48 protein-coding genes, 1 tRNA gene and 1 pseudogene (2 of these 50 running past the window's edge) are annotated in these 57201 nt (G+C 67.9%); 28 read left to right on the top strand and 22 right to left on the bottom strand.

Annotation, left to right across the window (positions count from 1 at the left end):
* Together recF and H7F51_RS11640 are read left to right on the top strand one after the other, a co-directional pair.
* Positions 1 to 590: the 3' portion of a DNA replication/repair protein RecF gene (recF, locus tag H7F51_RS11645; RefSeq protein WP_185664468.1), read on the top strand. Its footprint begins 496 nt before the window's first position; 590 of the gene's 1086 nt are visible here — the last part of the coding sequence; the start codon falls outside the window, past its left edge; it ends in the stop codon at positions 588 to 590.
* 31 nt (positions 591 to 621) lie between these two features.
* Positions 622 to 1881, top strand: coding sequence for an MFS transporter (locus tag H7F51_RS11640; protein ID WP_185664467.1), 1260 nt, complete (start codon positions 622 to 624; stop codon positions 1879 to 1881).
* Here H7F51_RS11640 and H7F51_RS11635 read toward each other — a convergent pair.
* Entirely contained in the window at positions 1871 to 2578 is a 708-nt protein-coding gene (locus tag H7F51_RS11635) for an arylesterase (RefSeq protein ID WP_185664466.1), read from the bottom strand. The two genes, H7F51_RS11640 and H7F51_RS11635, sit on opposite strands and share 11 nt — an antisense overlap.
* A 45-nt stretch (positions 2579 to 2623) precedes the next feature.
* Between H7F51_RS11635 and H7F51_RS11630 the strand changes: the two genes are divergently transcribed.
* On the top strand, positions 2624 to 3295 hold the full coding sequence (locus tag H7F51_RS11630; protein WP_185664465.1) for an ATP-binding cassette domain-containing protein: 672 nt from the start codon (positions 2624 to 2626) through the stop codon (positions 3293 to 3295).
* Complete coding sequence (locus H7F51_RS11625) at positions 3292 to 5829, top strand: ABC transporter permease (protein ID WP_343061276.1); 2538 nt, start codon at positions 3292 to 3294, stop codon at positions 5827 to 5829. Before H7F51_RS11630 ends, H7F51_RS11625 begins: the two co-directional genes overlap by 4 nt.
* A gap of 3 nt (positions 5830 to 5832) precedes the next feature.
* Here H7F51_RS11625 and H7F51_RS11620 read toward each other — a convergent pair whose 3' ends face one another.
* A complete protein-coding gene (locus H7F51_RS11620) occupies positions 5833 to 6249 on the bottom strand; it encodes a DUF805 domain-containing protein (protein WP_185664464.1) in 417 nt (138 codons plus the stop codon).
* Positions 6250 to 6348: 99 nt separating this feature from the next.
* Between H7F51_RS11620 and H7F51_RS11615 the strand changes: the two genes are divergently transcribed.
* Positions 6349 to 7131: a DUF7847 domain-containing protein gene (locus H7F51_RS11615; protein ID WP_185664463.1), complete on the top strand. Its 783-nt coding sequence runs from the start codon at positions 6349 to 6351 to the stop codon at positions 7129 to 7131.
* A gap of 69 nt (positions 7132 to 7200) precedes the next feature.
* Here the strand turns inward: H7F51_RS11615 and H7F51_RS11610 are convergent, their stop codons facing one another.
* Entirely contained in the window at positions 7201 to 9930 is a 2730-nt protein-coding gene (locus tag H7F51_RS11610; protein WP_246448256.1) for a TonB-dependent receptor, read from the bottom strand.
* Positions 9931 to 10291: 361 nt separating this feature from the next.
* Between H7F51_RS11610 and typA the strand changes: the two genes are divergently transcribed.
* From typA to H7F51_RS11560, 10 genes are all read left to right on the top strand, one after another.
* Positions 10292 to 12118, top strand: coding sequence for a translational GTPase TypA (gene typA / locus H7F51_RS11605; RefSeq protein ID WP_185664461.1), 1827 nt, complete (start codon positions 10292 to 10294; stop codon positions 12116 to 12118).
* Between the two features lie 61 nt (positions 12119 to 12179).
* Entirely contained in the window at positions 12180 to 13796 is a 1617-nt protein-coding gene (locus H7F51_RS11600; protein WP_185664460.1) for a hypothetical protein, read from the top strand.
* 150 nt (positions 13797 to 13946) lie between these two features.
* Positions 13947 to 14372 carry a hypothetical protein gene (locus H7F51_RS11595; protein ID WP_185664459.1) on the top strand — a complete coding sequence of 142 codons (426 nt, stop codon included), beginning with the start codon at positions 13947 to 13949 and terminating at the stop codon, positions 14370 to 14372.
* A gap of 206 nt (positions 14373 to 14578) precedes the next feature.
* A complete protein-coding gene (locus tag H7F51_RS11590) occupies positions 14579 to 15706 on the top strand; it encodes a glycosyl hydrolase (RefSeq protein WP_185664458.1) in 1128 nt (375 codons plus the stop codon).
* Positions 15707 to 15715: 9 nt separating this feature from the next.
* A complete protein-coding gene (locus H7F51_RS11585; protein WP_185664457.1) occupies positions 15716 to 15973 on the top strand; it encodes a MoaD/ThiS family protein in 258 nt (85 codons plus the stop codon).
* A gap of 162 nt (positions 15974 to 16135) precedes the next feature.
* Positions 16136 to 16480: a hypothetical protein gene (locus tag H7F51_RS11580; RefSeq protein WP_185664456.1), complete on the top strand. Its 345-nt coding sequence runs from the start codon at positions 16136 to 16138 to the stop codon at positions 16478 to 16480.
* Positions 16481 to 16520: 40 nt separating this feature from the next.
* Positions 16521 to 17693, top strand: a complete 1173-nt coding sequence (locus tag H7F51_RS11575; RefSeq protein WP_185664455.1) for a glycosyltransferase family 4 protein — start codon at positions 16521 to 16523, stop codon at positions 17691 to 17693.
* Between the two features lie 40 nt (positions 17694 to 17733).
* Positions 17734 to 19062, top strand: coding sequence for a replication-associated recombination protein A (locus H7F51_RS11570; protein ID WP_185664454.1), 1329 nt, complete (start codon positions 17734 to 17736; stop codon positions 19060 to 19062).
* Between the two features lie 7 nt (positions 19063 to 19069).
* Complete coding sequence (locus tag H7F51_RS11565) at positions 19070 to 19945, top strand: hypothetical protein (RefSeq protein WP_343061275.1); 876 nt, start codon at positions 19070 to 19072, stop codon at positions 19943 to 19945.
* Positions 19946 to 19975: 30 nt separating this feature from the next.
* Positions 19976 to 20050: transfer RNA gene (locus H7F51_RS11560), tRNA-Thr, on the top strand.
* Between the two features lie 13 nt (positions 20051 to 20063).
* Here the strand turns inward: H7F51_RS11560 and H7F51_RS11555 are convergent.
* A complete protein-coding gene (locus H7F51_RS11555; RefSeq protein WP_185664453.1) occupies positions 20064 to 20912 on the bottom strand; it encodes a class I SAM-dependent methyltransferase in 849 nt (282 codons plus the stop codon).
* Between the two features lie 357 nt (positions 20913 to 21269).
* On the opposite strand from H7F51_RS11555, the gene H7F51_RS11550 reads away from it, so the two are divergent.
* The 3 genes from H7F51_RS11550 (at position 21270) to H7F51_RS11540 (ending at position 25032) form a co-directional block, all read left to right on the top strand.
* Positions 21270 to 21647: a DUF6152 family protein gene (locus H7F51_RS11550; protein WP_185664452.1), complete on the top strand. Its 378-nt coding sequence runs from the start codon at positions 21270 to 21272 to the stop codon at positions 21645 to 21647.
* 93 nt (positions 21648 to 21740) lie between these two features.
* Complete coding sequence (locus H7F51_RS11545) at positions 21741 to 24263, top strand: TonB-dependent receptor (RefSeq protein ID WP_185664451.1); 2523 nt, start codon at positions 21741 to 21743, stop codon at positions 24261 to 24263.
* A 13-nt stretch (positions 24264 to 24276) separates the two neighbouring features.
* A complete protein-coding gene (locus tag H7F51_RS11540; protein WP_185664450.1) occupies positions 24277 to 25032 on the top strand; it encodes a hypothetical protein in 756 nt (251 codons plus the stop codon).
* An 82-nt stretch (positions 25033 to 25114) separates the two neighbouring features.
* On the opposite strand, the gene H7F51_RS11535 is transcribed toward H7F51_RS11540, so the two are convergent.
* From H7F51_RS11535 to H7F51_RS11525, 3 genes are all read right to left on the bottom strand, one after another.
* The gene (locus H7F51_RS11535) at positions 25115 to 25279 is read right to left on the bottom strand and encodes a hypothetical protein (protein WP_185664449.1); all 165 of its coding nucleotides are present in this window, start codon (positions 25277 to 25279) and stop codon (positions 25115 to 25117) included.
* 143 nt (positions 25280 to 25422) lie between these two features.
* Positions 25423 to 26169 carry an anti-sigma factor gene (locus tag H7F51_RS11530; RefSeq protein WP_185664448.1) on the bottom strand — a complete coding sequence of 249 codons (747 nt, stop codon included), beginning with the start codon at positions 26167 to 26169 and terminating at the stop codon, positions 25423 to 25425.
* Positions 26166 to 26654 (bottom strand): RNA polymerase sigma factor, encoded by a 489-nt coding sequence (locus H7F51_RS11525; RefSeq protein ID WP_246448280.1) that lies wholly within the window; start codon positions 26652 to 26654, stop codon positions 26166 to 26168. The genes H7F51_RS11530 and H7F51_RS11525 overlap by 4 nt, the downstream gene beginning before the upstream one ends.
* A gap of 80 nt (positions 26655 to 26734) precedes the next feature.
* Here H7F51_RS11525 and H7F51_RS11520 point away from each other — a divergent pair, with 80 nt between their 5' ends.
* The 3 genes from H7F51_RS11520 to bla all read left to right on the top strand — a co-directional run bounded on the left by H7F51_RS11520 (position 26735) and on the right by bla (position 30207).
* Positions 26735 to 27970, top strand: coding sequence for a S8 family serine peptidase (locus H7F51_RS11520; RefSeq protein WP_185664446.1), 1236 nt, complete (start codon positions 26735 to 26737; stop codon positions 27968 to 27970).
* A gap of 125 nt (positions 27971 to 28095) precedes the next feature.
* Positions 28096 to 29118, top strand: a complete 1023-nt coding sequence (locus H7F51_RS11515; protein WP_185664445.1) for a hypothetical protein — start codon at positions 28096 to 28098, stop codon at positions 29116 to 29118.
* A gap of 189 nt (positions 29119 to 29307) precedes the next feature.
* Complete coding sequence (gene bla / locus H7F51_RS11510; protein WP_185664444.1) at positions 29308 to 30207, top strand: subclass B3 metallo-beta-lactamase; 900 nt, start codon at positions 29308 to 29310, stop codon at positions 30205 to 30207.
* Between the two features lie 3 nt (positions 30208 to 30210).
* Here bla and H7F51_RS11505 read toward each other — a convergent pair whose 3' ends face one another.
* Together H7F51_RS11505 and H7F51_RS11500 are read right to left on the bottom strand one after the other, a co-directional pair.
* The gene (locus H7F51_RS11505) at positions 30211 to 31311 is read right to left on the bottom strand and encodes an alpha/beta hydrolase (RefSeq protein ID WP_185664443.1); all 1101 of its coding nucleotides are present in this window, start codon (positions 31309 to 31311) and stop codon (positions 30211 to 30213) included.
* Between the two features lie 104 nt (positions 31312 to 31415).
* Positions 31416 to 34403: a TonB-dependent receptor domain-containing protein gene (locus H7F51_RS11500; protein ID WP_185664442.1), complete on the bottom strand. Its 2988-nt coding sequence runs from the start codon at positions 34401 to 34403 to the stop codon at positions 31416 to 31418.
* Between the two features lie 246 nt (positions 34404 to 34649).
* On the opposite strand from H7F51_RS11500, the gene H7F51_RS11495 reads away from it, so the two are divergent.
* The 3 genes from H7F51_RS11495 (at position 34650) to H7F51_RS11485 (ending at position 38626) form a co-directional block, all read left to right on the top strand.
* A complete protein-coding gene (locus H7F51_RS11495; protein WP_185664441.1) occupies positions 34650 to 35780 on the top strand; it encodes an SMP-30/gluconolactonase/LRE family protein in 1131 nt (376 codons plus the stop codon).
* Between the two features lie 165 nt (positions 35781 to 35945).
* On the top strand, positions 35946 to 37607 hold the full coding sequence (locus H7F51_RS11490; protein ID WP_185664440.1) for a putative bifunctional diguanylate cyclase/phosphodiesterase: 1662 nt from the start codon (positions 35946 to 35948) through the stop codon (positions 37605 to 37607).
* A gap of 125 nt (positions 37608 to 37732) precedes the next feature.
* Complete coding sequence (locus H7F51_RS11485) at positions 37733 to 38626, top strand: dienelactone hydrolase family protein (RefSeq protein WP_185664439.1); 894 nt, start codon at positions 37733 to 37735, stop codon at positions 38624 to 38626.
* Between the two features lie 69 nt (positions 38627 to 38695).
* Here H7F51_RS11485 and H7F51_RS11480 read toward each other — a convergent pair whose 3' ends face one another.
* From H7F51_RS11480 to H7F51_RS11460, 5 genes are all read right to left on the bottom strand, one after another.
* Positions 38696 to 39916, bottom strand: a complete 1221-nt coding sequence (locus H7F51_RS11480) for a patatin-like phospholipase family protein (RefSeq protein WP_221774111.1) — start codon at positions 39914 to 39916, stop codon at positions 38696 to 38698.
* Between the two features lie 81 nt (positions 39917 to 39997).
* Positions 39998 to 41410 (bottom strand): efflux transporter outer membrane subunit, encoded by a 1413-nt coding sequence (locus tag H7F51_RS11475; RefSeq protein ID WP_221774110.1) that lies wholly within the window; start codon positions 41408 to 41410, stop codon positions 39998 to 40000.
* On the bottom strand, positions 41407 to 42378 hold the full coding sequence (locus H7F51_RS11470; protein ID WP_185664438.1) for an HlyD family secretion protein: 972 nt from the start codon (positions 42376 to 42378) through the stop codon (positions 41407 to 41409). The genes H7F51_RS11475 and H7F51_RS11470 overlap by 4 nt, the downstream gene beginning before the upstream one ends.
* On the bottom strand, positions 42375 to 42596 hold the full coding sequence (locus tag H7F51_RS11465) for a DUF1656 domain-containing protein (RefSeq protein ID WP_185664437.1): 222 nt from the start codon (positions 42594 to 42596) through the stop codon (positions 42375 to 42377). Before H7F51_RS11465 ends, H7F51_RS11470 begins: the two co-directional genes overlap by 4 nt.
* The gene (locus H7F51_RS11460; RefSeq protein ID WP_246448241.1) at positions 42593 to 44629 is read right to left on the bottom strand and encodes an FUSC family protein; all 2037 of its coding nucleotides are present in this window, start codon (positions 44627 to 44629) and stop codon (positions 42593 to 42595) included. The genes H7F51_RS11465 and H7F51_RS11460 overlap by 4 nt, the downstream gene beginning before the upstream one ends.
* A 71-nt stretch (positions 44630 to 44700) precedes the next feature.
* On the opposite strand from H7F51_RS11460, the gene H7F51_RS11455 reads away from it, so the two are divergent.
* Complete coding sequence (locus H7F51_RS11455; RefSeq protein ID WP_185664436.1) at positions 44701 to 45615, top strand: LysR family transcriptional regulator; 915 nt, start codon at positions 44701 to 44703, stop codon at positions 45613 to 45615.
* 9 nt (positions 45616 to 45624) lie between these two features.
* Here the strand turns inward: H7F51_RS11455 and rutA are convergent, their stop codons facing one another.
* The 4 genes from rutA to rutB are packed head-to-tail and all read right to left on the bottom strand — an operon-like array spanning position 45625 to position 48644.
* Complete coding sequence (rutA, locus tag H7F51_RS11450) at positions 45625 to 46701, bottom strand: pyrimidine utilization protein A (protein WP_185664435.1); 1077 nt, start codon at positions 46699 to 46701, stop codon at positions 45625 to 45627.
* Positions 46702 to 46727: 26 nt separating this feature from the next.
* Positions 46728 to 47552 carry a pyrimidine utilization protein D gene (gene rutD, locus H7F51_RS11445; RefSeq protein WP_185664434.1) on the bottom strand — a complete coding sequence of 275 codons (825 nt, stop codon included), beginning with the start codon at positions 47550 to 47552 and terminating at the stop codon, positions 46728 to 46730.
* Positions 47536 to 47919, bottom strand: coding sequence for a pyrimidine utilization protein C (gene rutC / locus H7F51_RS11440; protein WP_185664433.1), 384 nt, complete (start codon positions 47917 to 47919; stop codon positions 47536 to 47538). Before rutC ends, rutD begins: the two co-directional genes overlap by 17 nt.
* Positions 47916 to 48644 carry a pyrimidine utilization protein B gene (gene rutB / locus H7F51_RS11435; protein ID WP_246448239.1) on the bottom strand — a complete coding sequence of 243 codons (729 nt, stop codon included), beginning with the start codon at positions 48642 to 48644 and terminating at the stop codon, positions 47916 to 47918. The genes rutC and rutB overlap by 4 nt, the downstream gene beginning before the upstream one ends.
* 334 nt (positions 48645 to 48978) lie before the next feature.
* Between rutB and H7F51_RS11430 the strand changes: the two genes are divergently transcribed.
* Positions 48979 to 50046, top strand: a complete 1068-nt coding sequence (locus H7F51_RS11430; protein WP_185664432.1) for an ABC transporter substrate-binding protein — start codon at positions 48979 to 48981, stop codon at positions 50044 to 50046.
* Between the two features lie 113 nt (positions 50047 to 50159).
* The gene (locus tag H7F51_RS11425; RefSeq protein WP_185664431.1) at positions 50160 to 51227 is read left to right on the top strand and encodes a lactonase family protein; all 1068 of its coding nucleotides are present in this window, start codon (positions 50160 to 50162) and stop codon (positions 51225 to 51227) included.
* A gap of 13 nt (positions 51228 to 51240) precedes the next feature.
* On the opposite strand, the gene fdhF is transcribed toward H7F51_RS11425, so the two are convergent.
* From fdhF to H7F51_RS11405, 4 genes and pseudogenes are all read right to left on the bottom strand, one after another.
* Complete coding sequence (gene fdhF, locus H7F51_RS11420; RefSeq protein ID WP_185664430.1) at positions 51241 to 54084, bottom strand: formate dehydrogenase subunit alpha; 2844 nt, start codon at positions 54082 to 54084, stop codon at positions 51241 to 51243.
* Positions 54085 to 54086: 2 nt separating this feature from the next.
* Positions 54087 to 55598, bottom strand: coding sequence for an NADH-ubiquinone oxidoreductase-F iron-sulfur binding region domain-containing protein (locus H7F51_RS11415; RefSeq protein WP_185664429.1), 1512 nt, complete (start codon positions 55596 to 55598; stop codon positions 54087 to 54089).
* 65 nt (positions 55599 to 55663) lie between these two features.
* Positions 55664 to 56008, bottom strand: a pseudogene (locus H7F51_RS11410) (NAD(P)H-dependent oxidoreductase subunit E); the annotation flags it as partial.
* A 112-nt stretch (positions 56009 to 56120) separates the two neighbouring features.
* The gene (locus H7F51_RS11405; protein WP_185664427.1) at positions 56121 to 57020 is read right to left on the bottom strand and encodes a LysR family transcriptional regulator; all 900 of its coding nucleotides are present in this window, start codon (positions 57018 to 57020) and stop codon (positions 56121 to 56123) included.
* A gap of 128 nt (positions 57021 to 57148) precedes the next feature.
* Here H7F51_RS11405 and H7F51_RS11400 point away from each other — a divergent pair, with 128 nt between their 5' ends.
* Positions 57149 to 57201: the start of an MBL fold metallo-hydrolase gene (locus H7F51_RS11400; RefSeq protein ID WP_185664426.1), read on the top strand. Its footprint extends 877 nt past the window's final position; only the first 53 of its 930 coding nucleotides appear in the window; it begins with the start codon at positions 57149 to 57151; its stop codon lies beyond the right edge, outside the window.

Genomic DNA, 57201 nt, shown 5'->3' with positions numbered 1-57201 from the left:
TGCTGGCGGGCGATGCCGAGCCCGATCCGGCCTGGCTGGAAGCGCTCGAGGCCCAATTGGCAGAGGCCGGATCGCTGGTGGCCGAGGCGCGCGGGCGGCTGGTGCATCGGCTCTGCAACGCCCTTGCAACGCTGCCGCAAGCGCCCTTTGCCCGGCCGGACCTTGCTTATGCCCCCGGTGGGCCGCTGGGCCGGGAGGAACTGGCGGCGGCGCTGGCCGAAAGCCGCCGGAGAGACCGGGCGGCACAGCGCACGCTGGTCGGGCCGCACCGCGACGAACTGGTCGTGACCATGGCGGGCAAGGGGCAGCCGGCGGCGGAGAGTTCGACCGGCGAGCAGAAGGCCATGCTGATCGCGCTGACCCTCGCCCACGCCGGGCTCGATCAGGGCGAGCGGCCCGCGCTGCTCCTGCTTGACGAAGTGGCCGCCCATCTTGATCCGCTGCGGCGCGAGGCGCTGTTCGCCCGCTTGCGCGAGGGCCGCGCGCAGGTCTGGCTGACCGGGACCGAACTGGCGCCGTTCGAGGCGATCCTGCCGGAAGCGGCGGTCTGGCGGGTGGACGGCGGGACCGTAGCGCGGATTGCGACTTGAAACGCAGGCCCCCGCGCTGGCAGATGGGGGCATGACCCGCGCCCAGCGTTACCATCCGGCCTTCCTCGTCGTTGCCGTGACTTTCCTGGCCCTGCTGTTCTCGGCCGGGCTGCGCTCGGCGCCGGGCGTGCTGATGCTGCCGCTGGAGCTGCATTTCGGGTGGAGCCGGGCGACGATCTCGTTTTCCGCCGGGCTCGGCATTTTCCTCTACGGACTGGTCGGGCCCTTCGCGGCGGCGCTGATGATGAGTTTCGGCATTCGCCGGACCATGCTCTGCGGCCTGGCGCTGATGGCGGCGGCGACTTTCGTGAGCCGGTGGATGACCGCGCCGTGGCACTACGTGCTGACCTGGGGCGTGCTTTCCGGGATCGGCTCGGGGGCCGTGGCTTCAGTGCTGGGCGCTGCCGTGGTCAATCGCTGGTTCGCCACGCGGCAGGGGCTGGTGATGGGCATTCTCAGCGCCTCTACCGCGACCGGGGCGCTGATCTTCCTGCCGTTCCTCGCCTGGCTCTCGGCCAGCGGAGCCTGGCAGCCGGTGACGCTGGCGGTCAGCCTTGGCTGCGCGGCGCTGATCCCGCTGGTGGCCGTGCTGGTGCCCGAACACCCCGAGGACCGCGGCGCGCGGCGCTTTGGCGAGGCGGTGGATGCGCCGGCCGGGCTGGCCAGGCCCCCTGCCCCCAATCCCCTGCTCGCCCTCACCACGCTGGCCAAGGCCAGCCGCAATCCGACCTTCTGGCTGCTGGCGGGAACCTTCTTCGTCTGCGGGCTGACCACCAATGGCCTGGTCGGCACGCACATGATCCCGCTTTGCGGCGATCACGGGATCGGCCCGGTGGCCGCCGCCGGGCTGCTTTCGACCATGGGCCTGTTCGACCTTGTCGGCACGACCGCCTCGGGCTGGCTGACCGACCGCTACGACCCGCGCCGTTTGCTGGCGATCTATTACGGCTTTCGCGGGCTCTCGCTGGTGGTCCTGCCGTTTCTCGATTTCGGCGAGGTCAGCCTCGCGGTCTTTGCCGTGTTCTACGGGCTGGACTGGATCGCCACCGTGCCGCCGACGGTGAAGCTGTCGAACGCCGCCTTCCCCGGCGGCGAAGGGGCGATCGTGTTCGGCTGGGTGCTGGTGGCGCACCAAATCGGCGCGGCCTTCGCCGCCTTTGGCGCGGGCGTGGTGCGCGAAGTGACCGGGACCTATACCCCGGCCTTCGTGGTGGCGGGGAGCATGGCGGTGCTCGTCTCGCTGGTCTTCATCGTCGGATTCCGCCGCCCGGCGCGGCCCCTTACCGCTTAGGGATCGCGGCGGCCACCTGATCGGCCGTGGCGGCGACGATGGCATCCACTCCTTGCGGATTGGGGTGGATGTGGTCCTGCTGGATCAGGTCGGGCTTGCCGATCACCGGGGCAAGGAAAAACGGCACGAGCTTCGCGCCATAGGCCTTCGCAAGCTCGGGGTAGATCGGCTCGAACCGGGCCTTGAAATCGGGACCGAGGTTGGGCGGCGCCAGCATCCCCATGAGGAGGACCGGCACGCCCGCCGCCTTGGCCGCATCCAGCATCCGCGTGATGTTGGCGCGGGTTTCCTGCGGCGGCAGGGCGCGCAGCACGTCGTTGCCGCCAAATTCGATGATGACGAGATCGGGCTTTTGCGGCTGGCTCCTGAGCACGAAGGCGAAACGCTCGGCCCCGGCGCCGCTGGTATCGCCCGAGACCCCGGCATTGGTGATTTTCGCATTCACCCCGCGCGCGCGCAGCGTCGCTTCGAGCCGGGCAGGATAGGCCTCGGCCGGGTTGGCGAGGCCATGGCCGGCGAACAGACTGTCTCCCACGGCAAGCACATTGCGCGGCGCCCCCATGACCGGAAGCGTGTCCGATGCGGCCGCCGTGGCCGCGCTCGCGGCCTCGCCCGGCCCGCCTTCCGGGATCGGCGCGCCCTTGGAGCAGGCCGCCAGAACCAATGCGAGCGCGCCCGCTGTTACAACCCTGTACATTTTGCCTCCTTGCCGCACCGCACATAGCTATGTCATCCCCTGCTGGTGACAAGTCCCGCCATTCGCGCACGTGCGCTGACGCTGACCCTCGGCCAGACCGAAATCCTCAAGGGGATCGACCTCGAAGTCGGCTCCGGTGAAACTGTGGCCCTGCTCGGGCCCTCGGGCTCGGGCAAATCGAGCCTGATGGCCCTGCTGACCGGGCTGGAACAGGCGGGCGGCGGCAGCCTGGAGGTGGCGGGGGCGGACTTTTCCAATCTCGACGAGGACGCGCTGGCCCGTGCCCGGCGCGGGCGGATCGGGATCGTGCTTCAGGCCTTCCACCTGCTGCCGACCATGACCGCGCGCGAGAACGTGGCGACCCCGATGGAACTGGCGGGCATTTCCGACCCGTGGGAACGGGCGGCGGACGAACTGGCGGCCGTCGGCCTTGGCCACCGGCTCGATCACTATCCCGCGCAGCTTTCCGGCGGCGAGCAGCAGCGCGTGGCGATCGCCCGCGCGCTTGCCCCGCGCCCGCCCCTGCTGTTTGCCGACGAACCGACCGGTAACCTCGATGGCCATACCGGGGCGGCGATCATCGACCTGCTGTTTGCCCGCCGCGCCGAGACCGGCGCCACGCTGGTAATCATCACGCATGACCCCGACCTTGCGAAGCGCTGTGCGCGGATCGTGACCCTGGGCGACGGGCGGATCGTTTCGGACCATCCGGCGTGAGCGATGCTGCGGGGAACGGGGACCTGAGCTGGGGCGCCGCCTGGCGGATCGCGCGGCGCGACCTTTCCGCGCGGTTCAAGGGCCTGCGTCTCCTGCTGGTCTGCCTGTTCCTCGGCGTGGCGACGCTCGCGGCGATCGGGACGCTGACCGGATCGATCGAGCGTGAACTGGCGAGCCGGGGCCGCGCGATCCTTGGCGGCGACATCGGCGTGGAGGTGTGGCAGCGCGACCTGACCCCGGCCGAGCGCGGGGCGCTGGAGGCGCTGGGCACGGTCAGCAGCGGGACGCGGCTGCAGGCCATGGCCTCGGCCGGAGAACTCAACGCGCCGGTGCAATTGAAAGCGATCGACGCGAAATGGCCGCTGGTCGGCAGGCTGGTGCTGGAAGACGGGCGCGCGGTCGGCGCGCCGCCTGCGGGCGAGGCCTGGCTGGCCGAGGGCGCGGCGGCGCGGCTGGGCGTGGCCCCGGGCCAGACCATCTCGATCGCCGGGCAGACGCTCAAGGTCGGCGGGATCATCGAAGACGAGCCCGACCGGCTGGGCGAAGGCTTTGCCTTTGGCCCGCCGGTGATCGTGGACGCGGACTTTCCGGTGCGCGCCGGATTGACCGCGCCGGGATCGCAATTCCGCACCCGCGCGCGGGTAGCGTTCAATGCCGCCTACGATCCCGATGCGGTGGTGGAAAGCCTGAAGAAGCGCTTTCCCGCCGCCGGCTTCCAGTACCGCACGCGAGACAATGCCGCACCGGGGACCGAGCGCTTCGTCGGCCGGATGGGCGAGTTTCTGGTGCTGGTGGGCCTTGCGGCGCTGGTCATCGCCGGCATCGGGATCGGGCTGGGGGTGACCTCCTACCTCGACGGGCGGCGGCAATCGATCGCCACGCTCAAGGTGCTGGGCGCCACCAGCGCCGACATTGCCCGGATCACCCTGTTGCAAGTGGCCGCCGCCGCGCTGGCGGCGACGCTGGCAGGGCTGGTGGCGGGCCTGCTGGTGACGCCGCTGCTGGCCCGCGCGCTGGGCGACCTCTTGCCGGTGAACACCGGGCTCACGTTCGACCCGCTCGCCCTGCTGCGCGCGGCGGCCTACGGCCTGCTGGTGGCGCTGGTCTTCACCGCCCCGCCCCTGGCCCGTGCCCGCGCTTTTCCGGCCATGGCGCTGATGCGGGCGCGGGTCTCGCGTCTCGCCCTGCCCTGGCGCACGGCGCTGCTGCCGGTGGCGCTGGGTCTTGCCGCGATCGCGGGGCTGGCCATCGCCACGGCGGCCCAGCCGCTGGTGACGCTGTGGTTCCTCGCCGGGTCTGCCGGCGGGCTGGCTCTGCTCGCGGGGCTGGGACAAGTGCTGCGGCGCGGCCTTGCCCGCTTGCCGCGCCCGAAGAACCCGCTGCTGCGCGCCGGCCTTGCGAACCTCCACCGCCCCGGCGCGCCGACTGCCTCGCTGGTGACGGCACTGGGCTTCGGGCTATCGGCCTTCGTGCTGCTGGCGGCGGTGCAGTCCAGCCTCGATGCCAATATCGCGGCGCGCATTCCGCAGAAGGCTCCGGACTTCTTCGTCCTCGACGTGCCGCGCGACCGGGCGGGCGAGTTCAGGCAAGCGGTCGAGGCGACGGTGCCGGGGGCGAGCCTGCGGATGGTGCCCAACCTGCGCGGCTCGATTCTGGCCTATGGCCCGGCGGGCCGCATGACCCGCGTTGCCGACCTCAAGGAATTGCCCGAGGGCGCCTGGGCCCTGCGCGGCGAGCGCGGGCTGACCTATTCGGACGCGGTGCCAGAGGGCAACAGCGTGACCGCCGGGGCATGGTGGTCGAAGGACTATGCAGGGCCGCCGTTGGTCTCGGTCGACGAGAAGCTGGCCGAGGCGCTGGGACTGAAGCTGGGCGATCACCTGGCGGTGAGCCTGCTCGGCGTGGAGCGCGAGGTGACGATTGCCACGTTCCGGCGGATCGACTGGGACGCGATGGGCTTCAACTATGTGCTGGTGTTCAGCCCCAATGCCCTGGCCGATGCCCCGCACAACCTTGCCGCGACGATCGAGCTGCCCAAGGGCACGCGAACCGGGGGCCTGCTGCGGGCGCTGGTCAAGGCCTTTCCGGCGAGCAGCGTGATCGAGACCGGGGCGCTTTTGACCGAGGCGCGCGGATTGCTCGACCGGATGAGCGTGGCGATCCTCGCGGCTTCGTCCGTCGCCGTGCTGGCCGGGCTGGCGGTGCTGATGGGCGCGATCGCGGCGGCGCGGGCGACCCGCACTTATGACAGCGTGATCCTGCGGGTGATGGGGGCGAGCCGGGCCCAGATCCTGCTGATGCAACTGGGCGAATATGGCCTGCTGGCGGGGCTGCTGGCGTTGGTGGCCCTGCCGCTGGGATCGGCGATCGGCTGGGTGATCATCGTCAAGCAGTTCGAGTTCGACTGGCTGCCGGACTGGACCGAGGTGGCGGTGGTCCTCGGCGCCGGGCTGGCGCTGGTGCTGGCCTTTGCCCTTGCCGGCTCGCTGCCCCTGCTGCGGGCGCGGCCGGCGCGGGTGCTGCGCGAGCTTTAGGGTTCAGGTAAAGGCGTCGATGTCGGTCGGGTTCTTCGGGTCCGGGCCGAAGCGGTTGGGGCCGCGGGTGCCATTGAGGCAGAACATCACGAACAGGGCAAACCAGCCCAGCACCGGCACGAACATCAGCAGCAGGAGCCAGCCGGACCGGTCCTGATCATGCAGGCGGCGGACCGAGACGGCCAGGTTCGGGATGAAGTTGAGCAGCCAGAACAGGTTGCTGATCATCCCCGGCGCAGAATCGAACGAGGTGTAGAAGCCCGCGTATCCGGGATACCACGCGCCCGTGGTGCGGCCGAGAAAAGCGGCGAGCACGATCATCACCAGCCACTGGAACAGCGCGAAGAGCCAGAACTCCTTGCGGCGCGAGCGGCCGGTGAACTCCGCATAGCGGCGATAGGGCAGCAGCATCCATTCCATGGCAATTCTCCCTGCTTGCCGACAGGCATGCGAAATCGAGACTAGCTCCGATGATAAATTACGATATCGTGCCGCATTTCAAGTGGATGGGGCAATTTAATGACACGGTTCAGCATACGCGCCGTTCTTGGCAGAACATTCAGCATCATCGGAAAGTCGCTGACCAGCGTCGGTGTTCTCATCATCGGCACGCAATCGATCATGATGGCTATTCAGTTCGCCTTCATCCGCCCGATGATGATGAATGCCATGGCTGGGCCCGATTCCGCCTTGGGAATTTTTTCATCCGGCACTTACTGGTTCGTGCTGATCGCAAGCTTCGGGCTTTTCAGCATACTGTTCGCCAGCGCCACGCATGGCTTCCTGATAACCGGCGAGGGTAAGCGCGCCGAATTTGCCGATTGCCTGCGCACCGGGATATACAAGGCCTTGCCGGTGTTCGCGCTGATGCTGCTTTGGGCCCTCGGCGTGTGGGTGGGCATGATCCTGTTGATAGTGCCCGGCTTGATCCTGATGACCATGTGGAGCGTGTCCCTCCCCTCATTGGTTTCGGGAGACTCCGGGGTAATCGGCAGCTTTGGACGCAGCCGCGAGTTGACCAAGGGATCACGCTGGAAAATCTTCGCGCTCATCCTGTTGTTCGCCGTTGTTTATTACGTCCTGTATTTCACCCTGATGGGGGCAGTCGTCAGCGGGGTCAGGCCCGGCGAGCTTTCCGCCGCGATGGCGGCATCCATGTCGCCGGCCATGCTTGCCGGATCGCTCATCCTCACGACAGTCATGCTGTTCCTCTTCCCGGCCCTGCTTACTTCCATTTATCTGGAAACGACACGTGGCCGGGCCGGTTCGATGGGTGAGCCCCTCGAAGAGGTTTTCGCCTGATCTGACTGACACCCTTCGCAAAAAGGGGGCCGAGAGGCCCCCTTTTTTCATTTTACGGCAGGCGCCGTTTCAGAACCGGTAGCGGGCCGAGACGCCGTATGTGCGCGGTTCGCTGGGATAGCCGGAGATCGAGCCGACCTGGACCGGCGAGTCGAAGATCTGCAGGATCGTGCGGTTGTTGAGCACGTTGCGGCCCCAGACCGCGACTTCGATCCCGTTCGCCATGGCATAGGTCAGCGAAGCGTTGAGCAGGTTGATCTCCTGCTTGCGGCTGGTCGAGGCGGCGATCGCATCGGCATAGGGGTTGGGCAGGAGCGCGCCGGTCACCGGGTCCTTGCGGATCAGGTTGGGCAGGCCTTCCACCAGCGCGAAGGGCGCTTCGTAGTGGAAGTCGGCGTGGAGGATAAGGTGATCGCCGCCATCCCCCACCGGCTGCTTCCATTCGCCGCCGATCGTGGCCGAAAGCGGGCTGATCCCGGCCGGGCGGGTGCCGGTGAGGTCACCCACGCCCGAGAGCACGAAGCTGTCGTACTTGGGATCGAGGTAGGTCACGCCGGCGGTGATGGTCAGTTCCTCGCTCGGCTTGACCATGCCCTCGAACTCGATGCCGAAGGTGGACTGCTTGCCCGCGTTGACGAGGACGAAGCCGGTGCCGGTGAAGAGGTTGGACTGGAAGCCCTTGATGGTCTGCTTGAAGACGGCGAGGTTGAGCGTGGCGATGCCCCAGTTGGCCTTCATCCCGGCCTCGAACACCTGCGAATCCTCGGGCCCGGCATAGCGGCTGCCGGCCGAGAGATTGTTGAGGCGCAGCGCGGTATAGGCCGAATTGGTCATGATCGTGGTGAGATCGCCCGCAGTCGGCCGGCTGTCGCGCGAGAGGTTGACCGAGGCCGCCTTGTAGCCGGTGGCATAGCTCGCATAGAGGTTGATCTGGTCGGTCAGGTCATAGGCGAGGCGCGCGGTGTAGTTCCAGTGGCCGCCCTTCACCTTCCCGTTCTCGACCGCGTTGGGCAGGTTGAGGAACGGCGGGAGAAACTGCAGCGCGCTGAGCGCCTGGAGCTTGGGCACCGTGGCCTGGGCCGCCGGGACGATCCCGCCAAGGTAGGTCGCCTGATTGGCCCCGATCCATTGCAGCACGGTGAGGGGATTGGCGGAATTGGCGAAGGCCGGGCCGCTGGCGATGTTGAAGGCCACGGTGTTCACCGTGTTGTCGTAATAGATGCCCTTGGCGGTGCAGCCGTTGGCAGGAGTGACCCCGGAGCAATAGTAGCTCGAAAGCGGCAGGGCCGAGAAGAACTCGGTCGAGAGGCTGTTCGTCTGGAAGGTCTTGCTGTCGTGCGTGTAGTTGAGCCCGCCGGTAACGGTGAGGCGCGGCGCCACTTCGAAATCGACCTGGCTGAAGATCGAGTAGCTCTCATCAGCCAGGTGATAGTTCTCGGTGAAACCCGTGCCCGGGGCGAAGGACTTTCCGACATAGGCGGCCGGGTTGCCGGTCGAGGCGTTGCCGAGGATCTGTTCGACCTGCGCCAGCGTGAAGGGCGCGCCGAGCGAGGTCGAAAGGCCGGTAATCAGCTGGTCGGCATAGGAGCGGAACTGCGTGCCGAGGTAGAGCTCGTTGTGCTGGTTGATCTTCTCGTTGAAATAGAACGCACCGAGCAGGGCATTCACCGGGCCGTCCCAATCGGTCGACAGGCGCAGTTCCTGCGTGAAGGTGTCGATATTGAGGTCCTGGTAGTTCCGGCCGAGCAGGTCCGCCTTGCTGAAGTCGGAGTCCTGGTTGGTGATCGCGTGAGTCTTGCGATAGGCCGTGATCGAGGTCAGCTTGAGCGGCCCCATCCGGTAGTCGATCTGCCCCGACGCGCCGTAATTGTCGATCTTGTTGCTCGACGGGATGTTGTAGGCGACCGTGTCGGCGAAGGGATTGGCCGGGTCGGACAATTGCCCGCCAAGGGCCTGCACCACCTGCGATGAGCCCTGCGTAGGCGAGGACCGCTGGAGATTGACCACGGCGCAGCACAGCTCGTCGATCCGCCCATAGTCCCCGATCAGGCGGACCTTGAGGTCGCTCGACGGCTTGAACAGCAACTGCCCGCGCACGAACCAGCGATTGCGCTCGTTGGTCTTGGTGCCCGAGCCGGTGTCGGTCACATAGCCGTCGCGCCGGTTGTAGCCGCCGGCGATGCTGGCCGCGACGGTTTCCGAGAGCGGGCCGGTGACAACGCCCTTGAGCAATACGGCATTGAAATTGCCGTAGCTCGCCTCGACATTGCCGCCGAGCGTGAACTGCGGTTCCCTCGTCACCAGCGAGATGACGCCGGCCGAGGCGTTCTTGCCGAACAGGGTCGATTGCGGGCCGCGCAGGACCTCGATCCGCGAGACGTCGGGCAGGTCGGCGATCATCGAGGCCGAGCGCGAACGATAGACCCCATCGACGAAGAGGCCGACCGAGGGCTCGATCCCAGCGTTGTTGGCGCCGTTGCCGAAACCGCGGATGTAGAAATTGGTGTTTGCCGAGCTTTGCAGCTGGTTGACCCGCAACGAGGGCACGACCGTGGACAGGTCGCGGATGTCGCGGATATGGGCGCGCTCGATCGTCTCGGCGGTAGTGACCGAGACGGCGACCGGCACGTCCTGCAGGGTCTGCTCGCGCTTGGTGGCGGTGACCACGATCTCGTTGCCGGTGGCTTCTTCGGGATTGTCGGCCGCGGGCTGGGCCTCTTCCTGAGCCACTTCCTGTGCCCGGGCGAGGCCCGATACAGAAAGCCCCAGCACGGCGGCGGAACCCAACAGCGACTTCAAGAGAACGGAGCCCGCTTGCGAACCCCGGTTGCCAATATTTGCGCCCGACATGATCAGCCCTCTCACTTCAGGACAACATCCGGGCATCCATGTAACACGCGACCCGGCGTGCCTGTTTTACTGATACCTTCATAGATTTGCCGCCCGAATCCGGCAATTGCAATTGCGGCAATCGGTTGGCGGCGGAATGCATTCCCTGCATACGTTGCAGAATCGCCACAGGCCCCGCCCGCCGCCGCGATGAGATCACTGCAAGCGCGCGGTTGCGCGAATCCCGGCATTGGGGTAGGGGCGCGGCGATTGTTGCGTCGCAGCGAAACTGCGACCCCCCTTCTCCCTGTTCGGAAAGCCCGCGCCTCTCATGTCCGCCAACCTGCGCAATATCGCGATCATCGCTCACGTCGACCACGGCAAGACCACGCTGGTCGACCAGCTTTTCCGCCAGTCCGGCACCTTCCGCGACAACCAGCGGGTGGAAGAGCGGGCGATGGACTCGAACGACCTCGAAAAGGAACGCGGGATCACCATTCTCGCCAAGCCGACCTCGATCGAGTGGAACGGCACGCGGATCAACATCGTCGACACCCCCGGCCACGCCGACTTCGGCGGCGAGGTGGAACGCATCCTCTCGATGGTCGACGGCGTGATCCTGCTGGTCGACAGCTCGGAAGGCGCCATGCCGCAGACCAAGTTCGTCACCGGCAAGGCGCTCGCGCTCGGTCTCAAGCCGATCGTGGTCGTCAACAAGGTCGACCGTCCGGACGAGCGCATCCAGGAAGTGCTGGACGAGGTGTTCGACCTCTTCGTCACCCTTGAAGCCAACGATGAACAGCTGGACTTCCCGGTGCTCTATGCCTCGGGCCGCAACGGCTATGCCAGCACCGACCCGGACCGCCGCGAAGGCACGCTGGAGCCGATGTTCCAGAAGATCGTCGACCACGTGCCGCCGCCCAGCCTCGATGCCGATGCGCCGTTCAGCTTCCTCGTGACGCTGCTCGACCGTGACAACTTCCTCGGCCGCGTGCTGACCGGCCGCGTCCAGTCGGGCACGGTCAAAGCCAACCAGCCGATCCACGCGCTCGACATGGATGGCAAGGTGATCGAGACCGGCCGCGCCTCCAAGATCATGGCCTTCCGCGGCCTTGACCGGGTACCGGTGGACGAAGCCCGCGCCGGCGACATCATCAGCCTTGCCGGCCTTGCCGTGGCGACCGTGGCCAACACCATTGCCGACACTTCGGTTTCCGTGCCGATCAAGGCCCAGCCGATCGACCCGCCGACCCTGTCGATGCGCTTTGCCGTGAACGACAGCCCGATGGCCGGTCGCGAGGGCGACAAGGTGACCAGCCGCATGATCCGCGATCGCCTGATGCGCGAAGCGGAATCGAACGTGGCGATCAAGGTCACCGAAAGCGCCGACAAGGACAGCTTCGAGGTTGCCGGTCGCGGCGAACTGCAGCTGGGCGTGCTGATCGAAACGATGCGCCGCGAAGGCTTCGAGCTGGGCATCAGCCGCCCGCGCGTGCTGTTCCAGAAGGACGAGGACGGCCAGCGCACCGAGCCTTATGAAACCGTGGTGATCGACGTGGACGACGAGCACTCGGGCACGGTCGTCGACAAGATGAACCAGCGCAAGGCGGAAATGACCGACATGCGCCCCTCGGGCGGCGGCAAGACCCGCATCACCTTCTCGGCCCCCTCGCGCGGGCTGATCGGCTACCACGGCGAGTTCCTTTCGGACACGCGCGGCACCGGCATCATGAACCGGCTGTTCGAAAAGTATGGCCCCCACAAGGGCGCCATCGAAGGCCGCCAGAATGGCGTGCTGATCTCCAACGGGACCGGCGAGGCCGTGGGCTATGCCCTCAACAGCCTTGAAGAGCGCGGCATCCTGTTCGTCCGCCCGCAGGACAAGATCTACGAGGGCATGATCATCGGCGAAAACGCCAAGCCCGACGATCTCGAAGTCAACCCGATGAAGTCCAAGCAGCTGACGAACTTCCGTTCAACCGGCAAGGACGACGCGATCCGCCTGACCCCGCCGAAGATCATGACGCTGGAACAGGCCATCGCCTATATCGACGACGACGAAATGGTCGAGGTGACGCCCAAGACCATCCGCCTGCGCAAGGCGATCCTTGATCCGAACGAGCGCAAGAAGGCGAGCCGCAAGAAAGAAGCGGCGTAACGATTACCCAAAAGGCCCGGAAGGCATTAAGCTTTCCGGGCCTTTTTGTTAGTGGGGGACTGTGGCGCACAAGACCGGGAGCAGCGAGGGATCAGGGCAGGACCGCCGGACGAACGGCCGATCCGTCCTGCGCCGCGCCGCCGAAAGCCTCGCCGCACCCCGCGAGCCGGCCGACCGCCGCGCGATCCTGATCGCCCTGGGCATCGGCCTAGTCATCGCCGCGCTGATCTTCGCCCGCGCCCTGCTGACGGCGGACGGCTATCTTTCGCCGGATTCGATGAACTACCTCGCCCTCGCCGCGAACCTCGATCGCGGCCTCGGCTTCACCGTGCAGAACGAGGGCTTCTTCCCGGCCCATTTCGAGCGCTTCGCCATCTGGCCGGTCGGCTATCCGCTCGGCATCTCGCTCGCCGCGCGGCTGAGCGGGCTCTCACCGTTCCTCGCCGCCAAGGTGCTGGGCGCGCTGATGGCGCTCGCCTGCACCGGCATGGTCGCGCGCGCCGGGGGGCGGACCGGCTGGGTGCTGGCCCTGCCCTTCGCCTTTGCCGCCGCGCTGGAGATCTTTTCCTATAGCTGGAGCGAGGTGCCGTTCATCTTCTTCCTCGTCTGCGCGGCCCTGCTGCTGGCGCGGATCATCGGTGAGCGGCAGGCGAACACCCCGCCGCGCGCCCTGTTTCTGGCACTCTGCTCTCTCGGGCTGTTTCTTTCGCGCTATGTCGGGGCCTTCGCCGTGGCGCTGCCGGGGCTTGCCGCGCTGATCGGAGCGATCCGGCGGGACCGGCGGGCCGTGCTGGTCAACGCCGCCCTGTTCCTAGCCTCCGCCGGGTTCATCGCGCTCTATCTGCGCAGCAACGCCGCGGCGACCGGTTATGCCACCGGAATGCCCCGCATTCCTGCGCTCGACACGCCGTGGCACCGCCTCCAGACCCTGCTGACTGCCCTTGGCGACGCGGCGATCCTGCCGGTCGGCGGGGTGTGGGACAAGTTGCCGGACTTTGCCCCGCGCCTGTTCACCAGCCCGGCGGGTTGGCTCGCACTGGCGCAGCTGGCCGCATTCGTCTGGTTGGGCGCGATCATCGCGCGGCGCCATCCGCGCCCCTTGCGCGGGATGCGGGTCGACGGTCTGGCCCTCTCCTTCCTGACCGTGGGCACGGCCTACCTCGGCGCGATCATCGCGCTGCGCTGGACCAACGAGTTCGATCCCTACAACTTCCGCCTGCTCGGCCCCGGCACCCTGCTGGTCACCATCGGCCTGCTGCGCGCGGCGCTGGTCTCATGGCCCGGGGCAACCCGGCAGATCGCGCTGCTGGCGGCGACTGCGGCAGCCTGTTCCTGCCTGGTTGCCGTCTGGCCGTTGCTCACGCGCCCCATATCCCGCTATTCCGCGACGGTCAGGGCCGTGCGGCAGCACTATCGCGCGGTGCCCGGCGGGGCCATCGTCGTGTTCGGCAGCGACCACCTGCATTACCTGCGGCCGGACCTCTACCTCGCCGAACCGCTGTGCGAGCCGTGGTTCGACGAACGCGAAAGCTGGAGCCGGTTCATGGCCGAGATCGACCATCGCCGCCCGATCTTCGTCGACATGACCGGCCACGCCCTGAGCACGGGCGGCTGCCTCCCCTCGGTGCCGGCTGCGCTGGAGGGCCGCAAGCCCGGCGAGCTGTTTCGCCTGCCTTGAGACATTCACCTTCACGCCTGAAAACCTGAACGAAAGCTGCCAAGCCGCCTCGACACCCGTTCAGCTTCGCAAGCCTAAAGATGAACTCAACGGCGAATCAGGGAAGGCAGAGGGCCTTCCGCTTCGATCCGCCCACAGGAGTTCGAAGCCATGAACATGCTCAAGAAGGCAACCATTGCCACCGTTCTCGGCGCCACCGCCCTCACCTCGGTTTCCCCGGCGATGGCCCAGTCCTATTACAACGGCCGCCGCGGCGGCGACACCACCGGCGCCGCGATTGCCGGCGGGATCATCGGCCTCGCCATCGGCGCGATCGTCGGTTCCTCGATCAGCAAGAACAACAACAACGATTACCGCTATCGCTATGCCAACCGCGGCTGGACGTGGCGCGACGGCTACTACTGGGACCGCCAGGGCCATCGCTACGACCGCAACGGCCGGAACTGCGACGAGGACGACAACCGCGGCTACTACGACCGGCGCGGCTATGACGACCGCGGCTACGGCCAGAACGATCGCGGCTACTACGGGCGCGACGACTACTACGGCCAGCGCAACTACCGCTACGGCAACTGATCCGCAGCTGTCATGACCTGAGCCACCGTTGGCGCCGCGGGCACATGCGGCGCCGACGAGGGGGGCGCCCGGCCTGCCGCCGGGCGCCCTTACTCGTTTCCTCCGGCTGCGAACCATTGACCGCGAACGCAGTCGGCCCGAAACTGGCCCTCCCCCGCGCGCCTGCCCGCAAGGGCCAGCGACCGATAATCGAGGGAGACCGAGACATGCGCGAGCTTGCCCTGCTGGTTGCGACGCGAAAGGGCGCGTGGATCTATCGCGGCGATGCCGGGCGCCGGGAATGGAGCGCCGATGGCCCCCACTTTCTCGGCCATATCATCCATCATCTCGTGCTCGACCCCCGCGATCGGCGCACCCTGCTTGCCGCGGCCAAGACCGGGCACCTTGGCCCGACGATCTTCCGCTCGACCGACCTTGGCCGGACCTGGAGCGAAGCACGGCGCCCGCCAGCCTTCCCCAAGGCGGCCGAGGGCGAGATGGGGCGCGCAGTGGATCACACCTTCTGGCTGACCCCGGGCCATGCCAGCGAGCCGGGCGTCTGGTACGCCGGAACCTCGCCGCAGGCCCTGTTCCGCAGCGAGGATGGCGGCGAGACGTGGGAGGGCGTTGCCGGCTTCAACGACGCCCCGGCCTACCGCGACCGGGCGGGCGACGCCCAGGACGGCACGCCTGACGGTCCCAAGCTTCATTCCATCCTGGTCGACCCGCGCGACGCGGCGCACCTCTATCTCGGCATGTCGGGCGGTGGCGTCCACGAGTCGCGCGATGCGGGGCTCAGCTGGGCGCCACTGATCGACGGGCTGGAGGTGGTTGCCGGGTTCGACGCCAGCCAATGGGCCTTCCACGATCCGCACTGCATCGCGCTGTGCCCCTCGAACCCGGATCGGCTCTATCAGCAGAACCATTGCGGGATCTACCGGATCGACCGGCCATCGAACCGATGGCACCGGATCGGCCGCGCCATGCCGCCCGGCGTGGGCGACATCGGCTTTCCGATCGTGGTCCACCCGCGCGATGACCGGACCGCATGGGTCTTCCCGATGGACGGCACCGACGTCTGGCCGCGCACCAGCCCGGACGGCAAGCCCGCCGCCTATGTCACGCGCGATGGGGGCGAGACATGGCAGCGCCAGGATACGGGTGTGCCGCCGGCGGAGGCATGGTGGACGGTGTACCGCCAGGCCATGGCCAGCGACACCTGCGATCCGGTCGGTCTCTACTTCGGCACGGCCAGCGGCAGCCTCTGGGCAAGTGCCGACGAAGGCGAACGCTGGACCCCGCTGGCTGACAACCTTCCCCCGATCTTTGCCGTTGAAACGGCAATCCTGGACTGAGGGGCCGCCGTGAAGGTCCTGATCCCCAGCGCGCTGGAATCCTACACCGGCAAGTCCGAGGTCGACGCTGAGGGCGAGAACCTGGGCGAGTTGTTCGCCGCGCTCGATCGGCGCTTTCCCGGCATCCGCTTTCGCGTGATCGACGAGCAGGACCGCTTGCGCCGCCACATGCGCTGCTTCGTCAACGGCGAGCAGGTATTCGACCTCGCGCAGCCGCTGTCCGCCCACGATGAAGTGATCATCATTCAGGCGCTCAGCGGGGGCTGACCGGGCCGGGCGCGCGCGCCCTGCGCGATGGCGTCGGCTTGCCGCTCGCCCGGTCCATTCGTCGCAAGATGTAACGAAATTCACATGCCGTTCAGCGCTGGAGTCGCCAATTGACCGGCGACCGTGCGGCAGGAGCGGCAATCCTTTGGCTGGAGGAAACTCATGACCATCATCAAGAAGGCAGTACTCGCTGTCGCGCTTGGCGCGGCAACGCTCACGGCGGCATCGCCCGCCATGGCCGATGGCTATCGCGGCTATCGCCGGGGTGGCGACACCACCGGGGCCGCGATCGCCGGCGGCATCGTCGGTCTCGCTCTCGGCGCGGCGATCGCCTCGGGCAGCCGCGACCGTTACTACGACGACGGTTACTACTATGCGCGGCCCTATCCGCGCCAACGCAGCTACTACGTCTACCGCGAATATCCGCGCTACGTGCCGGTCTATCCGCACCGGGAATATCGCGGCTATGATCGCTACGACCGGCGCGGCTATCGCCACGGCTGGTAAGCCTCGCCAAACGGCGAAGCGGCGTGTAGGGGCGGCGGCCATGACCGTCGCCCCTTCCTCTTGCGAAAGCCTGCGCATCGCGCTGTTCAGCGGCAATTACAACTACGTGCGCGATGGCGCCAACCAGTCGCTCAACCGGCTCGTCGGCTATCTCCTGCGCCAGGGCGCGCAGGTCCGGGTCTATGCCCCGACCGTGGAAACCCCCGCCTTCGAGCCGACCGGCGATCTCGTCTCGCTCCCCTCTTTCGCCATTCCGGGCCGCGCCGAATACCATGTGGCGAGCGGGATCAACCGCCGGGTGCGCCGCGATCTTGACGCGTTCCAGCCCAACATCGTCCATATCTCCTCGCCCGATCCGGCCGCCCACCGCGCCGTGAGCTGGGCGCGCGAACGCGGCCTGCCGATCCTCGCCTCGGTCCACACCCGGTTCGAGACCTATCCGCGCTATTACAACCTCGCCTTCCTCGAGCCGATCCTCGAGGCCCTGCTGCGCCGGTTCTATCGCCGCTGCGATGCCCTGGTGGCGCCTTCGGAATCGATGGCCCAGGTGCTGCGCGAGCAGCGGATGAACTACGACATCTCGATCTGGTCGCGCGGGGTGGACCGCGAGATGTTCAATCCGCAGCGCCGCGACATGGAATGGCGCCGTTCGATTGGCCTTGGCGATGACGAGGTGGTGATCGGCTTCTTCAGCCGGCTGGTCATGGAAAAGGGGCTCGACGTCTTTTCCGACGCGATCGACGAACTGCGGGCCAAGAACGTGCCCTACCGCGTGCTGGTCGTGGGCGACGGCCCGGCGCGCGACTGGTTCGAGAACCGGCTGCCCGAGGCCACTTTCACCGGGTTCCTCGGCGGCACCGACCTGGCCCGCGCGGTCGCCTCGATGGACGTCCTGTTCTTCCCCTCGATCACCGAGACCTTCGGCAATGTCACGCTCGAGGCCATGGCCTGCGGCCTGCCGGTCGTGGCGGCGGCGGCGACCGGGAGCGAGAGCCTGGTCGACGACCGGGTGACCGGGCGCCTGATCCGCCCCGGCGCGATCCACCAATATGCCGACGCGCTCCACACCTATGTGACCGACCCTGCCCTGCGCCGCCGCCACGGCGATGCGGGCGAGGCGCGCAGCCTCGAATTCTCGTGGGACCGCATCAACCAGGCCGTGGCCGACACCTATCTCAGGCTGGTGCGGGCCAAGGCGCGCAAGCGGGCTTGAGGCTGGTGCAATTCGCGGCGGACATGCCTAGATAGGCGCGATGTCCGACCTGTTTGCCGACGATCCCCTGCCCGACCAGTCCGACCGGCCCCTGCGCGAGGATGCGCCGCTGGCTGACCGCCTGCGCCCGCGCGCGCTCGACGAGGTGATCGGGCAGGAACACCTGACCGGCGCGGAAGGCGCGATCGGCCGGATGGTAGCGGCCGGACGCCTGTCCAGCATGATCCTGTGGGGGCCGCCGGGCACCGGCAAGACCTCGATCGCGCGGCTGCTTGCCGCCGCCGTGGGCATGCGCTTCGCCGCGGTCAGCGCGGTGTTCTCCGGCGTGGCCGATCTCAAGAAGGCCTTCGCCGAGGCCGAGGTCGCCGCCAAGGCCGGGCGTCGGACGCTCCTGTTCGTGGACGAGATCCACCGCTTCAACCGCGCCCAGCAGGACGGCTTCCTGCCCTTCGTCGAGCGCGGCACCGTGACCCTCGTCGGCGCGACGACCGAGAACCCGAGCTTCGCGCTCAATGCCGCCTTGCTCAGCCGGGCACAGGTCCTGATCCTCCACCGCCTCGACGCCGGGGCGCTGGCGACCCTGATCGTCCGCGCCGAGGAACTGGAAGGCCCTCTCCCCCTCACCGCCGAAGCGCGCGACGCGCTGGTGGCGAGTGCTGACGGCGACGGGCGGTTCCTGCTCAACCAGGCCGAAACGCTTTACGCCGCGCAGATCCCCGAACCACTCGATCCGGCCGGGCTCGGCAAGTTCCTCCAGCGCCGCGTGGCGGTCTACGACAAGGACCGCGACGGCCATTACAACCTGATCAGCGCCCTGCACAAAAGCCTGCGCGGCTCGGACCCGCAGGCCGCGCTCTACTATCTCGCGCGGATGCTGACGGCGGGGGAAGAGCCGCTCTACGTGCTGCGCCGGCTGGTGCGCTTCGCCAGCGAGGATGTCGGCCTCGCCGATCCGCAGGCCCTCGTCCAGTGCCTCGCCGCCAAGGACGCCTACGAGTTCCTCGGCAGCCCGGAAGGCGAACTGGCGATCGCGCAGGCCTGCCTCTATCTCGCCACGGCCCCCAAGTCGAACGCCGCCTATGCCGCCCAGAAAGCCGCGTTCAAGACCGCGCGTGAAACCGGCTCGCTGATGCCGCCGGCCAATATCCTCAACGCGCCGACCAAGCTGATGAAGGACAGCGGCTACGGCAAGGACTATGCCTACGACCCCGACGCGGAAGACGGCTTTTCCGGCGCCAATTACTGGCCCGAGGGCATGGCCCCGGCCGAATTCTACCAGCCGTTCGAGCGCGGCTTCGAGCGCGAGCTGAAAAAGCGGCTCGAATGGTGGGACAGGAAGCGGCGCGAGCGCCAGGCTGCGGAGGAATAGGCACAAGGTGCGGTTTTCCCGCTTCGTGGCGATCGACTGGTCCGGCGCGGCCGGAGAGCGCCACCGCGGCATTGCGCTGGCCATGGCCCAGCCCGGCGATGGAGCACCGGAACTGGTCCGCCCCGGCCACCGCTGGTCACGCGGCGAGGTGCTCGACTGGCTGCTGGACGAGCTTCCGGCCGACAGCCTGGTCGGCCTCGACCTCGGCATGTCCCTGCCCTTCGCCGATGCCGGGGCCTTCTTTCCGGGCTGGATCGAAAGCCCGGCCGATGCCCGCGCGCTGTGGGCGCTGGTCGACCGGATCTGCGCGGATGACCCGCACCTCGGCGTCTCGTCCTTCGTCGATCACCCTGAGGCGAGCGCCTATTTCCGCCGTCACGGCGGGCGGGAGGGGGCAGGCTTCGGCGCGAACGGCAAGCCGGGCGGGCGCGGCCGCTTTCGCCGGACCGAACATGCGCAGGAGCGCATGGGCTGCCGGCCCTATTCCAATTTCAACCTGATCGGCGCGGCGCAGGTGGGCAAGGGCAGCCTGTCCGGCATGCGCGTGCTCCACCGGCTGGGCGGGGCCCTGCCGGTCTGGCCGGTCGATCCCCTGCCCGCCGCCGGCTCGGTCGTGGTCGAAATCTACACCAGCCTTGCCGCCATCGCCGCCGGGCGCAGTGCCGGCCGCTCCAAGATGCGCGACCATGCAGCGCTGAACGCGGCCCTCGCCGTGCTTGGCAGCATGCCTGTGGCTGCAGGCGGGCCCATCGACGATCACCGCAGCGATGCCCTGCTCACCGCCGCCTGGCTGCGCCGCGCCGCCTCCAGCCCGCAACTGTGGATGCCCGCCGGCCTTGCAGAGATCGCGCAAACGGAAGGCTGGACCTTCGGCGCGACCTGAGGCAAAGCGCGCAGCGACCCATGTGGCGATGCCGGCTTAGCACAGTGGTAGTGCAGCGGTTTTGTAAACCGAAGGTCGGGGGTTCAAATCCCTCAGCCGGCACCATCAAACGATGGGATTACTTCCAGGCCCGCTTGCGGAACAGCAGCGTCATGCGGTCGCTCTCGCCGATCGCGTCGTATTTCGCGCGGTCGACGTCCTTCTTGCGATAGGTCGGAGGCAGAACCCACACGCCCTCCGGGTAATTGGCCGGGTCCTTCGGATTCGCGTTGATCTCGGTCTTCCCGACCAGCTCGAAACCGTGAGCTTCGACCATCGCGATGACGTCCTTTTCGCGCAGGTAGCCCTTGTTGCCGTCGGTATAGTCCGGGTCAGCATCCGGCTTCGCGCGGTGCTGCTCGATGCCCAGCAGGCCATCGGGCTTGAGCAGGTGGCGCATCAGGTTGAGATCGGGCGAGAGATAGCCGCCGCGCAGCATGTTGTGCACTTCGCGGAAGATGAACACGCGGTCGACCGTGCCGTTGAGCGCGGCCGGCGCCTCTTCGCCGTTAAAGGCCAGGAAGCGCTCTGCCGGTTGCCCGGTCCAGGCGGCCGCCTTGGGCGGGAAGGTCGCGGCGATATTGGCCATGATCCGCTTCTGGTATTCGTTGCCGCGGGTCAGGTTGGGATTGAGCGCGATGTAGCGCCCCCCCTCACCGATGTAGGGGACCAGCAGGCGCGTGAACCAGCCGCCCTCGGGCAGATATTCCACCACGGTCATGCCGGGATGGACGCGGAAGAACTTGAGCGTTTCGACCGGATGGCGCCACACGTCGCGCGCGCGGTCCTTCTCGCGGTGGGGATCGGCCAGGGCCTTGCTCAGGGCCGCATCATCGGCCGCGCTCCAGCGCGGCGCCTGTTCGGCCGAAACCGCCATCGGCGCGGCCAGGCAAAGTGCCATGGCGGCGGCATTACTGAATAGGCGCATCGATCCTTCCCCCTCCCACATTCGTGTCGGCGCAGGTGGCCGAAGGTGTTCGCAAGAGCAATTTCAACGGCGTTACAGCGAGTCCTATTTGCGTGATGCTGCTCAGGCATTCCCGCCCGGCCCCGTCACGGGCCTTCCTGCGAGGACAAATTTGCAGACTATCATAACGGAATTTGAATAGCCGCCCGCAGGCATCCTTATTATCCGCCCCTTCCAATTCAACGGCAAGTCAAGAATTAGCGATAATTTTTCGTAACATAATGCAGCGAATTGCGAATGCTCCGGGGCGCTCGAACGCAGGTTCGACAACATGGGAGCAACAATTCCGGAACGAGCCGCATGATCAAGGGGGAAGACATGAAACGAGCCATCGCACTTTGTCTGGCTGCGGCGGCGCTGATGCCGGCGCCGGTCAGCGCCCACCATTCCTTCGCGATGTTCGATGCCCGGCAGACCTTGACCGTCAAGGCATCGGTCACCGAGTTCCAGTGGGCCAACCCGCACTGCTGGATCGAGCTTGACGTTTCCGCAGGACAGGGCGCGCACAAGGGCTTCACCCATATCGCGCTCGAGGCGAATGCGCTGAGCTACCTGCGCGCAGGCGGCTGGAACGCGCGCACCCTCAAGCCGGGCGACCAGGTGACGGTCGAATACCATCCCATGCGCGACGGTACGCCGGCGGGCCAACTGCTGACGCTGCGGCTGGCCAACGGCACCCTCCTGAAGGGCCAGTAAGGCTCTTCCGTCGATCCGTCCGTCCATCCGCCGCCCCTCTCGCGGGGGCTGAATTCCCATGCCCAGAATGCATCCTTCGTGAAAGGACCTTTCATGCCCACTTTTGCCCGCCGCAAGTCGGCCCTGCTCGCCTCCGCCTTCACCGCTGCGCTGATCGGCGCCCCGGCCCATGCCGAAGAAGCGGCCCTCGACGGCGACATCATCGTCACCGCCAACAAGACCGAGCAGCCGCTGAACCGCGTTTCGGCGAGCATCGTCGCCCAGACCCAGGATGACCTTTCAGCCCAATCGGTCCGTTCGGCCCAGGATCTCGCGCGCGTCGTCCCTGCGCTCACCATCACCAGCGGCAACAACCCGCGCGGGGCCAACATCGCCATTCGGGGCATCTATTCCTCGATCGGCGCGGCAACCACGGCGGTCTACCTCGACGATATCCCGCTCCAGCGCCGCGCGACGCTGGGCAGCTTCAGCGGCAGCGGCGTGATCTTCCCGCAGATGGTCAACCTCCAGCGGGTCGAAGTGCTGCGCGGACCGCAGGGCACGCTGTTCGGCGGCAGCGCCGAAGGCGGCGCGGTGCGCTTCATCACCATGCAGCCCGATCTGAACGACTTCCACTATTCCGCCAAGGTCGAGGGCGCGCAGACCGAAGGCGGCTCCCCCACTTACGAGCTGGGCGGCTCGGTGAACCTGCCGCTGGTGGCCGGAACGCTGGCCCTGCGCGCCTCTGGCGACATTCGCCGCGAAGGCGGCTACATCGACCATGTCGACATCTATTCCGGCCAGACCATCGGCAAGGACACCAATTCGGTCCTGCGCAAGTCCGGCCATGTCAGCCTGCTCTGGCAGGCGACCGACACGCTCAAGGTCACGCCTGCGTTCTACGCCTCCTACGAGAAGTTCAACGACAGCGACACCTGGTGGGAAGACGTGGCGGCAACCGCCGTGCCATCCCGCAGCTTCAACGCTGCCGGGGCCGCCTACACCGGAAGCAACGGCCCGGTGAACTTCACCCTGCCCGGCTTCACCTATGGCCCCTACAACGTGTTCGGCCCGTTCCGCACCGGCAAGAACTGCAACATCGGCGAGAACTACAAGAATACCATCGCGCCGTGCTTCACCCCGTCGACCCGCACGGCCACCCTTTACGCCCCGAGCCTGGCCTTCGACCTCGACCTGCCGTTCGGCGACCTGCACTTCTCCAACGTCTACCTGGAAGACCGCAACCGCGGCCAGAACGACCAGAGCTACAATGAAACCGGCTCCTATCAGGCCGGGGTGCCATTCCTCTACACCTTCCCCGTCTTCCGCGCCCTGGCGACTTACGAAAACAAGCGCACGGCCTGGTTCCAGGAACTGCGCCTTGCCGCCAAGCCGCACAGTGCGGTGCGCTGGGTCGCGGGGGTCTACTACTCCAAGCAGAACACCCGGTCGGAATCGCACGATTTCACCGATCTCGCGGCATGGGCCCCGGCCCTGCGCGGCGTGTCGGACACGATCATCTACGGGGCGCCGGTGGCCGCCAATGGCGATGTCTCGTCCCGCGTGCAGACGCTGGACGAGACCGAGCTGGCCGCCTTCGGCCAGATCACCGTCCCGCTTGGAAGCGCCGTGCGGGCAACGGCGGGCCTGCGTGCTTCGGACAATCGCTTCGGCTACGACACCCAGCTTGCCGGCTCGTTCTTCGGCTATGCGGTCCCCACCACGGCCAACGGCGGCCTCAGCACCGGCGTCCAGCGCCAGACCTCGGTCACGCCCAAGTTCGGGCTTGAGCTCGACGTCGCGCCGGGCACCATGGCCTATGCCTCGGCCGCCAAGGGCTTTCGCATGGGCGGGGTCAACACCGGCCCGTTCGCGTTCAAATGCGCCTCCACCTTCGCCGCGCTGGGGATGACCGACACCCCGCGAGACTACGATTCCGACAGCCTGTGGAGCTATGAACTCGGCGCCAAGACCAGCCTCTTCGGCGGCAAGGCACAGGTCCACGCTTCGGCATTCTATGTGGACTGGCGCAATGTGCAGGTGAACTACACCCTGCCCAGCCCTTGCGGCTTTGCCTATACCACCAATGCCGGCCGCGCGATCAGCCGCGGCTTTGACCTCGAGACCGAAATCCGCCCCGTCGAAGGCTTCAGCCTGAGCTTCCTCGCCGGCTATACCGATGCCTTCTACAAGGACGCGCTGGTCGGCCCCTCGCCCACCTTCTCGGTGTTCATTCCGGCGCACACGCCGATGCCCGTGCCGCGTTTCCAGTACAGCATCGGGGCAACGATCGAACGGCCGGTCGGCGCAGGCGCGACGGTGAGCCTCACCGCCAATTTCCAGCACACCGATTCCTATCAGACCGGCAACGGCCCGAACTCGTCGTCCTACAACATCGACACCGACCGCACCCCCGCGACCAATTACATGACCGCGCGGCTGGCCTATGACTTCGGCAATACCACCGTGGCCCTCTATGCCGACAACCTGCTCAATTCGCGCGACATCACCTCGCGCTCGGGCGGGCGCTCCTGCTCGAACGCCACCTGCTCTACGGTGCGCTCGAACAACCCGATCTTTACCGACACCACCTTCCGCCCGCGCACCCTGGGCATCACGCTGACGACGCGGCGCTGAGGAGTTGGCGAAGATGAGCAAGTTCCGCACCCCCGCCACGCTGGCGCTCGCCGCCAGCCTGCTCACCCCGGTCCGCGCCGGGGCGGCGCCCGCCCCGGACGTTGCGGCGATCCCCGGCAACCGCAACCTCACCGGCAGCTGGGAAATGGTCCGCCAGACCGGCTTCGGCCCGAAGCAGACCCGCGAGGGGGTGACCTATGTGGTCTATCCCTACACGCCCGAGTTCCAGAAGGACTACGAGCACCGCATCCAGGAGGAAATCGAAGGCAGGCCCGTACAACCCGCCGGGTCCACCTGCCTGCCGTCGGGTCTCGGCCGGATGATGACCGTCAGCGGAGTGATCGAGATCTTCCAGTCGGCCGACCAGGTGGTGGCGCACAAGGAAAACCAGGCCCTCATGCGGGTCTTCCTAAACCGCGGCCACCTGCCGGCGGATGAACTCGATCCGACGTTCTACGGGGACTCGGTGGGGCATTGGGAAGGCGACGTGCTGGTGGTGGACACCATCGGTCTCGGCGCCCAGCCCTATATCGACGGGCGCGCGATCTACAGCGAGCAGGCCCACATCATGCAGCGCATTCGCCGGATCGACGAGGAAACGCTGGAAGTGACGATCACGATCGAAGACCCGAAGGCCTTCACCCGCCCGATCACCTCGACCGCCACGCACAAGCTGCTCAGGAACTACGAAATGGGCGAATACTACTGCACCAACGAGCGGCACCGCTTCGCCCCGGGCGCGGACCAGTCGGTCGTCCTGAAGCCGTAACCGCGCCCGTAACGAGAAAGGGCCCCGGGCAGATGCCCCGAGCCCCATCACTCCGGCGGCGCCGGTTTCCGGTAAAAAACGATCAGGCGGCCGGTGCGCGCAGGACCGGATTGGCAAGCTGGGCGCGATAGTCGCGCGCAAGGCCGATGTAACGCTCACGCTTGTCTGCGATCTTGGTGCGCGCCGCGATCAGATAACACCGATCAATGCGGCGGGCGAGCACATCACGGCTCCAGCTGCTGCGCATGGCCTTCCTCTCCTGTTATTTTTTGAAGCGCGCATAATGCCTCGCTTCGGGGCTGTTGAAAACCCCCTTGCGGCCAAGCGCCGATCCGGGTCGCCGGACCGAGCAGCAAAGGTTTGCAACTAGTGGGTTTGCAGCACCCCGGATCAGCGCGACCAGCCGGCGGCGCGGGCGGTGCGCTCGCCTTGCTCGTCCAGCGCCTCGCCCTCGGCCAGGTCCTGCGCGGCGGCGAAGACCTGTTCGGAAGCGCTGCCGGCCTGGCGGTACTGGCCCTGCTCCGCCGCAGCCCCGCCGAATTGGCGGATCACCTTCCACCCGCCGCCGACGTGGCAGGCGATCCCGCTGCCCGCGCCCTCGGCATAGCCCCGGCACAGGGTTCCGGCCTTGTCGCGGAAGCTGATCAGGATGCGCACCGGCTCGCTCCCGCTCTGCCCGGCGGCAAGCTGCCGGTCGAGCGCGGCGCCCAGCGCCCCGCCCGCCTCGTTGCCGGAAGGACGCAGGCCGATGCCGAGCACGGCCAGCACCAGCGAGGCGGCCAGCGCGGGACCGGCCCAGCGCGGCCAGCGCGCGCGGGCCGGCCTAGCCTGGGCGGCCTGCGCGGCCTTGCGCGCCGCCCGGGCGGCGGCAAAATCGATCACTTCCGCCTCGACCCGGGCCACGGCCGGGACCTCGACCGGCGGGGCCGCCCGCAAGAGCGCGGCAAGATGGTCGGGCACGGCCTCCTCGGCCACCGGGGCGAAATGGGCCGCCAGCCGCGCCTTCAGCGCGCGGTGCGCGGCGAGCTCGGCCTGCAGCTCGACATTCTGCCCCAAAGCAGCCTCGACCACGCGGGCCTCGGCCTCATCCAGTTCGCCGTCGGCATAGGCCGCGAGTTGTTCGGGGGTGATGGTCATGCCGCTTCTCCCAGCATTGCCAGCAGGGCATCGCGCCCGCGCACCAGCCGCGAATTGAGCGTACCCACCGGGCACCCCACGATCGCGGCTGCTTCCTTGTAAGACCAGCCCTCGACCATCACCAGCAACACGGCCTCGCGCTGCTCGTCGGGCAGACGGGCCATGGCGCGATTGACGTCGAGCAGTTCGGCCCGCTCCTCCTGCCCGCCGCTTGCGCCAACGCCAAGCCCCTGTTCCTCGTCCACAAAGGTCTGCCCGCGCCGGGCGGAGGCTCTTGTCTCGTCTATCCAGATATTGCGCATGATCCGATACATCCAGCTGTCGAGCCGCGTTCCCTCCTGCCATTGCTGGCGGCTGCGGAGGGCGCGCTCGATCGTCATCTGGCACAGGTCGTCGGCCTGGGCAGGGTGGCGCGCCAACCCGGCCGCGAACCGTCGCAGCCGGGGCAGGAGCGCCAGAATTCCCTGTTCGAAGGCATTTGACAGTTTTCGTGCCCTTTCGTGGATGAAACGAACGAGACGGGACGTTTCATCCCTGTCCCTTCCTGTTAGCGTGACAATTGATGATGAAAAGCCGCCTTCCCCTGATTTTCGCCCTGCTGCTGGGGGCCGCCGTGCCCGCATCGGCGCAATTGGGCCTGCCCCCGGTCGGCGGCGCGCTGGACCGGGTAACGGGAACGCTGGGCTCCGCGCTGGACCGGGTGGGCGACACGGCCGGAACCATCGCCCGCAATGCCGCCGATCTCGCGCGCGAGCGGACCGCGCGGCTGGCCGAACTGTTGCGCCGCCATGGCGATGCGATCGAGGTCAATGCGGCCGGCGCCCCGGCCCGGCGCGGCGAACTGCTGGCGCTCGACCTTTCGCCGCAAGATCTTGCCCGCGCCAGGGCTTCCGGCTTTGCCGCGCTGGAGAGCCAGCAACTGGGCGAACTGGGCCTGACCGTGACCCGGCTCGCCGTTCCGCCCGGAATGCCGCTGGCCAAGGCCGAGCGGGCGCTGCGGCAGGCCCTGCCGGAGGCAACGATCAGTGCCGACACTCTGAATTTCCCCGCAGGCGCTGCGGCTTCCGCACCGGCCAAGGCTCCTGCTCCGCCTTCCGGCACAGGCACCACCGACCTTCCCGTGGGCGTGATCGACGGCGCGCCCGGGCCCGGCGTGGGCGCGGCGGCGGTCCAGGGCTTTGCCCGCGGCGCGCCGCTCGCCAACGATCATGGTAGCGCGGTCGCCTCGCTGCTGCGGCGAACCGGCGCGCGCCGGGTGTTGGTGGCCGATGTCTACGGCAGCGATCCGGCGGGCGGCAATGCCCTTGCCATCGGCCGGGGGGTGGACTGGCTGCTGCGCCAGCGGGTGCGGGTGATCTCGATCAGCCTCGTCGGCCCGGCCAATCCGCTGCTGGAACGCGCGCTGGGCGCCGCGATGAAGCGCGGGGTGGTGCTGGTCGCCGCCGTGGGCAATGACGGCCCGGCCGCACCGCCCGCCTATCCCGCCTCCTATCCGGGGGTCATCGCGGTCACCGGCGTCGATGGCCGGAACCGTGCCCTGATCGAGGCGGGCCGCGCCCTCCATCTCGACTATGCGGCCCCCGGTGCTGACATGACCGCAGCCAATGCGGCCGGGCAATGGCTGCGGGTGCGCGGCACATCCTACGCGGCGCCGCTGGTGGCGGCGCGGGCCGCCCTCGCGCTCGATCGCGGGGCTCCGGCAATCGCCGCGCTGGACCGCGAGGCGATCGACCTCGGCGGCAAGGGTGCGGACCGGACCTATGGCCGGGGCCTCGTCTGCGGCGCCTGCCGCGCCCGATAAAATCGCGCCTCGAAACTTTTCGAACTTTTTTGCGGCGCCGATGAATTAAACCGGATCGGCCCTTCGTTTTCGTCAGTGAGAGAGCGGTCAGCCGCCCTCGCCACATCGAAGCGAAGGAAACAGCCATGCACAAGTTCATCCTCATCTCGGCGGCGCTGCTCGCAACGACAGCCCCCGCCCACGCCCAGCTGATCGGCGGCGGCCTTGGCGGCGGGATCGGCGGCGCCATCGGTGGCGGCATCGGTGGCGCCATGGGCGGCATGGGATCGATCGGCGGCTCGATGGACTCTATCGGCAGCTCGATGGACTCGGTCCGCTCCAACACCAACGGCACCCTGCGCGGCAGCGGATCGACCAGCGGCTCCCAGTCGGTCAACCGTAAGACCGGTCAGGTCCACGCCAGCCGCAGCGCCGAAGCCAGCGGCGGCGGCACCCTCACCCAGTCGCTCTCCACCCCCAATCACGCGGTCGGCGGCACGCTTGCGGGCGATGGCAGCGCCAGTGGGGCGGGCAGCGCCGATGCCCAGCTGATCGGCACCGACGCCGTGCGCGGCGCGGCCGGCTCGGCGCGCGGCACGGCGGCCGGCGCGGCTTCCGCCGCCGACGAGCGCGGCAGCAATCTTGCCGGTTCCGCCCGGACCACGGCGAGCGGCGCAGCCTCTGCTGCGGCCGAGCGCAGCGGCAAGCTCGCCGGTTCGGTCCAGGGCGCGGCCAGCGGTGCGGCATCGGCCGCAGCCCAGCGGGGCGCCGGGGCTGCCGGATCGGCCGCATCGCTGGCCGGTAGCGCCGCCGGTTCGGCTGCCGGATCGGGCAGCGCGGCCGGATCGGGCCTCGGCCTTGCCGGATCGGGCAATGCCGCCGGCTCCGGCGCCTTCAGCGTGACCAAGGGCGCCTCGGTTCTATCCCCGAGCGGCGAGAAGATCGGCAAGGTCCGCGAGGTGATCACCGACCAGCGCGGCCAGGTCCGCCAGCTGCTGGTCAAGGTCGACGGCAAGACCGCGACCCTGCCCGCCACCAACTTCTCGGCCAGCGGCAAGGGCGTGATGTCGGCCATGAGCGAAGGCCAGATCAAGCAGGTGGCCAGCCAGCAGTCGAGCAGCTCGGCCAATGGAACTTCGGAAACGGCGAGCGGCACCGCAAAGCAATAAGCCGCACCCCCTTTACCCCCACCTTTCCCCGGAGCGGTATCGCAAGTACCCGCTCCGGGGCTTTTCGCGTCCCGCGTACCATGACCGGCATCACGACAATTTGCGACTGCCTGAAAGCATTTCCTATCTCTTCCTGTGATCGCTCCCGGGCTATCCAACGCAAGATTGCCCGATACGACCGGAGGTTCGATGTCTTTCAGGACTGCCATTCGCTGCCTTGCCGCCAGTGCCCTGCTGACCGCCGCATTGGCCCCCGCCCCGATCACCGCCGCCACGACCCAGACCGATCCGCAGGTCGGCCCGTTTCGCATCGCGGGCAATCTCTATTACGTCGGCGGCCTTCACGGCTCCTACCTGGTCAAGACGGCCAAGGGCCTGATCCTGATCAACAGCAATTACCCCGATTCCCCGCCGCTGATCCGGCAGAGCGTGGAAAAGCTCGGGTTCAAGTGGAAGGACATCAAGGTCCTCCTGATTTCCCATTCCCATGTCGACCATGCCGGCGGCTCGGCCCAGATCGTCCGCGAGACGGGGGCGAAGTACGAGGTCATGGCCGGCGACGTCGACACGATCGAAACCGGCGGCAAGGCCGACTTCTACTACGGTGCCGATACCGCCCAGTATTACCCCCCGGCGAAGGTCGACCGGGTGCTGCATGACGGCGACAAGGTTTCGCTCGGCGGCATGACCCTGACCGCGCGCCTCACACCCGGCCACACCAAGGGCACCACGACCTGGACCTTCGACGTGCGTGACGGCGGGAAGACGCTGCATGTCGTGGTCATCGGCGGCTCGACCCTGAACCGCGACGTCAACCTGATCGACAATCCGAAATATCCCGGCGTTGCCGACGATTACCGCAAGGGCTTCGCCGTCCTGCGCTCCCTGCCGTGCGACATTCCGCTCGGCTCGCATGACTGGTATTTCGATCTGCAGGCCAAGGTGAAGCGGCTCGAAGCGGGCGACAAGGCCGCCTTCATCGATCCCAAAGGGTGCGCCGCATTCACCGACAGGTCCGAGAAGGCGTTCAACGACCTGCTGGCCAGGGAGAAGCAGCTGGTGGCCGAGGGCAAGCCCGCCGGGAAATGACGGTCAGCGCCGCGGCGGCTTGCCCTGCCCCGGCCGGTCGCCGATTTCCCGGTCAAGGAAGTCGATCGTCCGGGCGAGCGCGGTCTTGCTCGCGCGCTGGGTTTCGGCCGCGGTCTTGCCGATGAAGCTGTGATCGACCCCCGGGATGACCAGCATTTCCGAACGGATGCCCTTGCCCTGCATCGCCGCGTAGAAATTGGTCGTCTGGCTCGGCGGCACGGTCTGGTCGTTCGCCCCGGTGATGACGAGGATCGGCGGCGTCTTCGGCCCGAGATAGGACTGGGCCGAGGGCATCCGCTTCTGCTCGTCGGTGCACGGCGCATTGCGGCAGCCCATGTAGGCGTTCATCACGTCGCTCTGCGGCATGGTCGCGAAATCGAAGATGCCGTACCAGGCCACGCCCGCCTGCACGCAGTCCGACTGGGCCTCGGGCGAGGCCGTGCCGGCGCGCGGATCCTCCACGGTCGCGTTGCGGCGCACGGCGGCCGATGGCGGCGAAAGCGCGGCCACACCGCAGGACGCGGCCGCCAGCCCGGCAAGCTGCCCGCCCGCCGAGCCGCCGAAGATCCCGAAGCGCTCGCGGTCGATGCGGTACTTGGCCGAGTTGGCCCGCAGCCAGCGGATCGCCGCCTTCACGTCCTGGATCGCGGCGGGCGAAGGCGCCTCGCCCGAGAAGCGATAGGCCACGGCCGCCACCACGTAGCCGCGCCGCGCGATCGAGGCGAGGACACGCGGGAAATTGTCGAAAGCGCCGCTGAGGCGCTTGCCCCCGCCGATCCAGCCGCCGCCATGGGTAAAGACGATCACCGGGCGCGGCCCCTTGAAGCTCGCCGGCGGCAGGTAGAGATCGAGCACCATCGGCCGGAAGCCGGGCAGGATCTGGTAAGTCATGTCGGGCAGACCGGTAACCCCGCCCGCGAAGGTTGTGCCGTGCGGAGGATAGGGATCATCGCCCGCCGAGAAGATCTGGCCATTGACCACGGCTTCGGCGGCCACGGCCTCGCCGGCCGAAAGCTTGGCCGCTCGCGGCTGCGCCTGAGCGGCCTGCCCGCTCAGGGCCGCCAGCCCGATTGCCATCAATGCCGCGCCCGCAATCCTGCCCATGATACCTGTTCTCCGTGGAAGTGGCTGTGCCCCCAGTGCATTCCGGCCGCCCCTGAAAAGTGCCCGGCGCTTCTGAGGGAAAGCGCCGGGCCAGGGGTGGAAGGTCAGAAGTTCAGCTTCGCCCCGATGTAGAACGAGCGGCCGATGGCGTCATATTGCGCCGTGTCGGTACCGTTCTGCGAGGAGGCGACGAAGGGCAGGCTCTTGTTGAACAGGTTGGTCACGCCGCCGCGCAGCTCGAAGGCCTTGCTGACCTTGACCGAGCCGAACAGGTCCCACAGCGCATAGGCCGGAACGCCGACCTGCGCGTTGGTGGGCGTCAGCACCGAGCTGACGTCCTTCATCGCGCTCTGGTAGCGCCAGCGCAGGCCGAAGCCGACCACGTCGCTCTTCACTCCGAAGGTGGTGAGCGCACGCCAGCGCGGCGTGGCGCGCGAGGGGACCGACCCCGGATTGGTCCCGCCGACGCTGATCCCGGTATAGTCGAGGAAGGCCGCGCCAGGCAGGAGCTGCACCTTGTAGCTGTGCAGCCAGCCGATCGCGGAGTCGATATAGACCTTGGCCGACTGGCCGATGAAGCCCGCGCGGGTGCCCCAGTGGACCTGAGCCTCGATCCCGTCGGTCTTGACCCCGCCAAGGTTCTGGTACGGCGTCGAAACGGTCAGGATCTGGCCGGTCGTGCTGTCGCGGCTAATCAGGCCGCAATAGGCATTGCTGGCCGCATAGGTCGGGTTCGAGCCATCGAGGTTATAGCACTTCGAGAGCACGGTCAGCCCCGGCACGGCCGAGATCACGTTCTTGATCTTGATGTTGTAGTAATCGACCGAGACCGAGAAGTCCGACAGGAAGCCGCTCGTTGCGGGCGAGTTGAAGACGAAGCCGACGTTGAACGTATCGGCCGTTTCCGGGGTGACCGAAGTGCTGCCGGCGATGGTCTGGCCGGTGGCCGTGGTCGGGAACTGATAGGTCGAGATCGCCCCCGACGGCACCCCCTGTGCAACGCAAAGCGCTGCAACCTGGGCCGCATTGGCCGTGGGCACGCCGTTGACGATTCGCGCGGTCGACCGGCTATCGCAGGGATCGCCCAGCGAGGTCGGCGGGGTGCCGATCACCAACTGCGAGCCCGACGGCGGCGAATAGAGTTCGCCGATGTTGGGCGCGCGCACGGCGCGCTGGTACGAACCGCGGAACAGCAGGCTGTCAGTCGGGCGCCAGCGGGCGTCGAACTCGTAGGACTTGACCGAGCCGGTCACCGAATAGTCGGAAACGCGGGCCGCGGCGCCGATCGCCAGTTCCTTGAAGAACGGCTTGTCGGCCAGCAGCGGCACGTCGATCTGTCCGGCCAGTTCCTTCACCGAGATCGACTTCTCCGGCACGGCGATCGTGGCGGTGAAGGCCTCGACATTGGCGCCGGGCGCCCAGCCGCTGAGCGCGGTCATGTCGGAGTCGGGCGAGAAGGCATACGTGTTCTTGCGCCAGTCGGCCACGACCGCGATCTGGGCCGGTCCCGCGCCAAGGTCGAACAGCTTGCCGTTGACCTGCCCCTGGACCTGGGTCTGGCTCAGCCGTTCCTGGCTGAAGGTGTCCTTGGTGATATAGGCCTGGCAGGCGGGCGAGAGCGACAGGGCATTGGCATTGCCGAAGGGATTGAAGCCCCCGGCGCAGATCGACTTGCCGCCGTCAGCCGCGTTGAGCAGGGTCTGGACCCGGCTCTTGAGCACGGCATTGTGCATGATCTGGTTGTGGATCGACTGGTCGTAGGACGCGAAGACGTCGAAGTTCCAGCCGCTGGTGATCTCGCCCTTCAGGCCGGCCATGTACTGCTGGACCTGGTAGTTCTCGTCCCAGTTCTTCCACGGCACGCCGACATAACGGCCCGACCAGGCAAAGGGCGCCGCGGCATTGGGGCGCGAGGCAAGCACGGTCTTGAGGTCGTTCGGGATGAACGGATTGGTCACCGGGATCGTGGTCAGCGTGGTGAACTGGGTCAGGCTGCCGCCGCTGTTCGTGTTGACGTTGAGGTCCACGAACATGAACTGGCCATAGGCGGTCAGGCTCGGCGCCAGCTCATAGTCGGCCTTGAGGAAGGCGGTCTTGCGGTTCAGCGCGTTGAGCAGGTTGCCCTGCTGGCCCACCGGCATGCGCACGTTGCCGCCCACCACGGCATAGCCGTTGGTGCCGTTGTAGCCCTTGTAGTTGAGCGCGCCGGACTGGGTGAACAGCGTGCCGTCGTCATTGAAGCCGAGGTTCGAGGCCAGCGGATTGCGCGCGCCGGCCACACCGTAGGCATTGAACAGGTTGGTCAGGACCGTGGCGTCGGGCGTATTGGTCGCGCTCGGCACGAAGGCGCCGTAGCCGATGAACGAGGACGGCACCTTGTCGAGGAAGAAGTCGCGCGAGCCGCTCAGCACCGGGTCCTGCTTGGCATAGCTGAAGGCGGCGATCACATGGCCGCGATCATCGGCAAAGCTGGTGCCGAGCGCGAGCGAGCCGTTGAACTTGTAGGCGTCCCCCTTCTCGCTGATCGAGTTCATGACATCCATCTTGATGCCATTGAAGCTGCGAATGGTCTTGAAGTTGACCACGCCCGACATGGCGTCCGAACCATAGATCGCCGAGGCGCCGCCGGTGATCGCGTCGATCCCGCCGATGATCGCATCGGGCAGGATGTTGATGTCGACGTTGCCGTTGATGTCGGAAACCGGAAGCCGCCGCCCGTCGAGCAGGACGAGGTTGCGGTTGGTGCCAAGGCCGTGAAGGTTGATCGACGCGCGGCCGCCGCTGCCCTGCCCGCCGGTCGCGGCATTGCCGCCGGCGGTGAAGCTGGGCATCTGGTTGAGCGCGTCCTGCAAGGTGGCCGTGCCGGATTCCTTGATCGCGGCCTCGCCCACGGTAACGATCGGGCTGACGGCGGTGTTGTTCGGACGCTGGATCAGCGAGCCGGTAACGACGATTTCCTGGGCCGGAGGCGCGGCCTCTTCCTCTGCGGGAGCGGCGGCTGCCGCCTCCTGCGCGAAGGCCGGGGCGGCCAGAACAATGGCAAGGCTGGCAAGGCTCGCGGACAGCACGAGTCGATTGGCGCAATTCCTCAAGGGACATCCTCCTGTTTGCGGCCGGCTTACCGGCTCATCGCTGATCTGGCTAATGTACTAACTGGTTCATGTCAATCTGCGCGACATCGCCAGGCACGCCAACCCGCACGGAAACCGCCACCCAGTGACCGAAACGCAACACCGCCAGCCCGCCCCCGCCCGGCAACTATCATCCAAGCCATTGAAACAGCCGCGAAGTGACGCCATGCTTGCCGCACGACCGGCGAGGACCGGGGGAGACGGATCATGCCAAGCTGGATCGCCCGCGCCTCCCGCGCAGCCTTTCTCCTTGCAGGCGCGCTACTCACCGAACCAGTTCAAGCGAGCCCCCCGCCAGCCGAATCCCAGCCCGCCGCCTGTGCCGCAGAGGGTGAACTGGCCTACCTGTGCGGAGCGCAAAAGCCCGAAGACGTCATCGCCATTCCCGGCACGCGCTGGCTGATCGCCAGCGGCTTTGCCCCCGGCGCCGGGCTCAAGCTGGTCGACGGCCCGGCCCGCCGCCTGAGCCGCTGGTACACCGGCGCCGCCGGCCAGATCGCGCCGGACCAAGCGGCATGGCCCGCCTGCCCCGCCCCGCCCGATCCCGCCCTGCTCAACGATCGCGGCCTCAGCCTGCGCCCGCTCGGCCCCGGCCGCTGGCGCCTGCTGGTGGTCAATCACGGCGGCCGCGAGGCCGTCGAAGTCTTCGACGTGTCTGCCACCGGCACGGCCCCGCGCATCACCTGGCGCGGCTGCCTGCCCATGCCGCCGGGACAGGTCGGCAACAGCGTGACCGGCCTGCCCGATGGCGAGGTCCTCGTCACCGTGCTCACCCGCCCGGGCACGACCATCGCCGATTTCGTCGCAGGCAAGATCACCGGGGCGGTCTGGTCATGGCGCCCGGGCGATGCCACCTTCCGCCCGCTGCCGGGAACGGAGCTGCCCGGCAACAACGGGATCGAGTCGTCGCCCGATGGCCGCGAGTTCTATGTCGTCGCCTTCGGCCTCCATGCCGTCGTGGTCTATGCCCGGGCCGACACCAGCCGCCCCCTGCGCACCATCGTCGCGCCCGACTTCATGCCCGACAACATCCACTGGACCGGGGGGCACCTGCTGATCGCGGGCATGCGGCTTGACGAGCCAGCCTGCGGCGGGCTGCGCCCCATCGTGGGCGGCGTTGCAGACCCGATGCTGTGCCATCGCGGCTGGGTCGTAGGCGAGGTCGACCTTGCCGCCGGGCGCATTTCCACTTTCGCCTACGGCACCCCGCGCGCCGCCTTCAACGGCCTGTCCGCCGCCGCCCTTTCCGGGCCGGACCTGTGGTTGGGCTCGTTCCAGGCTGATCGGCTGGCCGTGACCGCGCCGCCGAAAACCGCGCCCGAACAGGGTCAACCCTAAATTTACCCTGCCGCGCTATCCCTGCAGCCATGGGGATGTTTCACGATCGAATCCTGCCCGGACCAATCGCGGCCGAATGCCTCGTCCGCACCGGAACCGGGCCTGCATCGGCTCAGCGCCCCCTGCCCGCGCCGATGAACCACGGCGATTGAGGGGGCGGCAGCGATGATCCGGTTCGGCTCGCTCCAGTCCCGCATCACCGCATTCTCCTGCACCACCTTCGGGCTGGTCATGCTGTTCACCGCCGCCTGCCTGCAGGTCGCGGATCTTGCGCTTGAAGGCACAATGGCCGGCTCCACCCCGCTGCGCGTCGCCGTGGTCATCGCGGACTTGGCTGGGCTGGCCCTCGTCATCGCGGCCAGCAGGCGGCTGGGCCGCCGCATCGTCAGCCCGATCGGCGCGCTGGAAGCGGCGGCCGAGGCCCTCGCGCGCGGCGAGACCTCCTCTATCCCCGTCACCACGCAAGACGAGATCGGCTCGCTCACGGCCAGCTTCAACGCGATGTCGGAAGCCATCGCCAGCCGCGAGCGGGACATCCGCCACATGGCCTACCACGACGCCCTGACCGACCTGCCCAACCGCAGCCGGCTGCGCGAGGAACTGGACGGGGCGATCGCGCGGCTCATCGCCGAAGGCGGCACGCTGGCGGCAATGTGCCTCGATCTCGACAACTTCAAGCACATCAACGACACGCTCGGGCACCAGGCCGGCGACGACCTGCTCCAGCTGGTCGCCCGGCGGCTAAGCGAGCTGGCCCCCGGCCGCTTCATCGCCCGCACCGGCGGCGACGAGTTCTGCGTGCTGGTCGTCGCCCCCCACGCCGCGCGCGAGGCCGAGCAGCTGGCAGCCACCCTGATCGCGCGCTTCGGCGAGCCGTTCATGATCGACGGGCACCTCCTCAGAACCGGGATCAGCGCCGGAATAGCCGTCGCCCCGCACGACACGATGAGCGCCGAGGCCCTGATCAGGCAGTCCGACCTCGCGCTCTATGCCGCCAAGACCGCCGGACGCAGCCGTTTCCGCCGCTTCACCCGCGATCTCGACCGTGAGATCCGCGCCCGCCGCTCGATGGAACTGGACCTGCACGATGCCCTCGCAGACGGCGAGTTCGCCCTCCACTTCCAGCCGCTTTTCGACCTGTCACGCAATTGCTTCTCGGCCTTCGAGGCGCTGCTGCGCTGGAATCATCCCCGCCGCGGGCAAGTGCTCCCGGCCGAGTTCATTCCCGTGGCCGAGGAAACCGGCTTGATCATCCCGATCGGGGAATGGGTGCTGCGCGAGGCCTGCCGCCATGCCGCGACCTGGCCGGAGGACATCCGCGTCGCGGTCAACTTCTCGACCGTGCAGTTTTCCAGCCCGGGCCTGGTGGGTCAGGTCGCCCAGACCCTCGCCGCCTCCGGGCTCGACCCGAACCGGCTGGAAATCGAGATCACCGAGAGCCTGCTGCTCGAATCGAGCGACTCGATCCGCGATATCCTGCTCGGCCTCAAGGCGCTCGGCGTGCGGATCGCGCTCGACGATTTCGGCACCGGGTTCTCCTCGCTCAGTTTCCTGCGCAAGTTCCCGTTCGACAAGATCAAGATCGACCGCTCCTTCATCATCGAACTGCTGCGCGAGGACGAGGCCGGGGCCGTGGTCCGCGCGATCACCGATCTGGCCACCGCGCTCAAGATGGAGACCACCGCCGAGGGGGTCGAGGAAAGCGGGCAGGTCGAGGCCCTGCGCGCCTTCGGCTGCACCACGTTGCAAGGCTACCTGTTCAGCCGGCCGGTCCCCCCGGCCGACATTCCCGCCCTGCTCGCGCGGGGCCGGTCCATCGCGGCCTGAGCCGCCTTCCCGCGCGCAATTCGTATCAGGCCTGCGACAGTCTTTCGCTTTCACCCGCCGCGCGCCGCGCTATTCTCCTGCCCCAATCGGCCTGCATCGGGCAGACCGGGGCTGGGGATGAAGAAATGAGCCAGGATTCCGAAGCGAGCAACTATTCGCGCGAAGTGCTCGACCTGTTCCACGACTATGTTCACGGCGCGATCGACCGTCGCGGCTTCCTCGCCCAGGCGGCGGTCTACACCGGCTCCACCGCCGCGGCGACCAGCCTGCTCACCGCGCTGAGCCCCGATTTTGCCCGCGGCCAGGTGATCAAGCCCGAGGACCCGCGCATCGTCGTCTCGTGGGTCGAGATTCCCTCCCCCAAGGGCAACGGCATGATCAAGGGCTACCTCGTCCGCCCGGCCAAGCCCAAGGCGAAGAAGCTTCCGGTGATCATCGTCGCGCACGAGAACCGGGGCCTGAACCCGCATATCGAGGATATCGCCCGGCGCCTCGGCGTCAGCGGCTATATCGCCCTCGCCCCCGATGCCCTGACCCCGCTCGGCGGCTACCCGGGCGACGAGGACAAGGCCCGCGAACTCTTCACCAAGCTCGATCGCCCCAAGATCAGCGAGGATTTCGTCGCCGCGGCCAACTATGCGCTGACCATGCCCGGCAGCAACGGCACGCTTGGCACAACCGGCTTCTGCTTCGGCGGCGGCATCGCCAACCAGCTCGCCGTGCGGATCCCGCAGGTCAAGGCCGCCGCCCCGTTCTACGGCGGCCCGCCGCCGCTCGAACTGGTGCCCCAGATGCAGGCCGAGCTGCTCGCCAACTTCGGCGGCAACGACACCAACACCAACAAGAACTGGCCGCCCTACGAAGAAGCCCTGAAGAAGGCCGGCAAGACTTACCACGTCTATTTCTACGAGAACGCCGAGCACGGCTTCAACAACGACACCACCCCGCGCTTCAACAAGGCCGCGGCCGACCTCGCCTGGAGCCGGACGATGGACCTGTTCAAGCGCAAGCTCGGCTAACCGGCGGTCCCGGCAAATCACGAAAAGGGCGGGAGGCAACTCCCGCCCTTTTTCATGCGGTGGGCGGCATCAATCGGCCGGCGACTTGGCGGGCATCACCGGCTCGTCGGGCGGGCTGGTGTAATCGTGCACCGCAAGCCCGGTGGGATCGTCCGGCAAGCGCAGCACGGCGGGCTGGTCGAGCGTGTGGTGCGCCTGCTGGTAGCCCTTGCGCCAATGGTCTGCCATGGTCTGGCGCGAGAATTCGTAGTCCTTGGATTCGCCCTCATAGGTCGGCGAATGGTAGATCAGCTGGGCAATCGAATAGCGCGCCGGGCTGCACACATCGATCAAGAGCTTGGCCTCGGGCGTTTCGGTCAGGTCGGCAGGCAACTGCGCGAACAGGGCGCGAAAGGCGCCTTGCAGCTTGCGCCGCTCGCGCAATTGGTCGGTCGCGGCGCGGGTCCGGCTCGAATACTGGATCTCCTTGGCCCGCGTCGCCACGCTCGACAGGTCCGACGGCAAGTGCCCTCGCGCCGACCACAGGTCGACCTGCAGGACCAGCGTATCGAGCCTTGACGGGGCCGACAGCACCCAGTCGAGCGGCGTGTTGGAAACAAGGCCGCCATCCCAGTAATATTCGCCCGCGATCTCCACCGGGGGAAAGCCCGGCGGCAAGGCGCCCGAGGCCATGATGTGCTCCGGCCCAATGGCTTGCGCGGCATTGTCGAAATAGGTGAAGTTGCCGCTGCGGATATTGACCGCGCCCACGCTGAAGCGGGTCTCCCCGGCATTGATCCGGTCGAAGTCGACCAGACTTTCCAGCGTCTGACGCAGCGGCGCCGTATCATACCAGCTGGTCGCCTCGACTGACCCGTTTGCCGACAGGGTCGGCGGCGGGAAGCGCGGGTTAAAGAATCCGGGCACCCCGCTAAGCAGCGTGTTCCCGGCCGCCATGCGGTTGATCACGCCCCGCGCCACCGGGTCCTCTGCAAGGAACGGCAACCACTGCCCCCATTGCACGCTGCCGCCGCTCACGCCTTCCCAGAAGGCCCTGAGCTTTGCCACCCGGTCCTTTGGCGCATTTCCGGCGATGATCGCGCTGTTGATCGCTCCGATCGAGATCCCGGCCACCCAGCTCGGCACGATGCCGCGCTCGCACAGCGCCTCGTAAACCCCGGCCTGATAGGCCCCCAGCGCGCCGCCGCCCTGCAGGAGCAGGGCCACGCTGGCAAAGTCGGTTCCATTGCTGCTCGGCTGCGCCGCCGGGGCCTGCCAGCGCACCATCTCAGGCGAAGCCCAGAAGGGCATGCGGCTCGCGTTTCATCATGCCGTTCCTTGGTGCCACGCCGGCTATTCCTGTCAACCGCATTTGTTGCGCCGCAACATCCATTACCATCCGCCGCCAAGCGCCATGAACAGCGCGATCTGGTCGCCCACCACGGCCTCGCGCGCGTCCAGCGCACGGCTCCGGGCCGCGATCGCCGCCGCCTTTCCACCAAGATCGCTCTGGGCTGCGGCCTTGCCCGCCGCATGGAGCCTGGCCATCTGCGCCGCGCCCTTGTCCGCCGCCTCGGCAGCAAGGCGCAGGTTCTCGGCCCGGTCGTGATCCTCGCCGTACTTGCTGAGCGTGGTCTGCGCCTCCCGCAGCGCGCCAAGCACGGCCCCGTCGAACCGGGCAAGTGCGCCGTCGGCATCGGCATTGGCAGCCCGGACCTTCGCCCGCGCCCCGGCGCCGGGAAAGGACCAGTGGATCAGCGAGCCGATCGACCAGAAGTTCGCCGGGGCGGTGCCGAGGTCGGCCAGAAGCCCGCTCGATCCACCGGCAATGCCGAAGCCGATGCGGGGGTAGAGATCGGCCGTCGCCACGCCGATCCGCGCGGTTGCGGCGGCCAGCTCGCGCTCCGCCGCGCGCAGGTCTGGCCGGCGCGCAATCAGGGCCGCGCCGTCGCCCACCGGCAACGGCCGGACGAGTTCGGGCACTGCCACGCAGGCCTCCGCCTCGCGCGGATAGTCCGCCGGGGCCCGGCCGAGCAGAAAGGCGAGCCGGTAGAGTCCGGCCTTGGCCCTGGCCCGCGCCGGCGGCAGGGCGGCGCGCGCCTCGGCCACCCGGGCCCCGGCGGCGGTGATGTCAAGCGCCGTCCCGCGCCCGGCGGCAGCCATGCGCCCCGCCGCATCGGCCAGATGCTCCTGCACCTGCAACGCCTCGCCGGCCACGGCCGCCGTTTCCTGCCCGCCGCAGACCTCGAGATAGGCCCGCGCCACTTCTCCGGCGAGGGTTACCTTGACCGCGTCAACCAGCGCCCGGCGCGCCTCCTCGTCGGCATGGGCCGCCTCGACCGAGCGTTTCACCCGCCCGAACAGGTCTGCCTGATAGCTCAGCTCGACCTGCCCGGTGCCAAGATTGAAAGCCGGCAGCGGCTCCTCGAGCAGGAAACTTTCCGCCGAAAGCCGTGCCCGCTCCGCCGCCGCATCGACGGTCAGGTCAGGTTCCTTCTGGCCTTCTGCCGCCTGACTCACCGCCCGCGCGCGGGCCAGGTTCGCCGCCGCCACCCGCAGGTCGGTGCTTCCGGCCAGAGCCTGTTCCTCGAGCCGGTCAAGCACGGGATCGTCATAAAGGTGCCACCAGCGCGGCGGCAGGTCGTCAGGCACGGTCAGGCCATGCTCATCGGCCAGCGCGGCGCGGGCAGCGGGAAGATTGGCCGCCGCGCCTTGCGGCAGGTGATAGTCAGGCCCCATCGTGCAGCCGCCAAGACCGGCAAGAAGGACGAGGACCAACGGCGCGCGGACGATGCGAATGGTCATGGCCGGCCATCCTGCGCGAGGGTGACCGAGGCCGTGCGCCCGGCAATCAGGGCAATGTCCGCCGGGGCGCGGTCAAGCTGGATCCGCACCGGAATGCGCTGGGGCAAGCGCACCCACGAGAAAGTCGGGTTGATCGCCGGGATCAGCTTCGAGGCGGCCGACCGGTCGTGATCCTCGATCGCCCCGGCAACCGAGACGACACGGCCGGTCAGTTCCTTGTCCTCGCCCATCAGGCGGATCGTGGCGCGCTGGCCGGGGTGGATGCGCGGCAGCTTGGTTTCCTCGAAATAGCCCTCGACCCGAAGGCTCGCCGTGTCGATCAGGCCCAGCACGGCAGCGCCGGGGGTGACATAGTCCCCCACCCTCAGGCCCACGTCGGACATTTCGCCGTCCTCGGGCGCCAGAACGCGGGTGCGCGCGCGGTTGAGCCGGGCCAGCGCCAGTTCGTTGCGGGCCGCGCCGATCCGCGCCGCCGTCGCCGCCAGCGCCGACTGCGCGGAAGCCAGCGCCGCGCCGCCCTCGCCCACCTTGGCCTCGCTCTGCTCGGTCACCTCGCCCGCAACCAGGTCGCCCAGTCCATTGTTGCGGGCAGCCTCGCGCCGCGCCTCAGCGAGCGAAACGCCGATGCGGGCGATCTCGGCCCGCGCCTTGGCGGCATCGGCCTCGGCCAGTTGCAGCTGGCTTTCGGCCTGGGCCACGGCGATGTCGTAACGCGAGGGATCGATCTGGAACAGCGGATCGCCCTTGCGCACCTTCTGGTCGTGCGTGACGTAGATCGCGGTCACCGTGCCGCCCACGTCCGGCGCGACCTGCACGATATCGGCACGCACCCGCCCGTCGCGGGTCCACGGATCGGCCTGATAGCGCGCGACCAACGCCCGCGCCGCCACCACGGCGACGATCACCACCATCACGGTCAGGCCGACGCGCAAGGTGGTGCGGGCAGCGGGAGAACGAAGAATGGTCATGCGGCGGTTCCGGGCAAGAGTGCAGGCAGGGCGGCGGCAAGCACCGCCCAGGCAAGGATGAACAGGGCCGTGTCGAACAGCATCGGATGCCAGACCCAGCGATAGACCCGGCCGGCCACCAGCAGGCGGTGGAGCAGCAGGGTGACGATCAGGGCCATGCAGGCCTCGACCGGGGCGGCGGCGACATAGACCCCGCCGATGGCATATTCCGCGATCATGCCGGGTCTCCCGGGGCAAAGGCCGGAGCGGCCGGAAACAGGTTGCGGCGCAGGGCGACCAGGCCGGGCCGCCCCTGCTCCGGCGGAACCTCGTTCAGGCCGGCAATGCCGGTGGCCCGCGGCGGGGCAAGGTCGAGCGTCAGGGCCAGCGCGACATCGATGGCGCGCAGCAGTTCCGCCTCCCGCGCGGGGTCCGCCCGAAGCTCCGAATAGTGCCCGGCGATCCCGGCCAGAACCTGTTCCAGCGCCGCGTCCAGCACCGGCGCGGCCGTGGCGCGCAGGGCCTGGATCATGGCCACGTTCATCACCACGCGCACTTCCTTCAGCCCGGCCTCACCCTCGGGCGCATCACCGGCCAGCGGCAGGCTGCCAAGGCGCTGGGTCACCTGCACCAGCCGGTCGGTGGCCCGGCCAAGCACGGCGAAGGGGCTGGCCCCGGCGCGCGGGCCTCGCGCGGCCAGTTCGGCCACCTCGCGCCGCATCCGGCGAACCAGCCGCGCCACGGCCATGTCCTGCCCGATCGTGCGCATCGCGGCGGTGGTCCCGGCGGCCAGCGCGATCGCCACGACCTGCGCGAGATTGCCGTTGAGGAAATGGGCGAAGTCGGCGGAGAAACTCTCCTGGATCGCCAGCCCGCTGCAGGTGCCGATAATCATGGCCTGCCCCAGCGCGCCCCAGCGCGGATGGACCAGCAAAACGCCGATGACCAGCAGGGGAAACGAAAGCAGGAGCGCCAGCGGCACGAACCCGTCAACCCCGGGCAGAACCGCGAACAGGTAAAAGCCCGAGAGCGGAATCCCGCACATCAGCGCCACGCCGAAACGCAGGATCGAAGGCACCGGGTTATCCAGCGCGGCGAACAGGCAGCAGAACACCCCGGTCATCGCCACCGCCGTGCCGCCATCAACCCAGCCGGTGCCGATCCACAAGGCGCAGCCGATCAGCGTCGCGACCGTGACCGAAAGCCCGCTGAGCAAGGCCGTGCCGGGATCGGCATGAAAGGCAATCGCCCCGCGCGGCTCATCCAGCGCGATCGGGGGGCTGGCAGCGGGATGTTCCAGCGCCCGTAGCAGCCCTTCGCATTCGGCCAGCAGCGCGCCAGCCTGATCCTCGCGCAGGCGCGCGCTTTCCTCGAGCAGGCCCGCCCAAGCTCCGCTCGCCCCGCGCAGCGCCATCCGGCGGTCGGCCAGGCCCGAAAGCACCGGGAGCAGCAAGAGCATCCGCCGCAGCAAGGCCTGCAGCACGCCGGTAACCTCGCGCCAGCGCGAGGTGTCATAGGGAACATGAAGCGCAAGCTGGGCGCATTCGATCGCATCCACGGCAAGGCGGCGCCGGTCTCGGGTCAGCGCGGCCGGATCGGCGCCCCGCCCGATATCGGCCTGCCAGGCGCGGGCGTCGGCCAGCCAGCCCCGCAGCCGCGGCCCCAGCGCGCTCGCCACCGAACGCGGCCAGAACAGGCTGTGGACCAGCGTGCTGCAGGTAATCCCAAGGACGATCTCGGTGACGCGGGCGGTGGCAAGGTCGAAGATCGCCTCCGGCCGGTCGACCGCCGGAAAGGCGATCAGGGTCGAGGTATAGCCCGCCAGCATCAGCACATAGGAGCGCGGCGAGCGGTCCAGCAGCGAGACGGCAAGCGCCCCGCCCAGCCACAGCGCGAGGGCGAGGCTGAGCAGTTCCGGCCAGTCGACCAGCATCGGCACGAGCAGGACCGCGACCGCGCCCCCGATCACCGTCCCGCCAAGGCGATAGACCGCGCGCGAGCGGGTCGCCCCGGCCAGCGGATTGGTGATGATGAAAGCCGTGGTCATCGCCCAGAACGGCATCGGCAGGCCGACCCACAAGGCGATCCACAGGGCCAGCAGGCCCGCCGCCACGGTCTTGACCGAGTGCAGCAGCCCCCCGGGCGGAAGCAGCGCCAGCACCGCGCGGACCGGCCCCGGCAAGCCGGGCTTCGGCAGGGTCAAGGCAGGGGCGGACGGCATGGCGATGGCGAGAAACCGGCTGGCTGGAGGAAAGGGGTCGATTCGAGCCAATGCACGTTTTGCGCTTCTCCGCCCAACAAGCCAGACGGTGGTCTTACATAAATTCCATTATATGTATCCTTATGTCATTGCAGCACCTGCGCACCTTCGTCGAAGTCTATCGCCAGCGCTCGATCAGCGCGGCGGCGCGCAACCTCGGCCTCACCCAGCCCGCCGTCTCGCAGCAGGTCGCCGCGCTCGAAGCCAGCCTCGAACGCACCCTGTTCGAACGCCACGCGCGCGGCGTCGTGCCCACGCTCACGGCCGACGACCTCGCCGCCAGCCTGGGTGACAGTCTCGACCTTGCCGAAGCCGCGCTCTATTCGGCGCGGGCTCGCTCGTCCGACATGCGCGGCGCGGTGCGCCTGATCGGGATCGGCGATTTCCTGGCCGACATCGTCGCCCCGCGCCTGCTCGCCCCGCTGCGCGCCGGCCATCGCGTCCACCTCCAGTCCGGTGACCGCGAGGACGTGCGCACCGGCCTGCTCGAAGGTCATCACGATCTCGGCATCGTCGGCGTGCCAGTGCAGGACCGGCGCCTGCGCGGCGCCCTGCTTCACGAGGAGCCGATCCGGCTGGTCGCATCCCCCGCCGCGATGAGCCGGATCACCGCGGCCGCAGACCTTGCCAGCGGCCTGATTGCCGAGCCCTTCCTCGCCTACAGCCTCGAACGCCCGCTGGCCGACCAGTGGCTCACCGCCAACCGCCTGTCCCTGCCGCTTCCCGCCCCGGCCCTGATCGGGCTCGACCTGCGCTGCCTGCGCGGCATGTTGCTGCGGGACTTCGGATGGACCGTCCTGCCCGGCTATCAGTGCAGCGAGGAAATCGCGCAGGGCTCGCTGATCGAACTGCCGCCGCCGGTGGTCCGCCCGGTCCAGGGCTACTACCTCGCCTGGACCCCGGCCGCACTGCGCCGCCCCCGCGTCGCCGCCATCCGGCAAGCCCTGCTCGACAGCCGCGACGAGCCCGCCCCAACCGGCGCACCCAAGATGACCTGAACGCCGCGCTCAGGCCGCGACGGCCACGTCCTTGCGGCTTGTCATCAGCGGCTGGATTCGCGTCCCGAAAGCCTCGATCCCCTCAACGAAATCGTCAAAGGTCAGCAGCACCCCGCCCGTGCCCGGCACCTCGGCGATCTCGTCGAGCATGGCGGCCACTTTGGCATAGGAACCCACCAGCGTGCCCATGTTGATGTTCACTGCGGATTCGCTGGCGGCAAGCTGGTTGACGTTGGTGGTCTTCGACACCGAATTGGCCGCGCCCTGGTCCTTGAGCCAGGCGATCGCCTCCTCGTCCACCCCGTCGCGGTAATACTGCCACTTGGCCTCGGCCGCCTCGTCGGTCTCGTCCGCAATGATCATCAGCAGCACGAAAATCTCGACCGAACGCCCGGTCCTGGCACAGGCGGCGGCGAGGCGTCCGTTGACCCCGGAAAAGGCAGTCGGCGTGTTCACCCCCTTGCCAAGGCAGAAGGCATAGTCGGCAAATTGCGCCGAGAAGGCGAGCCCCTCGTCGGACGAGCCCGCGCAGATGATCTTCATCGGCGCCGTCGGCAGCGGGCTGACCCGGCAGTCGCTCATCTCGTAATATTCGCCCTTGAAGTCGGAGCGGCCGGTCTCCCACAACTCGCGCAGGATCCGGGCATATTCGCTCAGCATGTCATAGCGGTTGGTGAAGTGGGCCTCGCCCGGCCACATCCCCATCTGGTCGTATTCGGCCTTCTGCCACCCGGTCACGAGGTTGACCCCGAACCGCCCGTGGCTGATCGAATCGATCGTCACCGCCATGCGCGCCATGATCGCCGGGGGCAGGACCAGCGTCGGCGCCGTGGCATAGATCTTGATCCGGCTGGTCACCGCCGCCAGCCCCGCCATCAGCGTGAATGAATCGAGGTTGTGCTCCCAGAACTGGGTCTTGCCGCCAAACCCGCGCAGCTTGATCATGGTCAGCACGAAATCGAGCCCATAATGCTCGGCCCGCGTCGCCACCTGCTTGTTGAGGTCGAAGCTCGGCATGTACTGCGGGGAATTCTCCGAGATCAGCCAGCCGTTGTTTCCGATCGGGAGAAAGACGCCAATTTCCATCGTCCGGGCCCTCTATGCGTGATCGTTCAGGAGTGTTGATCGAGAAAGTCGGCCAGCGCGCGGTTGAAAGCGGCCGGCTCGGTCAGGTTGACCGCATGGCCGCCGTAGCCGAACTCGACATGGCTGGCCCCGGCAATGCTCGCCGCCAGCCGGCGCGAGGCGGCGGCCGGCACCAGCAGGTCGTCCCGCGCCGAAACCAGCAGCACCGGGCAGGCGATGCCCCCCATCCGCCCCGTCAGGTCGAAAGCCTCCAGCGCCGCCATCCGCGCGAACAGCGCCTCGCGTGACTGGAACTGCGCGGCGTGATGCGGCAGCGCGGCGTCGAGCGCGGCGAGGTTATCCTCCAGCCAGTCGGCCGGAAACAGGAACAGCGGCTGGGCGCGAAGATAGGCCTCCACGCCTTGCGCATCATAAATCGCGCGGCGGATCGCCATGCAGCGGGCGAATTGCGCGCCCGCCTTGTCCCAGCCGTTGACCACCACGGCCGAGGCGATCCGCCCCGGATGGAGCAGCGCCAGTTCGAGTGCCGCGCAGCCCCCGGCTGCATGGCCGATCACATGGGCCCGCTCCGCGCCCACGGCGTCAAGTACGGCCGCCAGCTCGTCGGCAAGGTCCGCCACGCCGAAAGGCTCTGGCAGCTCCAACCCGCGGCTCCCGGCGGTCCCGGCCTGATCGTAGAGTACGGTATGAAATCGCTCGGAAAAGACTTCCGCCTGAGCCCGCCAGTAGTCCCCCGCCCCGCCCAGCCCCGCCGAAAACAGCAGGGTCGGCGCCCCGCGCGGACCCGCCTCGCGGATCGCAAGGCCGGCATGGTCCGCCGGCCGGAACAGGGCTTCAGCCCCGGCCGACATGCGCCACGCTGGCGATCTCGACCAGGCAATCGGGCTTCACCAGTTCAACCTTCACACAGTAGCGCGCCGGCTTGTCGCCCGGAAAATAACTCGCATAGACCGCGTTGATCGCGGCGTAGTTCGCCCAGTCGGTCAGGAACACGTGGTTGAAGGTGATGTCGGCCATGGTCCCGCCCGCCGCCTCGACCACGGCCTTGATGCTCTCCAGCACATGCCGCGCCTGCCCCGCCGCATCGCCAAGGCAAACCACGTTGCCGTCGGCCGCGAAGGGCAGGATGCCCGCCACATAGACCACCCCGTCGGCCATGGTTCCGGCCGAATAGGGCGCGATCGGCGGCGGAAAGCCCTCGGGATTGATCGGGGTCATCGGCAAGGTTCAGCCTCCTTCACAGCGGCCAGCGGCTCCAGCGCGCGCACGAAGTCGTCGACGGTCGAGACCCAGCCGAAAAATTTCTCGATGTTGTAGATCGAGGCCTGCTTGATGAAGTCCGGCCCGATCTGGTGCGTCGCGTCCTCCAGCATGATCCCGAAGTATTCGAGGTGGAACCCGTCACGCAGGGTCGATTCCACGCAGACGTTCGTGGCGATGCCCACGAAGACGAGGTTCCTGATCCCGCGCGACCGCAGGATGGAATCGAGCTGCGAATTGAAGAAGGCCGAATAGCGCGGCTTGTAAACGCGCAGATCGCCGGGCTGCGGCGTCAGCTCGCCCACGATCTCGAAATCCCAGGTCCCGCGCGCCAGCAGTTGCCCGGCCAGTTCCGGCTCGCGCCGCATGGTCTTGAGCGCGTTGGACTTGTGCCAGTTGGGCGAAAGCGGTGTCCCCGCCTCGACATAGTCCGGGTCCCAGCCATTCTGGAGATAGACGACCTGCATGCCCTTCGCCCGTGCCGCCTCCAGCGTGCGCGCGGCGCCAAGGATGGCCGCCTTGGCGCCGGAAATGTCGAAGCCCGCCTTGTCCACATAGCCACCCGCCGAGGCATAGGCATTCTGCATGTCGATCACGATCACGGCCGTCTGGGCCGGATCAAGCGTCAGCGCTTCGGGCCGGGCGGCCAGAGTGATCGAAGGCATCGACGACGGCAGCGACATGACATCTCCAGACGCGTTGCGGGCCCCGCTGCCGAGCGAAGTCCGCAAGGCAGCGACCCCAAGAGTGCGGGTGCGAAACGAAAAGTCTGAGCCCGGCACCAAGCCACTGATAACCCGGCCTGATGCGAACAGAGGCGAATTGTGCATCGCAGCAATCGCAGTGTCAATGCTCGACAGCGAGCCGCGCCGGCTTCGTCTGGGTCAACGGCGACGATATTGTCGAACGACATTTCACCGCAGGATTTCGCACCAAGTTCTGATATCGTCGCTTGGCGGCCGGCCCTGCGGCCGGCCGCCAAGCGATTGAAGCGATAAGACAGACGAGGATCGGCCCATGAAAGAGATCGCCGCACCCAGCGCACCGCGCGCGCGCGGATACCGCAAGACCGGGGCGGCGCTCTGCGCCCTGCTCGCGGTCCTTGCCCTCGCCGGCTGCGGCAAGGCACGCCACGATGTCGGCAAGCCAAACGCCGAGGGCCTGATCCCGATCAACGTCGCCGGAAGCGACGCGATGAATTCGGCCACCCCGATGTTCGCCGCGATGGACCAGGGCTTCTTTCGCGCGGCCGGGCTCGACGTGCGCTATACCTCGATGTCGGTCGGGGCGACGGCCATCGCCGCGGCGATGAAGACCGGAGACGTCGACATTGCGCTGGGTTCTGCCAGCCAATGGATCAGCGATACCGCGCGCGGCGCCATCCGCGGCAAGATCATCGGTGAATTTACCGACAACAATTACGTGATCCTCGCCCGCAAGGGCATCACGAACCCGGCCCAGCTCGCCGGAAAGATCTTCGCCATTTCCAGCCCCGACGCCGGCGACCATCTCTACAGCAAGGCCGTGCTCGCGCACTACGGGGTCGATCCCGATTCCGTCACCTGGCTCCAGATGGGCGAACCCACGGCGCGGGTAACCGCTCTGTTCGCGGGCAGGATCGATGCCACCGAAATCCCGCTAACATCGCTCCCCCCGGCCGCGAATGACTATGCCCTGATCCGTGCCGAGGACAGCCCTGTCCCCTTCGTCTCCAACGCGATCTACGCCCGCCAGGAACTGCTCGATGCCAATCGCGATGCCGTGGTCCGTTTCCTCGCCGCGATCGGCAAGGGAGCCGACTGGGTGCGCGCCAATCCCGACAAAGCCGTTGCTTCCTGCCGCAAGAGCGGTGGTGCCGAGGAGGCGTGCCGCAACACCATCGCCGGTGCCACCACCTCTCCCAACCGCTTTACTTGGTCATCCACGACTGCGATCAACGCAAAGGGCATCGAGGCGATGATCCCGGCAATCGGGAACGCCGTACCCCAGGTCGCCACGATCAAACCGGAGCAGATCATGGACGCCAGCCTCGCGCCGGCGCCGGCGCCCGCACCGGCCCCGTCGCCGGCACAAACGCCGGAATAGCGATCAAGCCCGCGCTCGGGCGCTCCTGCATCGTCGTCCGCCCCGAGGGCGAATGGCGGATCACGCGGCGAACTTATCACGCGCTTGCGCGAAGCCTGCGCTAAGGCCGACCCATGACCGAACCGACCCCCGACATCGCCGTCTATGTCTCGCAGCACGGCGCCAGGCAAATCTCCGTCTACCGCCTGAACGGTACGACCGGCACGCTCGAACCGGTGCAGGATGCCCCCGCCGGCGGCATGGTCATGCCTCTGGCGGTCAGCCCGGACCGGCGCTTCCTCTACGCCGCGCTGCGCGACGAGGGCTCCTTCGCCAACGTCGCCTTCACAATCGACCAGCGCACCGGCCGTCTCACCCGGCTCGGCCAGGTCCCGGCCGCCGAAAGCATCACCTATATAGCGACCGACCACACCGGCCGCCTGCTCTTCTCCGCCACCAACCCCCACGGCGGCGCCCCCGCCACGCTCAGCTACAACCTGATCGGGCCAGATGGCTGGCTGCAACAACCGCTTCGCAGCTTCGAAACCCCGCCCAAGCTTCACGCGGTCATCCCCGATCCGGGCAACCGCTTCGTCCTCGCCACCAGCTGCAACGGCGAATCCATCGTGCGCTATCCGCTCGACGCCGCCACCGGCACGATCGGGCCCGATCCGCTGCCCGAAGTGCGCATGGAAGTCACCTCCCGCCGCGGCCCGCGCCACCTGCGCTTCGAGCCGGGCGGCCGCCGCCTCTACGTGATCAACGAATACGACGGGACCGTCACGGTCTATGCCTACGACGCCGTCAACGCCGACCTGACCGAGATCCAGGTCATCGCCGCCACGCCCCCCGATTTCGAGATCGTCGACCGGCGCGGCCGCGGCCCCTCCGCCGGGGCGGCCGACCTGCACTTTACCCCCGATGGCCGCTGGCTCTACGCCTCGGTGCGCGGCGCCCTTGTCATGGCGATCTTCGCGGTCGATCCCGAGACGGGCCTGCTCACCGCCGCCGGCCACTTCCCGGTCCTCTCCGAACCGCGCGGTTTCGCCATCGAGCCGCTCGGCCGCTACATGATCGTCGCCGCCGACAACGTCGCCAAGCTCGTGGTCTACCGGATCGAGCCGGCCAGCGGCGCCTGCGAGAAGGTCCACGAATACGCCACCGGCGAAGGCCCCAACTGGGTCGAGTGCGTCCGGCTCTGAGTCCGGGGCGCCCTTACTCCGCCGGCTCGGCCGCAATCCGCCGCGAACGCAGCGACAGCGCCTCGTAGTCCTGCTGCCAGTCGCTCGGCCCGTTGCTGGGGGCGACCTGCACCGCCGTCACCTTGTATTCCGGGCAATTGGTCGCCCAGTCCGAATAGTCGGTGGTGACCACGTTGGCCTGCGTCGCGGGATGGTGGAAGGTGGTATAGACCACGCCCGGCGCCACTCGGTCCGTCACCTCGGCCCGCAGCGTGGTTTCCCCGGTCCGGCTGGCGAGCCGCACCCACTGCCCGCTGGCGATCCCCCGGTTTTCCGCGTCATGCGGGTGGATCTCCAGCACGTCCTCCTCATGCCACACGGTATTGGCCGTGCGCCGCGTCTGCGCGCCCACGTTGTACTGGCTGAGAATGCGCCCCGTGGTCAGCAGCAGCGGGAAGCGTGGCCCGGTCTTCTCGTCGGTCGGCACATAGTCCGTGATCACGAACTTGCCCTTCCCGTTGGCAAAGCCATCCACATGCATGATCGGGCTGCCATCGGGATGAGCCGCGTTGACCGGCCACTGCAACGAACCCTCGCGGTCCAGCGCCTCATGGCTCACGCCGGCAAAGCTGGGCGTCAGCCGCGCGATCTCTGCCATGATCTCGGCCGGGTGAGCATAGTCCCAGCCCAGCCCCATGGCATTGGCCAGCGCCTGGGTCACTTCCCAGTCCTCCAGCCCATTAGCCGGCTCCATCACCTTGCGCACCAACTGGATGCGGCGCTCGGCATTGGTGAACGTGCCGTTCTTCTCAAGGAAAGTGCTCCCCGGCAGGAAGACATGCGCGTAGTTCGCCGTCTCGTTGAGGAACAGGTCGTGGACGATGACAAGGTCCATCGCCGCCAGCCCGGCCGCCACGTGATGCGTATTGGGGTCTGACTGGAGAATGTCCTCGCCCTGCACGTAAAGCGCCCGGAAAGAGCCATCCACCGCCGCGTCCAGCATATTGGGAATGCGCAGACCCGGCTCGGGGTCGAGCGCCACGCCCCAGTCCGCCTCGAACAGCGCCCGCGTCGCTGCGTCCGAAATGTGGCGATATCCCGCCAACTCGTGCGGGAACGAGCCCATGTCGCACGAACCCTGCACGTTGTTCTGACCCCGCAGCGGGTTCACCCCCACCCCGCGCCGGCCGATGTTGCCAGTCGCCATGGCAAGGTTCGCAATGGCCATCACCGTCGATGAACCTTGCGAATGCTCGGTCACGCCAAGCCCGTAGTAAATGGCCCCATTCCCGCCCGTGGCATAGAGCCGCGCCGCCGCGCGCAGGTCCGCCGCGCTCACGCCGGTCACCGGCTCCAGCACTTCCGGGCTATGCTTCGCGTCGGAAACGAACTGCGCCCAATCGGCATATTCCTCGGTATCGCAGCGCTCGCGGATGAACTGCTCGTCCGCCAGCCCCTCGGTCACGATCACGTGGGCCATGGCGGTCAGCACGGCCACGTTGGTGCCGGGCCGTAGCGGCAAGTGAAAAGCCGCCTCGACATGCGGGCTGCGCACGAGGTCGATCCGCCGCGGATCGATCACGATCAGCTTCGCGCCCTCCCGCAGTCGCCGTTTCATCTGGCTGGCGAACACCGGGTGGGCATCGGTCGGATTGGCCCCGATCACCAGGATCACGTCGGCATCCATCACGCTGTCGAAATCCTGCGTCCCCGCGCTGGTCCCGAACGTGGCCTTCAGGCCATAACCGGTGGGCGAATGACAGACCCGCGCACAGGTATCGACGTTGTTGCACCCGAACCCGGCGCGAACCAGCTTCTGGACGAGGTAGGCCTCCTCGTTGGTGCAGCGGCTGGACGTGATCCCGCCCAGCGCGCGGGCGCCATGCGCCGCCTTGATCTCGGCAATCCGCCGCGCGGTAAATTGCAGCGCCTCATCCCACGAAACCTCGCGCCACGGCTGCTCGATGCCCTCGCGGATCATCGGGCTCAGCACCCGGTCGCGGTGGTTGGCATAGCCCCAGGCAAAGCGGCCCTTCACGCAGGAATGGCCGTGATTGGCCTTGCCGTCCTTCCACGGCACCATGCGTACCAGCTGCTCGCCGCGCATCTCGGCGCGGAACGTGCAGCCCACCCCGCAATAGGCGCAGGTCGTCACCACGGCGCGCTCGGGCTTGCCGATCTCGGCCACGGCCTTCTCGTTCAGCGTTGCGGTCGGGCAGGCCTGAACACAGGCCCCGCAGGAAACGCAGTCGCTGGACAGGAAATCGTCGCCCGCTTGGCCCGCGCTGACCTTGGAGGCAAATCCCTTGCCGTCGATGGTCAGCGCGAACGTCCCCTGCACTTCCTCGCAGGCCCGCACGCAGCGCGAACAGACGATGCACTTGGCCGGGTCGAAGTCGAAATAGGGATTGGAACTGTCAGTCGGCGTGCCAAGGTGCCCCGCGCCCTCATAGCCATAGCGCACGTCGCGCAGGCCCACTTCGGCCGCCGCGTCCTGCAATTCGCAGTCGTTGTTGGCGCTGCAGGTCAGGCAGTCGAGCGGGTGGTCGGAGATGTAGAGTTCCATCACCCCCTTGCGCAGCTTGGCAAGGCGGGGCGTCTGGGTCTTCACCACCATGCCCTCGGCCACCGGGGTGGTGCAGCTTGCCGGCGTGCCGCGCATTCCCTCAACCTCGACAAGACACAGGCGGCACGAGCCGAAGGCCTTGACGCTGTCGGTCGCGCAAAGGCTGGGGATCGAGCCGCCGCTGGTCGCCGCCGCGCGCATCACGCTGGTGCCTTCCGGCACGGTCACCGCGCGCCCGTCGATGGTCAGGGTCACCGTCCTTTCGGATCGGGAAGGCGGCGTCCCGAAATCGGCCTGGGGTTCATAGGCCATGATCAGAAATCCTCCGGCCAGTGCTTCAGCGCCGAAAGCACCGGATATGGGGTGAAACCGCCGAGCGCACAGAGCGATCCGAATTTCATCGTCTCGCACAGGTCTTCCAGCAGGGTAATATCGTCCTCGCGGCTGCGTCCGAACTTCGGGGCATTGTGCATTTGCGGCAGGGCCTCCACCGCATCGGCCATCGCCTTGCCCCCCGCGCTTATCCGCGTCACCAGCTCCACCCCGCGGGTCGATCCGATCCGGCACGGCGTGCACTTGCCGCAGCTTTCCGCCGCGCAGAATTCAAAGGCGAAGCGGGCCATCCGGGCCATGTCCGCCGTATCGTCGAACACCACCACGCCGCCATGCCCGATCAGGGCGTCAACCTTGGCAAAGGCCTCATAGTCGAACGGCAGGCCGAACTGACTTGGCGGCAAATAGGCGCCCAGCGGCCCGCCCACCTGCACCGCCTTGACCGGCCGGCCCGAGGCCGTGCCCCCGCCGATCCGCTCGACAAGGTCGCCCAGCGTGATCCCGAAGGCCGTTTCGTACAGCCCGCCACGGCGGATATTCCCCGCCAGCTGGACAGGCATCGTGCCCTTGCTGCGGTCGATCCCGAGGCTTTCGTAAAGGCTCGCCCCGCCCGGCACCATGATGTGCGGAATGGCGGCCAGCGTCAGCACGTTGTTGACCACGGTGAGGCAGCCGAACAGCCCTTCGAGCGCGGGCAGCGGCGGCTTGGCGCGAACCTCGCCGCGCTTGCCTTCCAGCGATTCCAGCAGCGATGTTTCCTCGCCGCACACGTAAGCCCCTGCCCCCATCCGCACTTCCAGCACGAAGGGCGCGATCCGGTCCGCAGCAAGCGCGATCGCGGCCTCCAGCTTGGCCACCGCATGGGGATATTCGCTGCGCACGTAGATATAGCCGCGCTGCGCGCCCACCGCATGGGCGGCAATCGCCATGCCCTCGATCAGCAGGAAGGGATCGCCTTCCATCACCATGCGGTCGGCAAAGGTCCCGCTGTCGCCCTCATCGGCGTTGCAGACGACGTATTTGCGCGGGCCCTTGGCTTCCATCACGGTGCGCCACTTGATCCCGGCGGGAAAACCCGCCCCGCCCCGGCCGCGCAGGCCCGAGACGATCACCTCCGCCACCACGTCCTCGCCGCTCATCGCCCGCGCCCGGTCCAGCCCCTGCCAGCCGCCGGTCGCCGCATAGTCGGCCAGGCTGAGCGGGCGGGTCTTGCCGGCGCGCGCGAAAGTCAGCCTCTGCTGCCCGGCGATGAAGGGATGCTCGGCAATCGCGCCGATCGCCTTGTCCGAAGTCCCCGCAAGGATCGCGGAAACGTCGGCGGGAACGGCAGGCCCGAAGCCCTGCCCGCCGATCTCGACCAGCGGCTCCAGCCAATGCATCCCCCACGAAGAAACCCGTTCGACCGTGCAGCCCGCCGCCGCGAAAGCGTCGGCCAGTTCGTCCGCCCCGCAGGCCAGCGCAAGGCTATCGTCGGAAATACGAACGAGGGTCATCAGGCCTGCTCCACCAGTTCGCGCAGCCTGTCCGCATCAAGCCGGGCATGGAGCTTGTCGCCCACCCGAGCCGAGGGACCAACGCTGCACAGCCCCAGGCAATAGACCGTGGCGAGACGGACCCGATCCCCCGCCGCCGCCTCGGCCACTGGAACCAGCGCCTCCACCCCGCGCGACTGGCAGGCCTCGGCCCGGCAGAGCTGAACGCAGGGACGCGGATCGGGCGCGGCGGTAAAGTCGGGATAGAATGAGACCACCCCGTGCACTTCGGCCCGGCTCAGGTTGAGCGCCTTGGCGATCACAGCCTCGGCCGCCTCGCTGACGCAACCCAGCGCGTGCTGAACGTCATGCAGGATCGGTAGCAAGGCGCCTTCGCGATTGGCATGGCGGGTGAGAATCTCGTCGAGCATGGCTTGCACCTTGGTTGCAGTCCGCTTGCAGTGCCGTTGTAGTCCGCTTGCAGTGGGCTTGCAGGGGCGCCCGGTCAAATCGATTTGGCCAACGATTGATAGGATATATCTATCAACCCACCTTGCCGACCCGTTGCAAGGCCTGCGCCGCCAGCAGGCCGGCGCGGGCCATCGGCCCCATCGGGTCGCGGTCGACCACGACCAGCCCGATCCGGCGCGGCGCGGGCTCGGCATCGAAGGGCAGGAACAGGCACCAGTCCAGCCCGCTCACGAGGTCGGCATAGGCGGCCGGAAAGATCGTGACGAACTCTCCCGAACGGACCAGCGAGAGCAGCGAGACATAACTGTCGGCAATGGCCGGCGGCATGACCGAAAGGCCGCAATCCGCGAATTGGCGGTCCAGAATCCGGCGGAACTGCATCCCCTGGTGCAGCAGGCAGAGCCGCATTTCCGCCACTTCCGCCCAGTCGACACAGGTGCGGCCATCGAACCCCGTCCCGCGCCGGGCAACGAACAGGTACTGCTCCTCGTGCAAAGGCACCGACAGGACATTGCCCGCCGGCTCATGGTCGAGATAGGTAATCCCCGCATCGAAGGTATTGGCCGCCAGCCCGCGCTCGATCTCGCGCGAGGTTTGCGAATGGACCGACATCGCCAGCCCCCGGTTCTGCGCCAGCAGCGCCTCGCCAAAGGCCCCGACCAGCGGCAGGGCGGCGGGGATCGCGGCAAGGCGGAATTCCCCCTGCAGTTCTACCGAAAGCGCTGCCGAGGCATGGGTCAGCCCCCTCACCGCGCCCAGCACCTGCTCCGCCCACGGCAGGATCGCCGCCCCCTCCTCGGTCAGCCCGATGAAGCGCCGGTCCCGCTCGATCAGGCGCTTGCCCAGATCGTGCTCCAGCGCGGAAAGGCCTGCCGAAAGAGTCGGCTGCGAAACCCCGCAGGCCGAAGCGGCACGGGCAAAATGCCGCTCGCGGGCGAGCGCGGTGAAATAGCGAAGGTGCTGCAACTGCATGGGCCAGATGATAGCCAATCCCTATCAACAACGCCACCCACCCCTATACCAACGCGTAGTTGACCCAACCCCCAACACCCCCGAAAAACCACTGCATGAAGGTTGCAACGACACTGCAACGGGGGAGCATGCTGGTTGCTGTGGGCCTTGCCGCCCTCGGCACGGCTGCGTCCGCCCAGCG

The organism is Novosphingobium flavum (genome assembly GCF_014230315.1).
GTDB lineage: Bacteria > Pseudomonadota > Alphaproteobacteria > Sphingomonadales > Sphingomonadaceae > Novosphingobium > Novosphingobium flavum.
This window is presented reverse-complemented; position numbering and strand designations above follow the sequence as displayed.

What these genes read in the sequence shown, in the direction of transcription:
- H7F51_RS11640 (WP_185664467.1), top strand. Translation starts at nt 622, where the DNA reads ATGACCCGCGCCCAGCGTTACCATCCGGCCTTCCTCGTCGTTGCCGTG.
- H7F51_RS11635 (WP_185664466.1), bottom strand. Translation starts at nt 2,578, where the DNA reads ATGTACAGGGTTGTAACAGCGGGCGCGCTCGCATTGGTTCTGGCGGCC.
- H7F51_RS11620 (WP_185664464.1), bottom strand. Translation starts at nt 6,249, where the DNA reads ATGGAATGGATGCTGCTGCCCTATCGCCGCTATGCGGAGTTCACCGGC.
- H7F51_RS11615 (WP_185664463.1), top strand. Translation starts at nt 6,349, where the DNA reads ATGACACGGTTCAGCATACGCGCCGTTCTTGGCAGAACATTCAGCATC.
- typA (WP_185664461.1), top strand. Translation starts at nt 10,292, where the DNA reads ATGTCCGCCAACCTGCGCAATATCGCGATCATCGCTCACGTCGACCAC.
- H7F51_RS11595 (WP_185664459.1), top strand. Translation starts at nt 13,947, where the DNA reads ATGAACATGCTCAAGAAGGCAACCATTGCCACCGTTCTCGGCGCCACC.
- H7F51_RS11590 (WP_185664458.1), top strand. Translation starts at nt 14,579, where the DNA reads ATGCGCGAGCTTGCCCTGCTGGTTGCGACGCGAAAGGGCGCGTGGATC.
- H7F51_RS11580 (WP_185664456.1), top strand. Translation starts at nt 16,136, where the DNA reads ATGACCATCATCAAGAAGGCAGTACTCGCTGTCGCGCTTGGCGCGGCA.
- H7F51_RS11575 (WP_185664455.1), top strand. Translation starts at nt 16,521, where the DNA reads ATGACCGTCGCCCCTTCCTCTTGCGAAAGCCTGCGCATCGCGCTGTTC.
- H7F51_RS11570 (WP_185664454.1), top strand. Translation starts at nt 17,734, where the DNA reads ATGTCCGACCTGTTTGCCGACGATCCCCTGCCCGACCAGTCCGACCGG.
- H7F51_RS11555 (WP_185664453.1), bottom strand. Translation starts at nt 20,912, where the DNA reads ATGCGCCTATTCAGTAATGCCGCCGCCATGGCACTTTGCCTGGCCGCG.
- H7F51_RS11550 (WP_185664452.1), top strand. Translation starts at nt 21,270, where the DNA reads ATGAAACGAGCCATCGCACTTTGTCTGGCTGCGGCGGCGCTGATGCCG.
- H7F51_RS11545 (WP_185664451.1), top strand. Translation starts at nt 21,741, where the DNA reads ATGCCCACTTTTGCCCGCCGCAAGTCGGCCCTGCTCGCCTCCGCCTTC.
- H7F51_RS11540 (WP_185664450.1), top strand. Translation starts at nt 24,277, where the DNA reads ATGAGCAAGTTCCGCACCCCCGCCACGCTGGCGCTCGCCGCCAGCCTG.
- H7F51_RS11535 (WP_185664449.1), bottom strand. Translation starts at nt 25,279, where the DNA reads ATGCGCAGCAGCTGGAGCCGTGATGTGCTCGCCCGCCGCATTGATCGG.
- H7F51_RS11530 (WP_185664448.1), bottom strand. Translation starts at nt 26,169, where the DNA reads ATGACCATCACCCCCGAACAACTCGCGGCCTATGCCGACGGCGAACTG.
- H7F51_RS11520 (WP_185664446.1), top strand. Translation starts at nt 26,735, where the DNA reads ATGAAAAGCCGCCTTCCCCTGATTTTCGCCCTGCTGCTGGGGGCCGCC.
- H7F51_RS11515 (WP_185664445.1), top strand. Translation starts at nt 28,096, where the DNA reads ATGCACAAGTTCATCCTCATCTCGGCGGCGCTGCTCGCAACGACAGCC.
- bla (WP_185664444.1), top strand. Translation starts at nt 29,308, where the DNA reads ATGTCTTTCAGGACTGCCATTCGCTGCCTTGCCGCCAGTGCCCTGCTG.
- H7F51_RS11505 (WP_185664443.1), bottom strand. Translation starts at nt 31,311, where the DNA reads ATGGGCAGGATTGCGGGCGCGGCATTGATGGCAATCGGGCTGGCGGCC.
- H7F51_RS11495 (WP_185664441.1), top strand. Translation starts at nt 34,650, where the DNA reads ATGCCAAGCTGGATCGCCCGCGCCTCCCGCGCAGCCTTTCTCCTTGCA.
- H7F51_RS11490 (WP_185664440.1), top strand. Translation starts at nt 35,946, where the DNA reads ATGATCCGGTTCGGCTCGCTCCAGTCCCGCATCACCGCATTCTCCTGC.
- H7F51_RS11485 (WP_185664439.1), top strand. Translation starts at nt 37,733, where the DNA reads ATGAGCCAGGATTCCGAAGCGAGCAACTATTCGCGCGAAGTGCTCGAC.
- H7F51_RS11480 (WP_221774111.1), bottom strand. Translation starts at nt 39,916, where the DNA reads ATGCCCTTCTGGGCTTCGCCTGAGATGGTGCGCTGGCAGGCCCCGGCG.
- H7F51_RS11475 (WP_221774110.1), bottom strand. Translation starts at nt 41,410, where the DNA reads ATGACCATTCGCATCGTCCGCGCGCCGTTGGTCCTCGTCCTTCTTGCC.
- H7F51_RS11470 (WP_185664438.1), bottom strand. Translation starts at nt 42,378, where the DNA reads ATGACCATTCTTCGTTCTCCCGCTGCCCGCACCACCTTGCGCGTCGGC.
- H7F51_RS11465 (WP_185664437.1), bottom strand. Translation starts at nt 42,596, where the DNA reads ATGATCGCGGAATATGCCATCGGCGGGGTCTATGTCGCCGCCGCCCCG.
- H7F51_RS11455 (WP_185664436.1), top strand. Translation starts at nt 44,701, where the DNA reads ATGTCATTGCAGCACCTGCGCACCTTCGTCGAAGTCTATCGCCAGCGC.
- rutA (WP_185664435.1), bottom strand. Translation starts at nt 46,701, where the DNA reads ATGGAAATTGGCGTCTTTCTCCCGATCGGAAACAACGGCTGGCTGATC.
- rutD (WP_185664434.1), bottom strand. Translation starts at nt 47,552, where the DNA reads ATGTCGGCCGGGGCTGAAGCCCTGTTCCGGCCGGCGGACCATGCCGGC.
- rutC (WP_185664433.1), bottom strand. Translation starts at nt 47,919, where the DNA reads ATGACCCCGATCAATCCCGAGGGCTTTCCGCCGCCGATCGCGCCCTAT.
- rutB (WP_246448239.1), bottom strand. Translation starts at nt 48,644, where the DNA reads ATGTCGCTGCCGTCGTCGATGCCTTCGATCACTCTGGCCGCCCGGCCC.
- H7F51_RS11430 (WP_185664432.1), top strand. Translation starts at nt 48,979, where the DNA reads ATGAAAGAGATCGCCGCACCCAGCGCACCGCGCGCGCGCGGATACCGC.
- H7F51_RS11425 (WP_185664431.1), top strand. Translation starts at nt 50,160, where the DNA reads ATGACCGAACCGACCCCCGACATCGCCGTCTATGTCTCGCAGCACGGC.
- fdhF (WP_185664430.1), bottom strand. Translation starts at nt 54,084, where the DNA reads ATGGCCTATGAACCCCAGGCCGATTTCGGGACGCCGCCTTCCCGATCC.
- H7F51_RS11415 (WP_185664429.1), bottom strand. Translation starts at nt 55,598, where the DNA reads ATGACCCTCGTTCGTATTTCCGACGATAGCCTTGCGCTGGCCTGCGGG.
- H7F51_RS11405 (WP_185664427.1), bottom strand. Translation starts at nt 57,020, where the DNA reads ATGCAGTTGCAGCACCTTCGCTATTTCACCGCGCTCGCCCGCGAGCGG.